Genomic DNA, 57671 nt, shown 5'->3' on the forward strand with positions numbered 1-57671 from the left:
AACTGCCACCAACATCATCTGAACCAAATCTTCCAAAGCAGGATATTCCAACAGATAATCCTGCCCAAGAGAAAACACCAGCTCCTGAAGCTATCCTTACTCAACCAACAACTCCTCCATCACCTGAAATGGAATTCCAGGAACTCAAGGAACAATGGGTATCTCCACGTAAACGACGGAAAATGGAACGCTTAGAAAGAGAACTTAGCACCTATGATGATGCAGGTGCCATGTATCAAGCCCAAGGCTCAAACGCCTTTACCCGAAGCTTCCGTAAAACTATGACCAGGGACGACAAAATCAAAGCCAATATCGAGCGTAAGAACCGTCTCACTCAAGAACTCAACAGATTGCGAGGTGAACAAAATGGACACTATTAGGATATATACGAGAAGTCAGATTCAACCTGTCCTTGAAAAGTACATTTACCAAGCCTGTGAAAATGACCTAAAGGCTATCAAGGTAACTATCCTTTATCCCGTCAATGACCAAGAAGCCAAACGGATTATCGAACTCTGCCGTGCTATTCCAGCCGTCCTAGATGCCAAATGGCTCTTTGGAACAGTTATCTTCAAAGTCTATCTCAAACACTAAAGGAGATGATAGGGACACATGAAAAAACTATTCAAACTGAGTCTTCTCTCTTCGCTTCTGTTGCCCCTATTACTTGTCATCATTTGTGCAGCTGCGATTGCTGGTGACTCGTCCAACACATCAAGTAATGGTAGCTCAACTGGGAAGCGAACGACACTAACAGCTAAAGAGGTGGCTCAAAAAGCGTCAATCACAGAAGAACGGGCAGAGGATGTCATCAAAATCCTCAATTACCAGCTATCCAAAGAAGGATTTACTCTGGCTGGCTCTACTGGTAGTTTAGCCGTTGCAGAACGTGAGTCAGGCTTTGACCCCAAAGCTATCAACACTGGCGGTGGGGTAGCTGGTTACTTCCAATGGTCAGGTTGGTCTAATACCGTCAATGGTGACCGTTGGGCACAAGCTTCTAGTCGAACACTGGATGCAGATGTTGAACTCCAACTCATGTCAACCGAGTTAAACGGTGCCTACAAGAAAGTCAAAACTGAGATGCAAAAAGCTACTGACCCTGGAGATGCTGCTTTGTATTGGTCAGAACATTATGAAGGTGTTGCACTCTCAGACGGTCAGACCAAGGCTGAGAAGCTCCAAACGGACGCTGACAAGTGGTTTAAGGTGTTTGATGGAACAATCACCTCAGACTCCTCTGTTGCTTTCTCAGGCGATACAGGGCTTGCTACTGGTACTCTAACTTCTACCTTTGACTTGCCACCAGAATACCTTGGAAAACTCAAATACGGGGTTCCTAGTGAGAACACTGTCACGACTCAAGGAAACAATACCTATCCTGCTGGACAATGTACCTGGTATGTTTGTAATAGACTGATTGAGACAGGCATCTGTACCAACTCGGCCATTTATAACTACAATGGTAACGGGCAAGATTGGGTGGCTAGCCTTGTCTCTCGTGGCTGGAAACAAGTATCAGAACCACAAGTTGGCGCTGTCATGTCCGTTCAAGGTGGATATGGAGGCACCTATGCAGAATACGGTCACGTCGCATTTGTGGAAGCCGTCAACCAAGACGGAACCTTCCTCATCTCAGAGTGTAATGTCAGTGGTGTTCAAAACAAACCACACTATGCCGTTCTCAGCAACCAAAGCTATTACAGCTTTGCGGTTGCACAATAAGATTTACGAATTTTTACGATTCTTTATAGTTTTTACGATTATGATTTAAGATTTGTTTAGGGTGACTCAGCTATACTGTATTCATCCTAAATAACTTTTCTTTTTCATAATCTCCTTGGAAGCAAGCTCAGAAATGGGCTTGTTTTCGTTTTATCAAAAATAACGGAGGAAAACACATGAAAAAAGAAATTCCATTCTGGGAAAAATCAAACCTAACTGTTGAGGAAGCTGCCTCATATTTCAGTATCGGAGTCAATAAACTTCGTGAAATCAGCAATGAAGATGATTGTGATTTCGTCCTCTGGTGTGGCAGCAAACGACTAATCAAACGAGCAAAATTTGAGAAATTCCTAGAAAACCAATATTCAATTTAATAATCACTCAGAGGGCATAGGCTAATCAAATAGCTTATGCCCTCTTTTTTTATGGAGGAAATCTATGATAAACAAAAAACGGAAAGACAATAAAAATCGCATCCTCAAAGACGGAGAATATCAACGTCCAAATGGTAGTTACGAATACCGCTGGCGTGATAAGCGAAGAAAGATGAATAGCATCTATGCCAAGTCATTAGTTGAGTTACGAGAAAAAGAAAAGCAAATTATAAAAGATTCTCTCAACGGATTGAACGTTACCAAAAAAGTTTCTGTGGATGACTTGTACCAGAAGTGGAAACTCTTGAAACGAGGTCTCAAGGATAATACCTTCAAAAACTATCAGTACCTATACGAATATTTCGTATCTGGTCAATTAGGAAATGTCATCATCACTAATCTCAAGAAAAGCGATGTTCGCTCCTTCTATAATTACTTAGCCGAAGAACGGAACGTTAAGGTAAGCACCATTGACAGCATCCATACCGTACTCCATCAAGTTCTTCAAGTTGCTGTCGATGATGAATATATTTTCAACAATCCCTCAGACAATGCCTTGAAGGAGCTAAAGCAGTCTCGTACTTCTGGGAAAAAAGGACACAGGGCTTTGACGCTCAAGGAACAACAACTTTTCGAAAATTTTCTAGAGAATACGAGCCGTTATAAAGGTTGGTACCCAGTATTTATTACCATGTTATGGACTGGACTTCGAGTTGGTGAAGTAACTGGTTTACGTTGGGAAGACATTGATTTTGAAAGCAACACTATTAGTGTCAATCATACCCTTGTTTATTATGATACAAGAACGAATCGTGGTGTCACTTTTACAATCAACAGTCCAAAGACCAAGGCAGGGGAGCGTACTGTTCCACTACTTCCTAGAGTTAAGGAGGCACTGATTTTAGAAAAGAAACGTCAAGGAGAACTTGAAATCGTCTGCAAAAGTAAAATTGACGGCTACACCAATTTCATCTTTCTCAATCGTTTTGGTAATGTCTTCCACCAAGGAACACTCAATAAAGCACTGAAACGAATTATTCGTGATTGCAATTTTGCTGTTCTTGATGGTAAAATACAAAGTGAGGTAACACTTCCGAATTTCAGCAACCACTCTCTCCGTCATACCTTCACTACCCGTATGGTAGAAGCTGGAACCAATTTGAAGGCGATGCAAGAAATTCTTGGACACTCTGATATTTCAACCACTATGAATATCTACGCCGAAGCTACAAAAGAACTCAAAGAAAAAGAGATGGAAAAGTTCGGAGAAAACCTTCAAAATAGCCTATCAAACCTTGAAGAAACTTACCAATAACTTACCAAAGATTTACCACTGATTTACCAATTTTGTGCAAAGTTAGGGGAAAATATGAAACCTAGCAAAGTTTCTAAACCTTGGTATAATGGGCTTTAGAGACTTGCGTGAAATAACGTAGAACCAGGTTTCTTTTCCCTACAATGAAATAATACTCTTATCCTCTGGTACTTGCCAGAGGATTTTTTGATGCAAAAAGAGACTGAGTAAAAACTCAATCTCTACTTTTCACTTCTTTGGTTGCTACATCTTCTCCAAACCATTTATGGCTAATCTCTTGGAACTTTCCTTCTTGGTATAGTTCAATAAAGGCTTGGTTTAAAGCTTGTAGTAATCTTTTGTCAGCTGGTCTAACTCCGACTGCAAAAGATTCACTTTCAAATCCAGCTGAAAAGACATTATAGTCATTTAATATCCCTTCAGACTGAAGATAGTAATTAGCATACACTCGGTCAATCAACAAGGCATCAATTCGATCATTCTTCAAATCAATCAAGGCTTCATTGAAACTCTGATATTGATTAGCCTTCTGGTCTTTGACACGATTTTTCAGTAAATCTGGCTGGGCTTCAAAGTCTAAATAACCAGAGGAACCGGCTTGGGCTCCCAAGGTCTTATCCTTCATATCCTCTACTGAACGAATTTGCTGACTTTTCTTCGCAACCAGAACTTGCTGATTTTCCATATATGGAATGCTAAAGGCAACCTTTTCTCGACGTTCATCAGTGGCAGAATAGCCATTCCAGATGGCATCAATAGTTCCATTTTGCAGTTCTGTCTCCTTCATATCCCAGTCAATTGGCTGAAATTGAACTTTAAAACCTAATTTTTCAGAGACAGCTTGTGCTAAGTCAATATCAAAGCCTGTATATTGGCCATTCTTTTCTTCAAATCCCATGGGTACAAAGGTATTGTCAAAACCAATGGTTATACTGCCTTGCTCTTGATACTTATTCCAGTTATCTTGCTTGGGATCACTAGACTTCTGAGTACAAGCTGTTAAAAAGAGAGTCAGGAAAGAAACCAATACTAAAACAATTTTCTTATTAGTCATTGGCACCTCCTACTTGGGTTCAACCTTGAGAATCTGATCTGCGATATTTTCAGCGAATTGTAAATCGTGGGTAACCACAATCTGCGTCATCCCAAGTTCCCTATTTTGTAAGATCAATTTTTCCACTTCCAAGCGCAATTCTGGATCTAGAGCAGAAGTTGGTTCATCGTAGCCAATGATTTCTGGGTCAATCATCATAGCACGCGCCAAGGCCACACGTTGCTTTTGCCCACCTGATAATGAGAATGGATAGGCATCTGCGTGCCCTGCCAGTCCCAATTGCTCCAAGAGACCTCGCGCCTTCTGCTCAGCCTCATCCTGCTTCATTCCCATTGTTTTCACAGGAGATAAGGTCAAATTGTCTAGAACTGATAAATGAGGGAAAAGTTGAAAATCTTGGAATACAAATCCCAGTAAATTGCGCTTCTCCAATTCATCCAGTTCTAAATGTTCTCCATTATAAAAGATTTGCCCTGAATCAATGGTTTCAAGACCCGCAAGCATACGTAAGAGAGTTGTCTTACCTCCACCAGAAGGCCCAACGATAGCTAGGATTTGCTTTTCAGGAATTTTTAGATTGAAATTGGACAAAATTTGCTTTTCACCAAATCCTTTATTGATATTTCGTAATTCTAACATGGCAGCCTCCTATCTATAGTAACTGTACTTCTTCTCAACTTTTTTGGCAAGAATGGTCACAATCCCAATCAAAATCAAGTAAATAGCACCTGCCAAGAACATAGGAACCAGACTAGCATCACGGTTGGCAGCTGTTCGACTTGCCAAGATAAGGTCTGAAATGCCTAGAGCATAGACTAGAGAAGTATCCTTGACCAAACTCATAACCTCATTAAAGACACTAGGAAGAACAATCTTGGTTACCTGAGGCAAAATAATGTAGCGCACTGTGTCAAAGGGACTAAACTTCAAGACCTTGGCAGCCTCATATTGACCTTTAGGAATGGTATCAATTCCCCCACGAAAGATTTCAGCAAAGTAAGCCGCATAATTCAAAACAAAGGCAATGATAGCCGCAGGAAGGCGATCTAAACGGATCCCAATACTTGGTAGCACATAATAGATAAAAATCAATTGCAAAAGCAAGGGTGTACCTCGCATAATCCAAATATAAATATTAATCAGATGATGGAGGAGCTTCCAATGGACTTGCAAGGCAAAGGCAATCAAAATGCCCAAGGGAATAGAAAAAATCAAGACCAGTGCAAAAACCTGTAAAGTCATGCTTGCACCGCTCAATAAACTCGGTAATATCTCAAACAAATAAGACATACTGACACCTCCTAAAAATAATTGCTCCTATTATAGCATAAATAAACTAAATAACCAACTATTTTTGTAAAAAAATTCTTTTTCAATAGAAAAAATACAGTGTCTTGAAGCTAGAATAGGACAACACGACTTATAAAGCCTTGTTAGAAATTTGATTTGAATTCCCTAGTCTATTTGTTTATATTCCATTTCAATATATTATAATTTATAAGTGAAAAGAAAGGACAAATTTTGCCCTTTCTCGATCTTAGCTTCTATTTGTTACCGTTAACTTGACTGATAATTGGAGTTTTATCTTACGTATTTAAGATGGATTTTCCTTTTTAGTTCGTGCCAATCTCAAGGCACGATTTGGATTGAGACGATTAAATAGTTCTTCCAATTTCTTTTCATTCCAAACATCTGCGGCGGAAACAAAGTTGCCATCCGCATCTCGGAAAGATATCGGTTTATCTCCCATATCAGTCTCCTAGTCTACAAATTCAAACTCAAATTTACCAATGCGGACCAAATCCCTATCCTTAGCACCACGCGCACGAAGGGCTTCATCAACCCCCATGCCACGTAGCTGGCGAGCAAATTTCATGACTGATTCGTCACGATCAAAGTTGGTCATATTAAAGAGTTTCATCAGTTTTTCACCAGAAAGCACCCATGTTGCATCGTCATCACGACTAATTTCAAAGGCTTTTTCTTCCTCGTCAAAGCCGTAGTATGCTTCTTCTTCCATATCTGACTCGTCATAGAGCAAGAATTCTGGTGTCTTGTCTAACAATTCAGCTGTAGCATCCAATAGCGTTGCCAGACCTTGCTTAGTCAAACCAGAAATTGGGAAGATAGCTGGTAACTCTTCAAATTCATCATAATTTTCAGCCAATTTTTTCTTAAATTCTTTAAGATTTTCTTGACTCTCAGGCATGTCCATTTTGTTGGCTACGATAATCTGTGGACGCTCCATGAGACGAAGATTGTATGACTCCAACTCCTTGTTAATGGCTAGATAATCCTCATAAGGATCACGGCCTTCGCTAGCTGACATATCAATGATGTGAAGGATGACACGTGTACGCTCGATGTGACGGAGGAACTGAGTTCCCAAACCAACACCTTGACTAGCGCCTTCAATCAAACCTGGTAAATCAGCTACTGCAAAGGATTCACCTGATTGGGTACGAACCATTCCTAGATTTGGCACAATTGTCGTAAAGTGGTAGGCACCGATTTTTGGTTTAGCCGATGTGATAACACTTAAAAGTGTTGATTTCCCAACAGATGGGAATCCTACTAAACCGACATCTGCCAAGATTTTTAGTTCCAATTGTAACTCACGTTCCTGACCTGGTTCTCCATTTTCAGAGATTTCCGGTGCAGGATTTTTTGGTGTCGCAAAGCGGATGTTTCCACGTCCACCACGACCACCGTGGGCAACGATAAATTCTTGACCATGTTCAATCAAATCTGTCAAAACCTTGCCAGTCTCTGCATCACGAACAGTCGTACCTTGTGGTACTCGAACTCTAAGGTCCTCAGCACCACGACCATGCATCCCTTTGGTCATTCCTTTCTCACCAGAATCAGCCTTGAAATGGCGATTATAGCGGAAATCCATGAGGGTACGTAAACCTTCATCTACAACGAAGACGACATTGCCTCCACGACCACCATCACCGCCCCAAGGACCGCCATTAGGGACATATTTTTCACGGCGAAAGGCAACCATGCCATCACCACCATTACCAGCCTTGACCTTGATCTTAGCTGTATCTAAAAACATACTCATTTTTTCTTCTCACTTTAAAAAAGGGCTGGGAAATCCCAGTCACTAAATTTTCTTGAATCTATTTTATAGATTACTGAGGGCACCAATAGCAGTTGCAAAAATTCCCAATAAACTTGCTACTAGCATGATAATCACGATAAACAAGGTTATTTTCTCAAACATAGTTTTTTTACGATTTCCATTATCTCCAAATGCCATTTTTCTCTCCTTCGTTGCATTCTATTTTCTATTATCTTAGCATGAATTGAACTAGTTTTCAATAGTCAGTTGCTACAGGCGCAATAATCCATAAAATGATATAAGCTACAATTCCCGCTCCGTAACAGAAAGCAAGGACACCCCATATTACGCGAACAATAGTAGGATCCATATCAAAATAATGGGCTACCCCAGCACAAACACCAGCAATCTTTTTATCACGACCGCTTCTCATTAATTGTTTTTTCATACTGTTCCTCTTTCTATTCTTCATGGTCTTTCCAATAATCTCTTATGCTGATCAACTGTGTTTTTGAAGCCTTCAGCATGCGTCTAGAGCCTTTTACGGGTACAGCAACCACCTGTTGCGGTAAATACAAAACTGTCTTAAAGATACGCTGGCTGACCGTATCATCTTTGGCTAAATCTTTCTGGAAATTATTTGAAATAATAGCGTCAAGATAAAACTCATGCACCCGTTTTCCAAAGTTCTCAGCTGAAATCTCGTACAACTTCTCTGATAAAGTATGCTCATTCATGTCTGGTGTTGCAATCAGGGCTTCCAAAATAGCTCCAGCCAAATCATGTTCACCGTAATACAAGGTGCCAAACATCTTGTCATTGATCAGATTGTCCAGATAAGGATTTCCATGTGCAATTACAGGAGTCCCACTGGCTAAGCTTTCCAAGTAGGTCAAGCCTTGGGTTTCACTTGTCGATGCCGAGATGAAGAAATCCGCCCCCTTATAGTAAAGAGCTGTCTCACTAGGAGCAATCATCCCTGTAAAGACAACAGAGTCTTGAATCTCTAGTTTCTGGGCTTGCTCTTTGAGGTCATCCAGATAAGGACCATCCCCAGCTACCACCAGTTTAACCTTGTCTTCTTCTTTCAGAACTTCTGCAAAGGCTGCTAGTACTGCTTGAATATTTTTTTCATAGGAAATTCTGGAAAGACTAAGCAACATCTTTTCATCATCTTGAACCCCTAGTTTAGTACGCAGTTCTGTCAAATTTTCCTGCTTGATTTCCGAACGCTCAAACTTAGCTAATTCAATCCCAGTTGGAATGACCCGTTTTTCAACCTTAACCTTATAGTCAGATAGCAAGTCATGGACAATCTCACTAGGGCAAATAACCCCATCCACATCGTGCAGGAAACCTCTGACCAGATACTTAACCATACTAGGACGAATCAACATCCCCTTAGCAATATAATGCACATAGTCTTCGTACTGGGTGTGATAGGTATGGATGACTGGAATCTTCAATTCACGCGCAATCCAAATTCCCAACAAGCCAAGAGAAAATTCTGTCTGAGTATGGATAATATCCAGTTGATATTGTTTAGCAATTTCAAGCGCCTTGCTGAATCCTCGATAGGCAAAGCGGCGATCCTTAAAAGCAAAGAAGGGAACACTTGGAATGCGGATAATTTGCCAATCTTCATAACGATTGACATCCTTATCTGTCGTCGTAAAGATAAAAACAACGTGCCCCTGCTTTTCAAGTTCGGTTTTCAAGGTTCGAATACTGGTCGCAACACCTGAAACCTGAGGAAAATAGGTATCTGTAAATAAACCAATTCGCATAGATTACCTCACTTTTTACTTTCTCCCTAAAGCAGCTTGTTTTTCATAAAAATCCAACCAGATTTGCAACAGATGCTCTTCTGAATATTCTCTGGAAATATTCTTAGCTTTTTCTTTCAAATCTTTTAAAGCAGCAGGATTTGCTTGATATTCCAGAATAGCCTCTTTCATCTCTTCTCTATCTGCTGTCGCCCGATAATTTCCCTCCAAAATCACCTTATAAAGATCCAAATCACGTAACATAATAGGAGCTTCACAACTAGCAGCCTCTAAAATCGTCATCGGAAAGAGCTCATTATAACTAGGCAACAAGAAAAGGTCCGCTAGGGCATACAATTCGCGCATCCGCTCTGGCGATACAATACCTGGAAAAATCAAATTTTTAGGGGGATTCTCCATGATTTTCTTGTAACGTTCATAACCATCTGTCATACCACCAAAAGAGAAACCACCTGCCCAGATAAAGGTAATTTGCGGCAATTCCTCAGCCAGACGGATAAAATCGTCAATCCCTTTGCGCTTCTGAACTTGACCAGCACCTACTACGATAAACTGATTGTCACTAAGACCTAGCTCTGTACGCAGTCTCGCTACCTCTTCCTGTGGAAGAGGATGCCATTTTTCCTTGTTTACAAAGTTAGGAATATAAGTCACTTTTTTACGTGGAATACCAGCTGCCACCAAATCCTCGATAAACATAGGATTGACCACCACCAAATGCTCCATCCGGTTGTAAAAAGAAAATACATAGCGTTTCACAATTCCCTTTAAGAAAAATGGAATTTTCAAACTCCCCTCAAGTGTATCAGGTAAGAAATGCACATAGCCAATTTTCCTTCCTGAGCGTTTCTTTTGGAATGTTGATAAATAATAGGGGAAATCAATGGTATGAAAGTGAGTCACATCTGCCTCTATTGGAAGATTTTCTGTAACAATCAATTGGTCCTTTGCATCTCGGTGAAGAAGACGAACTAATTCACGGTAAGCACCTGAAACTCCTTGTCCTGCTACTTTCTCACTTGAACTCAACATATTGATGCGTAATTTCTTTTTTTCCATAACTACTATTATATCATTTTCTTTGAATAAAATCAGCAAAAGAAAGGAGAGACTAGAGGAAAAGAGGGGGAAATTTCCTCACTTTTCCAACGGTCTCTCACATGCTTTTATATGTTTACTTAATGCCTAGGGCAATGCGTGCATAGCGACTCATTTTTTCAACTGTCCAGGCTGGATACCAGACTAATTTAACTTCAGTATCCGTTACTTCTGGCACCTCTGTCATGGCATCATAAATCTGATCTGTCAAAAGGTCTGCTAGGGGACAACCCATAGTTGTCAAAGTCATATCAATCTCTGTTTGCCCTGTGTCGCCGTCAAAACGAATCTCATAAATCAAACCAAGATTAACAATATCGATTCCCAACTCAGGGTCGATGACTTCTTCCAAGGCTGTTAAAATGCGTGTTTTGATGTTTTCAATTTGCTCTTCTGTATAAGCCATATTCATCCTCACTCTTAGTCTTCAATAAAATCACGAAGCGGTTTGCTACGACTTGGTTGGCGTAGTTTTCTCAAAGCCTTGGCTTCAATCTGACGGATACGCTCGCGAGTCACATTAAAGACTTTACCCACATCTTCAAGGGTGCGCATTTTTCCATCATCTAGCCCGAAACGGAGACGTAGAACATTTTCTTCACGGTCTGTAAGAGTATCCAAGACCTCATCCAACTGCTCACGCAAGACAATACGAGTTGTATAGTCCACTGGATTTTCAATCACTTCATCTTCGATAAAGTCTCCAAGGTGGCTATCATCCTCTTCACCGATTGGAGTTTCAAGAGATACTGGTTCTTGAGCAATCTTCAAGATTTCACGAACCTTATCAGGAGTCATATCCATACGTTCAGCGATTTGCTCAGGTGTTGGATCTTGTCCCAATTCTTGAAGAAGATTACGCTGTTCACGAACAAGCTTGTTAATCGTTTCAACCATGTGAACTGGGATACGGATGGTACGAGCTTGATCCGCAATAGCACGAGTAATAGCTTGACGAATCCACCAAGTTGCATAAGTTGAGAACTTGAACCCTTTAGAATAGTCGAACTTGTCAACCGCCTTCATCAAGCCCATGTTCCCTTCTTGAATCAAGTCAAGGAACTGCATACCACGGCCGACATAGCGTTTGGCAATAGAAACAACCAAACGAAGGTTGGCTTCCGCAAGACGTTGTTTGGCTTCAATATCACCAGCTTCAACAGCTAGTGCCAATTCTTTTTCCTCTTCATTGGTCAAGAGAGGAACGACCCCGATTTCTTTCAAGTACATACGAACAGGGTCATTGACCTTAGCCGAAGTTGAACCAATCAAGTCCTCATCGCTGAGTTCTGGCTCTTCTTCAGTGCTAAGAACACGCGCACTTGGATTTCCTTCGTTATCTGTGATCGAAATTCCTGCATCTTGAATCCGTTGCAAGAGATCTTCAATCCCATCAGCGTCCAAGGTAAAAGGAACGACAAGACTAGCATTGATTTCATCATCTGTTGCTGTCCCTTTTTGCTTATGATTACGGATAAATTCTGCTACTTGTACGTCAAATGTTGTTACTTCTTTTTGTTTTGTTACCATTATTACTCCATTCTTCTCTTTTGGGAAATTAAACGTTCCAATTCTTCTAAGGCTGTGTCTGTATCTCCTACATGGCTCGCTTCCTGCACCTTCTTTTTGATTCTCATATTGTCCTGATTCAAGAGAGCCTTGTTTCGAGTCATTTCTACTTCACTAAGTTCCTGAGGTGACATCTCAGCAGGCAAATCCTGAGCTAAAACTTGGTACCAAGCTCTTTCAACTTCCTCTGTCTGTTCTGCTAGAACTTCTGGAGGAAGATTACCATACTGACCAAGCAAGTCATATAAGACCTGAAATTCAGGAGTGTCAAATGCAAAGTCTTCTCGCAAGCGGTAATCGTTCAAAATAAGAGGGGATTCCATCATTCGATAAAGTAGATGAGCTTCTGCCCTCATAATAGCCGATAACTGCTTGGTGACAGGCATAGTGATTGACGTCGGTCTGGAAATACCTTCCATGCGATTCTGCCTTTGTGCCTGACGACTCTCATTAACAATCTGCTCAATCTGGGCATAATCAAAAGATGCCAGACTGTCAGCTAAAATATGAATATAGCTGTTTTGAGCAGTGATAGACTTTTCTTGAACAATCAAAGGAGCTATTTTTTCAATAAACTCAATCTGTGCCTGCAGATTTTCACTATTTTCAGGCTTATACTGGTGAATGTAGAACTCAATCGGACTAATACGAGTTTTCGTTAATAGATAGGCCAAGTCTTCTGGTCCATTTTTTTGTAGATACTCATCTGGATCCAAGTTATCAGGCATGCTAACGATTTGCACAGGCATATCACCAATTTCATCCAATGCTTTCAATGTCGCGGCTTGCCCTGCCTTATCGCCATCGTAAACAAGAACTAACTTCTTCGTTAGCCTTTTCAGATGCTCGACATGCTCTCGACTCAAGGCTGTTCCCATAGATGCGACAGCGTTTTCGATTCCAGACCGATAAGCTGCAATGACATCCATGAACCCTTCCATGAGGTAAATCTCACTGGTTTTACCAGAAGATTTTTTTGCCCTATCCATATGATATAATTCGTAACTTTTGTTAAAAATTGCAGTCGATCGGCTATTTTTATACTTAGAAGTTTGTGAATCCGTTTTCTGCCAGATACGACCTGAGAAGGCAATAACCTTTCCCTGGTCATTTGTCAGGGGAAACATAATGCGATTGTGAAAGGTGTCTACAAATTGATTTGCATCCGAGAGATAAAACAGTCCTGAATCTAGGAAATCCTCATCACGATACTGACCAGACAAACGCTGATAGAGATAGTTTCGTTCTGGGGGTGCTAAACCAATTCGAAAATGTTTGAGCACTTCATCTGTCAAACCACGCTGATAAAGGTAATTTCTGGCCTCTTCACCCATGGTCGTTGTCATGAGAATAGCATGGTAAAATTTGGCAGCATCTTCGTGCATATCATAAAGAGCTTGGTGGGGTGAAGCTGGCTTCTGTTCACTATAAAGCGGTGTTTCTACCTCTATCCCAACACGCTGACCTAAGATTTGGACAGCCTCCATAAAGGGAACCCCTTGGTACTCCTCGATGAACTTAAAGACATCACCTGAGCGACCACAACCAAAACAGTGGTAAAACTGCTTGTCCTCTACAACGTTGAAAGAAGGTGTTTTTTCACCATGAAAAGGACAGAGCCCTAGATAGTTCCGTCCTGCCTTTTGTAAAGAAATCACATCACCTATGACTTCCACAATGTTGGCATTGTTTTTGATTTCTTCAATGACTTGTTTGTCAACCATACACAATACCTCCATGTTATCATAGTTTACTTTATATAGTATACTTTATTTCAGAAAAAAAGTAAACCATTTCACTCATTTTCCCTACTTTATTCAAAGAGTTGATAATAATCAGAGATTTTCATTTTTGCTTTTTCTTCTTGGGTCAAATCTTGGATAATCCGTCCTTCTTTCATGACAATTAAACGATTGCCATATTTGAGAGCATCTTCCATATGGTGAGTAATCATAAGCGCTGTCAGATGATCTTTCTTGACAAATTCATCCGTCAATTTCATCAAGGCCACACTGGTCTTTGGATCAAGGGCTGCAGTATGCTCGTCTAACAAGAGTAATTCAGGACGCTTCAAGGTTGCCATCAAGAGACTCAAGGCCTGTCTTTGCCCACCTGATAAGAACTCAATCGGTGTATTCAAGTGTTTCTCAAGACCGTTTCCCACTTTTTCAATAGTTGCCTGAAACTCATCCTTATAGCTAGCCAGACGTCTAGGAAACAGTCCACGCTTTTCACCACGAAACTTGGCAATCAAAAGATTTTCAGCTACCGTCATACGAGGAGCTGTTCCCATTTTCGGATCTTGAAAGACACGTGAAAGATACTTTGCTCGCTTTTCTGGTGAAAATTTAGTAACATCTTCACCTAAAATACGGATAGATCCACTGCTTAGTGATAAGGTTCCTGCAATGGTGTTAAAGAGGGTTGATTTCCCAGCACCATTTCCACCCAAAATCGTGATAAAATCCTGTTCAAAAATTTCTAAGGAAACATCATTTAAAATAATCTTTTCTTCATCAAAGCCATTTTTAACGACTTTGGTTGCATTTTTTAATTCTACAATTGCTGTCATTTGCTTAATTTGGCTCCTTTCAAGATTGTTTGCTTAAATGTTGGAATTATAAGGCAAACTGCTAAAATCAAGGCACTGTACAAACGAAGGTAACTTGTATTAAAGCCGAGCGCGATAACTGCCCACACTAAGAATTGATAGGCGATAGAGCCCACAACGATGGCAACCAGACGCTCTGCCAAGCTCAAACTCTTGAAAATAACTTCCCCAATAATCAAACTTGCAAGCCCCACAACGATAACCCCGATTCCTCGAGATACATCGGCATAGCCTTCTTGCTGGGCAATGAGAGCTCCCGCAAGGGCAATCACACCATTTGATAAGACCAGACCCATAAGCTCCATACGTCCAGTATGAATCCCGAAACTTCTGGCCATGTCTGGATTATCTCCAGTTGCAATATAAGCTTGCCCAAGTTTAGTGTCCAAGAAAAAGAGCATGAGAGCAATAACAATACTGACAAAGATGAGACCTGTAAAAAGTTGATTTAAATCCGAGTCAAAAGGCAAAACATCCTGGATTTGCTTGGTTCCAAGCAGTCCTAAATTTGCACGTCCCATAATCAAGAGCATCATAGAGTGACAAGAAGTCATCACCAAAATCCCTGAGAGCAAGGTTGGGATCTTCCCTTTTGTATAAAGAAGTCCTGCTGCCATTCCAGCCAAACAACCAGCTCCAACAGCAATAAGAGTTGCTAAAAATGGGTTCACACCTTTCGTTATCAAAGTGACAGCAACAGCCCCCCCAAGAGGGAAGGAACCTTCTGTCGTCATATCTGGAAAGTTCAAAATCCTAAATGTCATAAAGATTCCCAGACCTAAAATAGCCCAGACAAATCCTTGAGAAATAATAGATAATATCATCTGTTTCTTAACCTTTTCTATATGATTTTAATTGTAAAAAATTGGAGGAGATGTCCCCAACTCCTCCATTTTAGATTATTCAATCACTTGTCCTGCTTCTTTTAGAACAGATTCAGGAATAGTAATACCTAACTCTTGTGCCAATTTTTTGTTGATAACTGACTTACCAGTTGAAAAGACATTGACTGGAGTTTCAGCTGGTTTTGCACCTTTCAGAACTTGCGCAATCATTTTACCTGTTGCCACACCAAGGTCGTATTGGTCAACTACAACTGATGCCAAGCCACCTGCTTCTACCATGGCAGTCGCGCTTGGATAGATTGGCTTTTTAGCTGATTGATTGCTTGATACAACTGTTGAAAATGCAGATGCAATGGTGTTGTCGATTGGAACCCAGATAGCATCAACCTTGCTAGTCATAACATTGACTGTTGAAGCAATTTCATTTGTTGAAGGAACCGCAAATGTTTCCACTGTCAAACCTGCTTTTTCAGCATAAGCCTTAAATTCTTCAACCTGTGTTTTTGAATTGTCTTCGCTACTTGAGTAAAGGGCTCCGATTGTTTTTACATTTGGTGTAAGAGCCTTAATGAGTTCAACTTGTTGTTGAGCTGGATTGTGGTCAGACACCCCTGTAATGTTACCACCTGGTTTTTTCAAATCTTTGACCAAGTTAGCACCAATTGGGTCTGTAATAGCAGCCATGATAACCGGTAGGTCTTTTGTTGCACTAGCCAAACCTTGAGCAGCTGGTGTTGCAATACCAACCACAAGGTCATTTCCATTTGCAACCAATTGTTTACTCATTGTCGCAACCTTACTTTGGTCGCCTTCTGAGTTCATAAAGTCGATTTTAACTTGATCATCTTTATATCCTTCTTCTGCAAGTCCATCTTGAATCCCTTTATAAATCAAGTCAAGAGATGGATGGCTCACAAACTGAAGAACACCAACTTTGGCAACTTTCTTCTCATTCTTAGCTTCTGGTTTATTCATTGAAGAGTAAATCAAGCTTCCTGCTACTAAGACTGCTAATGCAGCGATAATTCCAATTAAACGTTTATTTTTCATTCTATTTCTCCTTTTTTATTCCTTTAAAATACTTCACTTATCTCAACAAGCGACGCCATCGTTTTCTTTCCATACTAACCTCCATCAAAAAAGTCCTCACACAAAAAACTTGTGTGAGGACGTCGATGCGCGGTACCACCTCAATTATAGGGAATTTCCCTATCGCTCTGTCTCGCAGTAACGAGATGCACTGTAAGGTGTGCTCACCGAATTTTTATGATTTCAAATTCTAAATAACATTCAGCCCAATTTTCATCATCATCACTTATCTGTTTTCAGCTACCACAGACTCTCTAAAAAGTTTGAATGATTACTTTTCTGAATGGTTAAATTATATCATTTTTCAACTACTTGTCAAGACTCTTTTAGCATTTTTTTGAAATATTCAAAAACTTCCCCTATAGAAAAGAGGAAGCTTGATAGGTATCAGCCTGAATTACGCAATCCTGTTGCAATTCCGTTGATGGTTGTATGGATTAATTTTTCTTGGTCGCTTGATAATTCTCCTCGACGTTGACGTTTAATCAACTCCAACTGGATATAGTTAAGGATATTAAAGTAAGGCATACGGTAATCCAAACTTGCTTTTAGATATGGATTTTCAGCCAAGAGTTCATCATATCCTTCGATAGCCAAGATGACTTCCTTGGTAACTTGCCATTCATTTAGAATAGTCTCATAGATTGCTTTTACTTGATCATCTTCACAAAGTTTAGCATATTCAAAAGCAATATTCATATTTGATTTTGACAAGACCATATCAACATTTGAAAGGAGAGATTGGAAGAAAGGCCAATTTTGGTACATATCTCGTAGGATAGCGATATTTTCTGGATTTTTATCAATAAATTCTTTGAAACTTGATCCGACACCATACCAGCCAGGGAACATGACACGACTTTGCGACCATGAGAATACCCAAGGAATAGCCCGCAAACCACCGATTTCAGTAATCGTTTTACGAGCAGCTGGACGAGAACCAATGTTAAAGCTTGAAATAGCCTTGATTGGACTTGACTCGAAGAAATAATCATAGAAATGGTCATTACCAAAGACTAAATCACGGTAGATATCATAACTACGGTCCACCACTTGGTCCATAATAGCTTCATAACGATTGGATGTATTGGTATCGCTCTTCTTCTGAGTAATCATACGGTTAATGGCTGCAGATACTAGCATTTCAAGGTTATAGTAGGCTGCGTCTTTGTTACCATATTTATTGCCAATTACTTCACCCTGCTCCGTCAAACGGATACGATCCTTGATAGACTTGAGCGGTTGAGATGTGATGGCTTCATAGGTTGGTCCACCACCACGACCGACAGTCCCACCACGACCATGGAAGAAGGTAACCTTAACGCCAAATTCATCTCCAATAGCAGTCAATTGTTGTTGAGCCTTGTAGAGGGTCCAACATGATGATAAGTAACCACCATCTTTATTACTGTCAGAGTAGCCCAGCATGATTTCTTGATAGTTATTGCGTGAAGCAATCCATTTCTTAGCAAGAGGAAGAGAAAGGTACTCTCTCATAGTTTCTTCTGAGTGGTCCAAGTCCTCGATTGTTTCAAAGAGAGGAACAATTTGGACTCGGGCTCTTTCTTTATCAACTAACCCTACTTCTTTTAGTAAGATAGCCAATTCCAGCATGTCTGATACGCTGGTTGCATGTGAAATAATGGTTTGACGAATAACATCATCACCCAACTTATCTTTCAACTTACGAGCAGCTTTAAAGATAGCCAATTCTTTTTCAAGTAACTCTGATTTTTCAACATGAGTGGCAGAAAGAATACGTGGATCTTCTTCTAATTCTTTCAAGAGAAGCTGGCATTTTTCTTCTTCACTTAGTTCGCTATAACGCGAATGAATTCCTGCTGATTTCAAAAGTTCTGCTACACAGGCCTCATGAACACTAGAATCTTGACGCATGTCAATAGATGCCAAATAGAAACCAAAAATTTCAACTGCCTGGATCAACTCAACAAAATCACCAGAAATCAGTGCTTCACCCTTATTTTCCAAGAGGGAATCACGAATAGTAATTAAATCCTTATAAAAATCAGTAGCTGTTTCATAGCGAGCCCCAACTTCCTTATCCTCAATCAGATAAGTTTTTGTTGCTTGGATTTTTGATTGAATATCAAATAAGGCACGGCGGTAAAGCTCTTTTTCACGATAAATGGAGTTATCCTTGGATTGGCGAGCCATTTCTCTGACTTGCTTACTCACATTGACAATACTGGTTGAGAGGGAGAATTCACGATAGAGTTGGTAAATCTTTTCATCATAATAGTTCATGATGACTTCACACTGAGTCATGGCAGATTGTTTCAAGGTATCTGCTGTAACAAAAGGATTCCCATCACGGTCTCCACCAATCCACATTCCCATGGTAATTGGTTTAGGATGTTTCAACTCCAAGCCATGTTTTTTAGCCAGACGCTTGTACTCAGCAGTCAAATGAGGAACAGCTTTCAGGAATGAACTATTGTAGTATTCCATAACATTCGTGATTTCATTGGTAACTTTCAATTTCTTTTCACGAATCATATCTGTTTGCATGATAATCTCGATGTAACGACGGAGATCATTATGCCATTTTTCCTTATTAATCAAGCCTAGCTTCACATCACGATACTTACGCAAGAGGGTATGGATATTATTGGTCAAATCCAACATACTCTTACGTTGCACTTGCGTTGGATGGGCTGTCAAAACAGGGACAACATTCAAGTGTTCTAGAATTTCAACCGCATTTTCTTTTTCTGCAACCATTTTGATTGTTGCTGATAATTTCCCAAGATAATCTTGATCGATATTATTTTGGTGGTTGATTTCATAGGCTAAATCCACGTCTTCTGAAATATTAATCAAGAGAGGCAAGATAGAGAAATAGCGTGAAATATAAGCCATTTCATCATTTGTCAGGCTAGTAACCAATTGGTTCAAGCCTTGATAATCTTCTTGAGTTGACAATTCCTTCAACTGCATGATTTTTTCAAAAGTCTCTGGAGCAAGCATATTTTTAGTGATATCTTCTAACAATTCTGTTAAAATCAATACTTCTTCTTGCACGACAGCTTTATTACTATAGTTTTCTAATTTTTGAAGAGACATAGGCAATCCTTTCTACTCTCAGCTTTACATATAGTGTGATGAGCGAGCTTCTAACTCCTCATATAATTGGGCACGTTTTTCACTTGCATCAATATTTAAGACAAAGGCGATGGCTACAGATAATACCAAAAGACTGTTCCCTCCTTGCGATAAGAAGGGGAAGGTAACTCCTGTTGAAGGAATAATACCAGAAATTCCACCGATATTAACAAAGACCTGTACCAACATCATCCCCCCAACCCCAATCGCCATCATGGAATTAAAGGGATTCTTAGCACGAATTCCCACCAGGATAATTCGTAAAATAAGGAAAAAGACAAGTGACAAAATCAAGCTGGCTCCCACAAAGCCAAATTCTTCAATGACAATTGAAAATACAAAATCTGTATGGGCCTCTGGTAAATAGCCACGTTTTTCAATTGAATTTCCTAAACCTAGACCAAACCAACCACCATTTACCATGGCAAAGTAGGAATTTGCAAGTTGGTGGCCTGCTCCTGCCAAATCATCAAAAGGGTTAAAATAGGCGCTGAAACGCTTGGCAACATAACCAAATACTGGAACTTTTGAAAACTTATCAACCCCAATCATAGAAATAGCTGATAAGGATAGGGCTGAAACTCCAAACAATACACCGATAAAGACTATAAACCAACGATGAGCAATCCCACTAACTGTATACATAATCAAGGCGACCAGCGCTAGGATTGTAGCATTCCCCAAATCTGGGAAAATAGCCAAACTTCCTATCATTACCAAGAGGACAAAACGCCAATCATTAAAAGCTCGAGGAATCCATTGATTTTGAGTTAAAACTTGAAAATCGTAAATACCAATTTCATCCTGTTGTTTTGAAAAACGTTGGGCCAAGTACCAGACGATGATAATCTTCAAATACTCCGCTGGCTGAATGGTCAAAGGTCCTACTGAAATCCAACCATAGGCTCCATTGACTGGCGTACCAATTAAGCGAGCCAGAGCTAAGAGAATCAGCTCAACAAACATAACAATAAATAAAAGTCGTTCTTTTCTTAAAAAATTCAGTTTCAGCTTATATATCAAGACAATCAATATTAAACTAAATATCCAAAACATTCCCTGACTTCGAACCAATTGGAGGGCACTTTTACCTTCTTCGATAAGAATGGCACTGGTTGTAGAATAGACTACAATCAAACCCAAAATAGATAAAAGTAAGTAAGGAACTAGAATAGAATAATTTAATAGGTGCCTTTTACTAATCTTCATAGTATCACCAATCTAATGAGAACAAAAGAAATTATTCCCAAATTCCGTTTATTTTCTAGTTTTGATTGCTATTATACCATTTTTTCCGAAAGAAAAAAACTCTTACCCTTAAGATAGAAGATTTTCTCATAAGAAAAAGAGCACTTGGCTCTTTTCTGTTTTATTCTTTTGAAGAACTGCTTGAGCTTGAATCTCCACCACCGATGTATTGAGTGAAGATATTTTGGAAGGCTTGATCTTTAACCTTGATATTGGCTGCTTGCAATTCTTTTCCGATAATACTTTGAACAAATGATGCGTCGTTTTGTTTTTGAGTTAAGATAACAGTTTTTAATTTTTCTTTGTAATCGTCAATATTAGATGATTTTTCTGTTTTCTTAATCAGTTTAACAATGTAATATTGACTGCTGTAGGCTTGTGTTCCAGTAACGCTAATCACATCAGAAACACCGTTTACATCTAAAGCAAAAGCAGCTTTTTTAACTTGTTCTGGTACTTCTGTTGAAGCAGAATCAAAAGTGATTTCTCCACCGTTTGCTTTGGTTTTTTCATCAGTTGAGTTATCTTTTGCTAATTGAGCGAAATCTGCCCCACTTGCCTTAGCTTTTTCGAGGACTTCTTTCGCTTTATCCTCATTATCAAGACGAATGATTTGAGCCGTTACATCTGGAGTATATTCATCAAAGGCTTTCTTATAAGCATCATCTGTCAATTCAGCCTCTGCTGCCTTCTTAACTGCCAACTCAACCAATTTACTTGTACGAATTTGAGCTTTACGTGTTTCAAGAGTCATGCCTGCTTGTGACAAAACACGTTGGTAGTTCTCACCATATTGTTTTTCTTCTTCGGCAATAGTATCGTTGACTTCTTTGTCATCTACTTCCGAACCATATTGTTTCTCAAATACTTTTTGGATGGTCAAGTTCAACAACACTTGTTGAGCTGAAGGATTGCTCTTCACTTGCTCATAAAACTGATGTTCTGTGATGACATCCCCTTTCATGCTGATAAGGTCTGCTCCTTCTGAACCTTTCGAACAAGCTGCTAAAGTTGCTACTGATAATAGTGTAATGGCACCTGCCAATAATTTTTTCTTCATGTCTACTCCTTTGAGATAAGTGTTACCCTATCTATTTTACTATATTTTCTTAAATTATTCTGAAAATCATTCGCTGTCAGGCAATTGAACATCTGCTACATTTTTACGAAGCATGAGAATACCGTCTCCCAGAGGGACTAATGTTGCGGTGAGTCCTGGATTATCTAAAGTTGCGTCAAACAGTCTTTGAAGGCCTCGATAAATAGTTCGCTGGCCACGACGGACTTCCATAATATCCTTGGCAACATCACCACCTTGGAAAATGTCATCCAAAACAACCACACCTCCAACTTCCAAATGTTTGAGGATTTCTGGCAGAAAGACGATGTATTTAGACTTGGCTGAATCCATAAAGACGAAATCATAGGACTCTGTCAGTGTAGATAAGACATTTACCGCATCTCCTTCTAAAAGCGTGATTTGCTTGCGACTGTCAAACTGAACAAAATTTTCCTTGGCAAAACCAATCATTTCTGGATTGCGGTCAATGGTTGTAATCTTGGCATTTGGTGCATGTTCCGCCATTAAAAGAGCTGAAAAACCGATAGCCGTCCCAATTTCCAGAATGTTTTTAGGTTGTATGGTTTCCATAAGAAAACGGAAGTAAGCAACCGTTTCATGAGGAATAATGGGAATATTTTCCTTGCGGGCAAAATCTTCCAATTCTTTCAAAGAACCTGTGACTTGCTTTTGACGCTGGCGCATCAAGTCTACAATTTCTTCCTTAACAACAGGACGACGCATATTATGGTTAGCATTTTTACTATACGATTCAACCATCTTATGCCAATCCCAATTTTTCAACAAGGGCTTCAAACTCATTTAAACGGCGTTCAAAGACTGCAAAGGCATCGTTGAGGTAGTCTTCCTTCTCCATATCAACACCAGCTTTTCTCATGACATTAAGTGGGTAGTCAGACTTACCAGCCTTGAGATAATCAATATAACGGTCACGGTCTTCCTGACTACCATGAACAATTTTTTCAGCCAAAGCTGAGGCTGCTGCAAAACCTGTTGAATATTGGTATACATAGTAGTTATAGTAGAAGTGTGGAATACGTGCCCACTCGTATTGGATTTCAGGATTATCTTCCTTGCTCAAACCATAATACTCTTGGTTCAAGTCTGCATAGAGTTTATTTAGGAAATCACTTGTCAAGACTTCCCCATTTTGATCCGCTTGGTGGATGGCGTGTTCAAACTCAGCAAATTGAGTTTGTCGGAAAACTGTTCCACGGAAACCGTCCAAGAAGTTATTAAGAATAGCAAAGCGCGTTGCGTCGTCTTCCACTTCTTCCAACAATTTCTCCGTCAAGATATTCTCATTGGTAGTTGAGGCAATCTCAGCCAAGAAGATAGAATAATCTCCGTAAACATAAGGCTGCGTTTCACGAGTATAGCTTGAATGCATACTGTGACCTGTTTCATGAACAAGAGTAAAGAGATTGTCTAGATTGTCCTGCCAGTTAAGAAGCATAAAGGCATTGGTATCGTAAGAACCACCAGAGTAGGCCCCTGAACGCTTGCCTTGATTTTCGTAAACATCAATCCAACGCTCACTGAAGGCACGTTTAACACGGCTCAAGTAATCCTCACCCAAGACTGCCAAGGCATCTTCTGCCTTTTTCAAGGCTTCTTGGTAAGTAAAACTGTATTCAACAGATGAAAGTGGTGTGTAGACATCGTACATCTTGAGGTCTGAAATCCTCAAGATTTTTGAACGAAGCTCAAGGTAACGATGCAAGAGTGGCAAGTGCTTGCGAACTGCTGCTACCAAATTGTCATAAACACTCTCTGGAACAAAATTTGCCGCTAGGGCTGCATGACGAGCACTCTTGTAGTTGCGAACTTTTGCTCGGTAGTTTTGAACCTTAACATTTGTTTGCAAGGTTTTGGCATAGGTATGTTGGAATTGTTCATAAGTCGCATAAAGGGCTTGATAGGCACCACGGCGTACCTCACGATTTTTAGACTCCATCAAGCGCATATAAACGCCATGTGATAATTGTACTTCATTACCATCTTCATCTTTAACAAATGGAAAGACGATATCTGCATTATCTAAAATCGCAAAGGTTTCACTTGCCGAACCAAAGATTTCTCCAGCTCCAGCTAATAATTCTTCTTCACGTTGTGAAAGAACGTGATCCTTGCCTTGCAAAAGCTTATCAAAATAGTGTTGATAAACCTGCAATTTTGGTTGAGCCTCTAAAAAGTCAGCATACTGCTTTTCACTAATTTCCATAAATTCAGGTTCATAGAATGAAAAGGCTTGGTCTAGCTGGCTGTAGAGTGTCATGGCCTTAGCATAGTACTCTTGGTACTTGGCTTCACGTGTGTCTTGGTCATTCTTCATATGTGCATAAACGTAAAGCTTCTCCATTTGGCGTTCCATCTCAAGAGAAAATTCAGTGATTTCTAGTAGGTTATCCGCACTATCCAAGAGATGGCCTTCATACTGGGCTACTGTCTCCAATTGTTCTGTTAAATCTTTTAAGGCTTCTTCCCAAGCCTGGTCAGTTGGGTAGATCGTTGATAGATCCCATGTATCTTTTTCATTTATTTCATTTCTTTGTAATACCATTAGATTCCTCCATCCTTTCTATTCTACCATATTTTTCAAGAAATATTGCTGATAAAAGGCTGGTGGATAAAGCTTTTGCCAATCATTTTGAGGATTTTCTTGGTAATAGGTTTGAAAATACTGATAATAGCTGGTTAAGTCCTTCTCAATTTGGCAAAACTCACCTACTAATGGTCGAATTTGTGGATACCATTCTTTTAGCCCATAAGTCAGGAGATTTTCCCCCTTTTGATAGGCTTCTGCTTGTTCTTTCATCCAAAAGGGATTTTGATAGTAAAGCTGTTGCCGAATATAGCGAGAAATGTCCTTGTCCTGAGAAACTGTAAAATGAGATATTTTTTGTTTCTTATAGGGAAGACGTAATATCTCCAGTAGACTACCGTGACCATAGGGAAATTCCTTAATCTGATAATGGAGTTTGCCGCGGAGATCTTGGTGGATGAGATATTTAAGCCTTAAAACCTGTTTTCCCTTGTCTACTTCCCAAACATAAAATCCCATGTTTTGACTGAAATAGAGAAAACCTTCTTGCAGACGAGTCAAACGCTCCTGGAGCCAAAGTTTTTCCCCCAGCAACCACAGTACTTGGTAACCCTGACTACGATAACCCTCACTACGCTCCTTAAGAATTTTTTGAGGCAAGGGACTACATTGAACCTCTAAAGCTAGATTGCCATTTACAAATACATCCGCAATCTGTTTAAGCTCTGGAAGCGGGTATTCTAATTGCACCTCAGCCTCTGTTTTCAACCAGTGATAAAGGGATTCTTTATTTGCCAGGTGTTCTGGACTTTCATTTTCAGAGGAAAAATCACAGTCTTTTAAGGTTTTGTGGGCAAAATGGGTCCGGACACTTGCTCCTTGCCGCAAACGGAGCTGACCTCCACAAGCTGGGCAGGTGTATTCTTCCTTCTCAAGCTTATCCTCTAACACATTTACCAATTCTCCTCTAGCATCTCTCGCAACAAACATGATTTCCCTCCTTTTCTATATTATTCGAAAAAAAGAAAAAAGATCAGGAAATTTCCTAATCTTCATCACTCTATAATTTTAGAGTTGCAAGCGACTTTCAAGAGCTTGTGTCAACACTTCAGAATAGTTCACTTTCTCACGATCTGCAAGTCTGACTAGCCACTCTGGAACCGTAACATTTTTTCGAATCGCTTTATTATTCTTTACGAAAGGCAAGGGATTGACCTGAATCAAAGTCACAAATCCATCGGGAGCCTTCAACTCAGCAATGTCACTAGGATTAGGCAAAGCCAGTCCTTCATCAATATAAGAAGCTAAAACACTCTCAAGCATTTCCCGAGCATTTTTCATTGCAAGTTCAATCGTTGCTCCCTCTGTCCCACCTCCAAATTCAGGAAATTCAACCCAGTATCCAGTGCCTTCTCTATGAAAAATAGCAGGATAAGATTTTAGCATAATACACCTCCACAATTTCCAAATCAACTATAATCCCAAATCTTTTAATATTTTTCTCTCTAGACCTTTTCCTAAATCCTCATTACCGTGAACTGGAATAGTGACAAGATAGGAGACCCCTTCTTTCTTAAAATGATGATGACTTCCTCTCTTACGAACTTCAATCCATCCATTTGCAAGAGCTAATTTTACCATTTCCTTACCTGTTATTGGCATTTATGGTCACCTTTCTAGCTAAAATTATACTTATAATGCGTATTTTTGTCAATTCTTCTATCTTATCTATTCGTAAAAGAGAAAAAAGATCAGGAAAATCCCTAATCTTCATACATGTTTATTTGATTTTCTTGGCTAGCATAGTCGCAAAGCGTAGTTGAATACGATTGCCATTCTCATCGCGACGGTGAAGATGGCCAGGATTTTCATTGTACTTGACCAATTCCCAGTCCTTGTAATAGTCTGCCAATTCCCCTGCTTTAAAAGTGAATGGGAAGTTAACAGAGCAAGGGTAATCTTCCGTATCCATAGCACAAACGATAAGATTATAACCACCAATAGTAGTTTTCTCCTGCATATTTTGAATAATAGCTGGAATGCGGTCCGCTTGTAGAAACATGAGAACAACAGTTGATACGATAAAATCATATTCTTGTCCAATGCTAGCTGAATTGATATCGTAAAGACCGACAGGCATGTCCATATCTTCCTGTTCCACAATGCTTCGCAAGATTTCAAGGGCCAGTTCATTTTGATCCACAGCTGTCACATCAAAACCTTGCTGGGCTAGAAAGAGTGCATTACGGCCTTGACCACAGCCCAAATCTAAAGCTTTCCCTGGTTTTACTGTCTGCATAGCCTCTAGGACCTCTGAATGAACAGGATTGGTATTGTATTTCTTAGGGAAATAGTCCTCAGGTTTACAATAAAATTCCAAATACCATTCCACATCATCTGTGACAGCTTCCACTCGGTGCCAAGCTTGTGGTTGTGCCATGGGATTGTCGGCTCCTGCTTCAAAGATGTGCTCAGCTAAAACCTCACCATCTTCTGTCAATTCAATAAACTTGAGAGCTCCCTTCAAGACAGTAATTTTCCCCCAAGTCCCAACTTTTGTATTGTGCTTTTGCTGAACAGCCTCTGGCATGGTTTCTTTAGTCCACAAAGGCATACGTTTATAGGCAACTAGTTTTCCCATTTTCATTTCCTCTTTTTATCGCTGATTAACAGCTTTCATCACGCGCGCAATATCGCGATTCTGCTCACGACGTTTGATTGACTCCCGTTTATCATAGTCATGCTTCCCTTTAGCTAGACCTAAAAGGAGTTTAGCGTAACCATCTTTGATATAGACTTTAAGGGGAATCAGTGTCATTCCTGTTCCTTTAGTCTCTTGTTCCAATTTTTGAATTTGTTTCTTATGGAGCAGGAGTTTGCGACGGCGTTCTGGTTCTTGATTCCAGATATTACCCTCTTCGTAAGGTGCGATATGAACGTTGCTCAACCAGACCTCCCCATTTTTTACTTGTGCAAAGCCATCCTTGAGATTGATTCGAGCTGCTCGTACACTCTTGATTTCAGTTCCTGTCAGGACCATCCCTGCCTCTAGCGTATCTACGATTGTATAGTCGTGACGCGCCTTTTTATTTTGTGCGACGACCTTTCCCTCGCCTTTTGCCATATTTGGCTCCTTTCTTAGCTACTTCCTTGTAAAAAGGTTTCTTGCCCTTTTTCTTCTTGTCTTTTTGTGAATGCTTGCGCTTATCATTTGAGCGTCCTGATTTTCTCTGGTCTTCCTTCTTATCTGAACGACGACTTGAACCACGTCCTCTGTCTTTGCGACTAGCTTGTTTCAAGCCTTTTTCAATCACATCAAACTCACTTGGGATATAAGAGAAATCAATTTCACCCGTCATCTTGTCGGCTCTTTCAACCCGAATACGAATCTGTTGACCTACACGGAAGGTTATTCCTGATTTCTCCCCACGAAGAGTCAAATCCCGCTCATTGAAATGATAAAATTCAGGTAGGTTAGTGATGTGAATCAAGCCTTCAACTGTGTTCGGCAATTCGATAAAGAGACCAAATTTAACGATGCTGGATACAACTGCGTCATACTCTTCGCCTACGTATTCTTCCATGTACTCAGCCTTTTTCATGGCTTCGACCTCACGTTCTGCCTCAATAGCACGACGCTCACGGTTGGAAGACTGGGTCGCAATCTCTGGAATCACTTGTTCAAAATGCTCGGCTATTTCCTTAGAACGGCCGTAATCCCGAATCATACGGTGAACAAGAAGGTCTGGATAACGACGAATCGGACTGGTAAAGTGAGTATAATAGTCAGCCGCTAGACCATAATGCCCGTGATTGTGCTCCGAATAGCGAGCCTGCTGCATAGAGCGAAGAAGCATCATGGACAATACATCCGCATAAGGTTCTCCCTCAACAGCACGCATGATGTCTTGGAGGGCCTCCTGGCTAATCTCGCTAGCAGTCCCATAAATGCGTAAGCCAAAGCTCGAAGCATAATCAATAAACTTCTGAACCTTTTCAGCCTTAGGCTCCTCGTGAATTCGATAGATAAAAGGCAAATCCAACTTGCTAAAGTGCTCAGCAACTGTTTCGTTGGCCATCAACATAAAGGACTCGATCATCCGCTCGGCAATTCCACGCTGACGAAGAACAATATCAACAGGCTTACCTTGTTTATCCACTAAAATTTTAGCTTCATTGGTATCAAAATTAAGGGCTCCACGTTTCACTCGCATGTTTTCTAGTGTTTCATGAAGCTTTGCCATGAGTTCGATACTAGGGACAATTTTCTTATATTCTTTTCTCTTCTCCTCGTCGCCAGCTAGGATATCATTGACATCACTATAGGTCATACGGAAGCTTGTCTTGATAACCGTTTGTGTGATAGTGTAGTTGACCACACGGCCATGTTTATCAATCTCCATAATGGCTGACTGAGTCAGGCGGTCAACTTGAGGATTAAGGGAGCAGATGCCATTTGACAGTCGTTCTGGAAGCATTGGAACCACACGGTCTGTCACATAAACAGAAGTCGCGCGGTTAAGGGCTTCCTTGTCAAGGGCAGAACCCTCAGTCACATAGTAGGAAACGTCTGCGATGTGAACTCCAAGCTCCAGATTTCCATTTTTCAGAGCCTTGATATGTACCGCATCGTCCAAGTCCTTGGCATCCGCACCGTCAATGGTAAAGGTAATCTCATCTCTCAAATCCAGACGACCTTCCATATCCTTTTGAGATGGAGCAGCCGGCACACTTTCTGCTTCCTTAACAACTGCATCTGGAAATTCTGAGACAATGTCCATAGACTCCAAAACTTCAAGGACATCAATCCCAACATCCGTTGAGTGCCCCACCACATCGAGGACACTAGCAACAAAGAAATCATGTTTCTTGCTTGGGTATTTATCGATAAAGACCTTGAGAACCTCTGTCCCTTCTAGTTTAAGGGCAGGTTTCTTAACATAAATCGGTTGGCTGATTTTCTGGTTTTTCGAACGGATGTAACCTGCATACTTAGGTTTTTCCTGATCCAGAACGATCTGTCCAACAACGGTTGTCAAACTGCGTTCTAGGATATCAATAATTTTGGCTTCTGCTGCTGTTCCTTTATTGCGGTCAGCAACTTTCTTAATCACGACCTCAACGGTATCACCATCAATAGCGTAGTTAACATCGTTCTTTCCTACAAAAAGGTCGTCCTCTTCTCCTTCCAGACTGACAAAACCAAAGCCATTTTTATGAGCATGAAAAATCCCCTTGAGAGTAATCTCATGTTTTTTCTTGACTTCCAAGGTCAGACTACCATCTTCCTCAAAGCGAATCTGGTGCTTTCTTTCCATTAGAGACAAGGTTTTAATCAACTCACGAAAATCTTTGGACCCGTCTTTTCCCAAAGCCTGAGCCAAGTCATTGACAGTCACCTTTCCCTTGTCTTGTAAATATTCTTTTATTCTATCTTTCATATTTTCTTTCTAGATTTTTTAATGTTCTTTTACTGCACAACCTTCTTAAACATCCTTTAAAAATAAAAAGAGGCAAAGACCTAGTCTTGCCCATTATTTTCTTATCTACTTGATAATACCGTCAATGCTAAGGCAATGGCTAGCCAGAAAAAGACTAAAATCCCTGTCAAACGCTGCATTACAGCTTCAAAACCGCGTGCTTTACTACGTTCAAACAAATCACCTGAGCTGGCATCAAATACATTGCTGGATTGGTTTTTAGTTGGTTGCATGAAAATCGCAATCACAATCACAACAGATAATACTAATAAAATGGTTAATAATAGGTTATACATATCAAACTCCTTAAAATCCTTATTATTTTACCATAAAATCTACTTAGATTCAAGATGTAGGGTTACTTTTCTTTCCTTGGGACAATACTTTAAAACCTCGATCTTGTCTGGATGGGTTTTTGAATTTTTACTAGTTAGGTAATTGATACTGCCACAAGAGGAGCATTTGAGATTAATTTTTACTCGCACTAGATTTCCTTTACTTTTAATAATGTTCGAAATTGAAGCAGATTAAAGAGACAACTAAAGGCAACACAAAGGCTTGTCGCATAAAAGACAGCATGGTAGCCAAATTGACCTGCTACTGCAGAACCTGCCATAGGACCAACGACACCTCCCAGATAAAAGAATACCTGATTGAAGGCAAAGACCCTCGAAATACCGGCTTTGGGAGTCATCTTGCTGAGAAGGGCATTAACCCCAGGTATCAGCGCACCGGTTCCCAGACCAAAGAGGAAACGATAGAGTCCTAGTTGAAGGGGGCTAGAAGCATTGGCACAGAGGAGATAGATGATAACTGAATAAAACTGGGCTACAACCAAGAGACGATGATTGCCCACCTTGTCACCTAACTTGCCCATGACTCCTGCACTCATCATGCTGGAAAAGCCCATACTGGATACAATCAAACCAGAAACAAAAAGAAGATTCTCTGTCTGCCCTAAGTCGCGTACATAAAGAGCCAAAATAGGGCCGATCGATTGGGCTGAAAATTGGATGACAAAACTTGTCAGAAAAAGATTAACCAAAAGATAGGGATATTTAACTGATGTAAACAATTCCTTTGTTGGAATGGCCTTTTCCTTGGCTACTGGTTTAAAATCTTCCTTGATAAAGCAAATAGTCAAAACAGCAGCTAAGAACAGAAAACTACCAACCAGTAAGAAAACCGTACGAATGCCAAATAATTCTGCGATAAAGCCCCCGATAAAAGGGCCAGTTAGAGTACCTGCAACTACACCTGTAGACAAAGTACCTAAGGCAGAGCCTGATTTCTCCTTGGGAACCTGACTGGCTATCAGGGCTGTTGCATTAGGAACAAAACCCGCAAATACACCATTCAGTAAGCGAAGAAAGATTAGCCAATAGATATTTGGGACAAAGGCCAAGCCTCCCATAGTAATGGTCATGGCAAGACCTGCACGAATCATCATGGGTTTTCGACCGTATTTGTCGGCAAGGATGCCCCAGATAGGAGAAAAGAGCGCCGCTGAAATAGCAGAGACAGAAATAGCTAAGCCTGCATAAAAAGCGACTTGCTCACTCCCAACACCTAGATTTTCCACAAAGATGGGCATAAAGGGCACAACCAAAGAAATACTGGCTCCTGTCAGAAAATTACCAAACCAGGCAATGCGCAGATTATCCTTCCAGTTAATCTCTGTCATCTTGCCTACCTCCCTCAAGAAGGATACGCACTTGAGTAAGAAGCTGGTCCTGATTTCCATTGTTGTTTAAAACATGGCTGGCCCAATCTTTCTTTTTCTCTAAAGGCCACTGGGCTGCCAGACGAGACTCAGCTTCATCTTTGGACAACTGATCCCTTTTCATTAAGCGTTCTACTTGGATATCTCGATCCACATAGACCAACCAAGTCTCATCAAACCAAGAGACGTAGTCCTGCTCAAAAAGTAGGGGAATATCCATGAAGAAAATCTCTTCTGTCTGAGCCAATTGGTCTCTTAATGTAGCTAGTTCCTCACGGATAATCTCTCCTTGAGTTATCCTAGACCATTCCCGTTCCTCAGGATTTGAAAAGATAAGACTAGCTAGGAGAGGGCGATTGAGTTCTCCGTTTTTTAGAATTATTTCTTGACCAAAGTGCTGGACTAGAGCCTCAAACAGACGACCACCAGGTCTCTGTAGTTGGTGGACAACCGCGTCGGCATCCACCACTTGAAAGCCTTGCTTTCTTAGAAAATTTGTCACGGTTGACTTACCAGAGGCAATTCCTCCTGTGATTCCAATGATTTTTCCCATCAGTCCCTCCTTTGACAGTTTGGACAAAAGTGGGTTCCTCGTCCGCCTAGTTGGATTTTCTCAATGATGGTACCACAGCGTACACATTCTTGACCAGCCTTATCATAGACCTGATGAAAATCCTGCATGGTTCCATCTTCCCCAAAGGCATTGGTATAGGTCCGAATGGTCGAGCCACCTTTTTCAACAGCCTGTCCCAAAACAGCAATGGTCTGGTCATGAATGGCAGTCGCTTCTGCTGATGTCAAAGTCTGGGAAGGTCTAGCCGGATGAACCTGAGCTCTCCAAAAAACCTCATCCACATAGATATTGCCAAGTCCAGCTACCAAAGTCTGGTCTAGGAGATGGGATTTGATAGGCTTTTTGGACTTGGCAAGGGCGGCTTGAAAGACCTGTAAATCAAAGTCTTGTTCGCTTGGTTCAGGACCTAATTTTTTAGAAATAAAGTAGGCGTCTAAAAGGTCAGGAGCCAAGAGTTCCATAGTACCAAACTTGCGAACATCCTCATAAACAAGCGTGCCACCATCCGCAAACTGAAAGAAAACATGGGCATGCTTGCGTTCAGGAACCTGATACGGATAATAAAAATACTTGCCTTCCATGCGCAAATGGGAAATCAAGACCTTGTCTGTCAGGTAGAAAAGTAAATATTTACCACGACGTCCCATTGACTCAACAACTTGACCAGGCACTTCCTTTCGAAACTCGTCCAAATCTGTCTTAATCATCTTGGGATAGCGAATTTCTATACTCGAAATCTTCTTACCCAAAATCAATTTTTCTAAGCCACGACGAACGGTTTCAACCTCAGGTAATTCAGGCATAAATCCTCCTTCTGTAAAAACAAGAAGCAGGCATGTGCCCACCTCTACTTAGTATTCTTTTTCATTATAGCCAAAGTCAGCCAAATCTAGCTTTTTATCGCGCCAGTTTTTCTTGACCTTGACCCAGGTTTCTAGAAAGACCTTGTCTCCTAGCATGAGTTCAATATCACGACGAGCCATGCTACCGATTTTCTTAAGCATAGCGCCACCTTTACCGATGATAATCCCTTTTTGGCTATCGCGCTCGACCATGATGGTTGCACGGATATGAACCTTGTCTGTCTCTTCATCTCGTTTCATAGAATCCACTACTACTGCAACAGAATGCGGAATTTCTTCACGAGTTAGGTGCAGAACTTTCTCGCGAACCATTTCTGAAACCAAGAATCGTTCTGGATGGTCTGTGATTTGATCAGACGGGAAATACTGGAATCCTTCGTCCAGATTTTCACTCAAAATATCCACTAGACGAGACACGTTATTGCCTTGAAGGGCTGAGATTGGAACAATTTCCTTAAAGTCCATCTGATTACGAAAATCATCAATCTGAGACAAAAGCTGGTCTGGATGAACCTTATCAATCTTGTTCACCACCAAAATCACAGGAACCTTGGCAGCCTTGAGACGCTCGATAATCATATCGTCTCCCTTACCACGCGCTTCATCAGCTGGTACCATGAAAAGAACGGTGTCCACTTCACGAAGGGTACTGTAGGCAGACTCAACCATGAAATCTCCGAGAGCTGTTTTAGGTTTGTGAATCCCTGGGGTATCGATAAAGACAATCTGCTCCTTATCAGTCGTGTAAATTCCCATGATTTTGTTGCGCGTTGTCTGCGCCTTGTCACTCATGATGGCAATTTTTTGCCCCATGACGTGGTTTAAAAAGGTTGACTTCCCAACATTGGGACGTCCTAAAATGGCTACAAAGCCTGATTTAAAAGTCATAATTTCCTCTTACTGTTTAAAATATTAAATCCCAGATTCGTGGGAGAAAAATCAATGCGCCTGTTAAGGCTGCGAAAAGAGAGACCACTAATACCGCGCCAGCCGCCATATCCTTGGCATTTTTAGCCAGCATAGAAAAGTGATAGTGACTGGCCAAATCTACCACATTTTCAATAGCAGAGTTGATAATTTCAAAGGCTACTACCAAGAAAATGCTCAATAGGAGAAAGAGCCATTCGATTCGTGACACCTGAAAAACAAAACCTGCAAGGATGACCACTAGAGCCGTCTCTGCATGTTTTCGCATATTGCGTTCTTCCTTGATAGCAGTAAAAATTCCTGTAAGAGCAAATTCTAAACTGGATATCAGGTCACGATTTTTCCATTTTCGTTTATTGTCTTGTGAGTCCATAGGCTGTCAAAATTTCTTCTTGTAAACCGAACATCTCCGCTTCTTCTTCTGGAGTGTAGTGATCATAGCCGTTGATATGTAAAAAGCCGTGTACTGCCAAGAAGCCCATCTCACGCTCAAAGCTGTGGCCGTATTCCTCGGCCTGCTCATGAGCCTTATCGATAGAGATGAACAGTTCCCCAATATAGGCATCAAACTCAGACATCATCTCTGCCAATTCCGGATTTTCAAGCAAATCTTCCTCGTCAAAGGCAATTTCCAACTCTGGCTTGTATTCAAGGCTGATAACATCTGTCGGACGGTCTGTGTCACGGTACTCCAGATTGAGTTCATGACTACGCTCATTGGTCACAAAAGTGACTGCCATCTCCTTGTCTTCTTTTCCTAATTTTTGGGCTGCAAATTCCAAAATTTCTTGGGTTTGTTTCAACATTTCTTTTGAAACTTGACCAGTTTCATCTACCATTTCAATATACATGTGCTTCTCGTTTCTCTTTACTTGGCTTTATTATACCACATTTCCATGATTTTATTCTACCTTTTTGATATAATACTATGGAATACAATCACAAGGAGAGAACGATGTCATTTGACGGATTTTTTTTACACCACATAGTTGAGGAATTGCGAAGCGAATTAGTGAATGGTCGCATCCAGAAAATCAATCAGCCTTTTGAACAAGAGTTGGTCTTGCAAATCCGCAGCAATCGCCAAAGCCATCGCCTGCTCCTTTCTGCCCATCCAGTTTTTGGACGCATTCAGCTGACCCAAACGACTTTTGAAAATCCAGCCCAACCTTCTACCTTTATAATGGTTTTGAGAAAGTATTTGCAGGGGGCCCTGATTGAGTCGATTGAGCAAGTGGAAAATGACCGTATTGTGGAAATTACAGTTTCCAATAAAAACGAGATTGGAGACCATATCCAGGCTACCTTGATTATCGAAATTATGGGGAAACACAGTAATATTCTACTGGTCGATAAAAGCAGTCATAAAATCCTCGAAGTTATCAAACACGTCGGCTTTTCACAAAATAGCTACCGCACCTTACTTCCAGGATCGACCTATATCGCTCCGCCAAGTACGGTATCTCTCAATCCTTTTACTATCAAGGACGAAAAGCTCTTTGAAATCCTACAAACACAGGAAACAACAGCTAAAAACCTTCAAAACCTCTTTCAAGGTCTGGGACGCGATACGGCAAATGAATTGGAAAGCATTCTGATTACTGATAAACTATCTACTTTCCGTAACTTTTTCAATCAAGAAACCAAGCCATGCTTGACTGAGACTTCCTTCAGTCCAGTTCCTTTTGCAAATCAGGTGGGAGAGCCTTTTGCCAGTCTTTCTGATTTGTTGGACACCTACTATAAGGATAAGGCTGAACGCGACCGCGTCAAACAGCAAGCCAGTGAACTCATTCGCCGTGTTGAAAATGAACTTCAGAAAAACCGCCACAAACTCAAAAAACAGGAAAAAGAGTTACTGGCGACAGACAATGCTGAAGAATTCCGTCAAAAAGGGGAATTGCTGACAACCTTCCTCCACCAAGTGCCTAACGACCAAAACCAGGTTATCCTAGATAACTACTACACCAACCTACCTATCACGATTGCGCTTGATAAGGCCTTGACTCCCAACCAGAATGCCCAACGCTATTTTAAACGGTACCAGAAACTCAAAGAAGCTGTCAAATACTTGACTGATCTGATTGAAGAAACCAAGGCAACTATTCTCTATTTGGAAAGTGTAGAAACCGTCCTCAACCAAGCTGGACTAGAAGAAATCGCTGAAATCCGTGAAGAATTGATTCAAACTGGTTTTATCCGCAGAAGACAACGGGAGAAAATCCAGAAGCGCAAAAAGCCAGAACAATATCTGGCAAGCGATGGCAAAACCATCATCTATGTCGGACGCAATAACCTGCAAAATGAGGAATTGACCTTTAAAATGGCCCGCAAGGAGGAACTTTGGTTCCATGCCAAGGACATTCCTGGAAGTCATGTTGTCATCTCAGGCAATCTTGACCCATCTGATGAAGTCAAGACAGACGCAGCAGAATTGGCCGCCTACTTCTCTCAAGGTCGCTTGTCAAATCTGGTTCAGGTAGATATGATTGAAATCAAGAAACTCAACAAACCAACTGGTGGAAAACCAGGCTTTGTCACTTACACAGGACAAAAGACTCTCCGCGTCACACCAGATCCAGAAAAAATCGCATCCATGAAAAAATCCTGATTTTACTTGAAATCAGGATTTTTAGCTTGTTTACTTACTAATCATAAAAAATTTATAGTTGATTGAAATAGAATGTGAACAAATCAATTAAGGAATTCAAATCAAATTTCTAACAAGCGTTTAGAAGTCGTGTTGTCCTATTCCAACTTCAAAATATTATAGAACAGATTGATTGCAGTTTACCTCAGAGACTCTTTTACTTCTTTGCGTAGATCTTCTAGACTGCTGATGCCGTATTTGTCCATGACTTTTGGTAAATTTTCTATGATATCAGGACAGGCATAAGGATTGGTAAAGTTGGCTGTTCCAACTCCGATGGCAGATGCTCCAGCCAGATACATTTCTAGGGCAACTTCTGCCGAATCCACTCCCCCCATTCCAATGATAGGCAGGTCTGTTGTTTGGGCGACTTGGCGGATGAGTTTGAGGGCTACTGGAAAGACTGCTGGACCAGACATTCCACCTGTTCCATTGGCCAAAATTGGTTTTCTGGTTTTGAGGTCAAAGCGCATTCCAACTAGAGTATTGATCATGGTTAATCCACTTGCTCCCGCATCTTCTGCAGCTTTTGCGACAGTAACGATATCGGTCACACTAGGAGTTAATTTGACATAAACTGGCACATCAGAGGCTTCCACAGCTGCTTTCACCACATCATAAGCTAAATCTGGATCTTGACCAATCAAGAGTCCATGATTACAGTGATCTACGTTGGGACAAGAAATATTGAGCTCAATAGCCTTCACATTAGCTGCCTTGGAAATACCGCTAGAAACAGCTGCATACTCTTGTTTTGAAAAACCTGCCACATTAGCAATAATAGGAAGATTTGGATATTCTCTTTCCAGCCAAGGTAGTTTTTCAGCTAAGACAGCTTCCAAACCAGGATTTTGCAAACCAATTGCATTGAGCATGCCAGCAGGTGTTTCTGCCACCCTAGGAGTTGGATTCCCAAAACGTGGTTCAAGTGTTGTCGCCTTGATCATAATAGAACCTAAAAGGTCTAAATCATAGTACTTGGCATACTCTTGACCAAAACCAAAACAGCCTGATGCTGGAATAATCGGATTTTTCAAATCCAAGCCTGGTAGAGAAACTTGTAAACGATTTGTAGTCATGATTTTCTCCTTATAATACAACTGTTCCTGTGCGGAAAACAGGCCCATCTTCACAGACGCGTTGGCTGACCGTCTCGCTTTCTGGTACTTTTAGGACACAAGCGTAGCAAGCCCCCATCCCACAAGCCATACGAGATTCCAGAGACAGATAGGCTCTTGGGTGGTCATAAAAGGTTTGATTGATATACTTCATCATTCCAGGTGCCCCACATGAGTAAACAGCATCAAACTGACTGTCTAAATCCTTGATAACAACGGAAACATTTCCCTTAATACCATAAGAACCATCATCTGTCGTTACAAAGACCTGCCCATATTGAGCTAATTCCGTCTCCAAAATAACAGCACCCTTATTAGCAAAACCGAGGACTGTCACTACTTTCACACCACGCGCATGCAATTCCTTGGCTACTTCAAGCAAGGGCGGAACACCAATCCCCCCTCCAACAAGAAGAACCTGACTCTGCTCATCTAGGTCAGACAAGTCAAAACCATTTCCCTGAGGCCCCATCACATCAAGAGTATCTCCCTGACTTAAGGTTGAGAAAATAGCTGTCCCAGCTCCCTCAATCCGATAAATGAGATGACACTGCTTGTTTACCTTATCAATAGACGAAATTGAAATAGGGCGACGCAAAAGATGGGCATCATCAGGCACACGCAGATGAAGAAATTGGCCTGCTCGCATGGCTTCAACCATTTCCCCCTCTAGGACTAATTCAAAGATTGCTGGCGCGATTTCCTCCTGTGCTACCACCTTCATGGTTTCCAAACGAATTGCACCCAAACGTTTCTTACATGTGGGATTCATGACTTTTCCTCCTTAAATTTTAAGGGGACCAGATAAAGAAAAGACCTTGCTAGTGCAAGGCCTCAGTTAAAATCGTACAACAGAAGAGAGCACACTCAAAAAGTCTCCTCTAGAAAATTGTACTATTCTTTTATCTGACACCTTGTGAGTCTCTCTGGACTCCCCTTAAAGGTTAAATTTTTATTAGTATACTCTTTCAACCAAAAAAAGTCAAGTAGAAAACGAACATTCTACTTGACTTCACGAAATTATTTTTCACGAATGACTTCGACCTTGTAGCCATCAGGGTCTTTGACAAAGTAATAGTTAGGTGCAGTTCCTGGTAGACCATTTGGCTCAGTAACTTCATAACCTTTGGCACTATGCTCTTGATGAAGCGCCTCAAGATCAGGTGTACTGAGGGCGATATGGGCAAATCCATCTCCAACCACATAAGGACCATGATCGTAGTTATAAGTCAACTCCAACTCATAGTCGTCACCCTCAAGTCCTAGATAGACAATCGTGAAGGCATGGTCTGGAAAATCTCTGCGACGCAATTCTTTAAATCCAAAAGCATCTTGATAAAATGCGATTGATTTTTCAAGATTTTCTACTCGCAAGCAAGTGTGTAGCATTTTTGAAGCCATATTTTTCTCCTTTATTTTTAAAAAGACTGGGACAATCTTGTTCCAGTCTTATCAGTTATTATTTACCAAGTTTTGCTTTAGCTGCATCTGCAAGAGCTGTGAAAGCTACTGCATCGTTAACAGCCAAGTCAGCAAGCATTTTACGGTTAACTTCGATCTCAGCCAATTTCAAACCATGCATCAATTGTGAGTATGAAAGTCCGTTCATACGAGCTGCCGCGTTGATACGAGTGATCCACAATTTGCGGAAGTCACGTTTTTTCTGACGACGGTCACGGTATGCATAGTAGTAAGAGTTCATTACTTGTTCTTTTGCAGTACGGAACAAGATGTGTTTAGCTCCATAGTAACCTTTTGCTAATTTAAGAATACGTTTACGACGTTTGCGTGATACAACGCCACCTTTAACACGTGCCATGTTTTATTTCCTCCAAATATTTCCTAGAATTGTTTACTTACAGTCAAGCTATTATTTCAAGCGAGTAAGCATTGCTTTGATACGTTTGTAATCTCCTGAATGCACCATAGATGCTTTACGAAGATGACGACGTTGTTTCTTAGTTTTTCCGTGGAAACGGTGAGAAGTGTAAGCACGGAAACGTTTAAGTCCACCAGAACCTGTACGTTTGAAACGTTTAGCTGATGCGCGGTGTGTTTTTTGTTTTGGCATGATTTTTTCTCCTTTATTTAACTTTCTGACAATTATTTTTTGTCAGTCGCTGGCGCCAATTGCATGAACATTTGACGTCCATCCATTTTAGCACGTTGTTCGATGATGGCAATATCTTGAGTTGCTTCAGCAAACTCGGCTAAAACTTTTGCACCAATCTCTTTATGGGTAATCATACGACCCTTAAAGCGAATAGATACCTTAACTTTATTTCCTTTTTCAAGGAATTTGCGTGCATTGCGAAGTTTTGTATCAAAGTCACCCTTGTCAATAGTTGGACTTAGACGAACTTCTTTCACAGTAACAACACTTTGTTTTTTACGTTGTTCTTTTTGCTTCTTCTGGTACTCAAATTTGAACTTACCGTAGTCCATAATTTTTGCAACAGGCGGTTTGGCTTGGGGTTGAATCAATACTAGGTCAACATTGGCGTTATCAGCCAAAGCTTGCGCTTCACTGAGTGGCTTGATGCCTAGCTGTTCTCCTTCAAGACCAATCAAGCGAACTTCACGTACACGAATCTCATCATTGATGAATAAGTCTTGCTTTGCTATGGTTTTCACCTCTTTTGTTTTATTAGAGAAAAACAATAGCGGACTCGTAAATATACAAGCCCGCACGTTATGATAGCGTTTCTTAGAAACTTTTCATCCGTAGGGCCAGGCAACTTGATGTCACAAGGCGAGAAGCTCTCACTTCTGCTTTTCTCAACTTTTATATGATACCAAGTTTTCGAGCCCTTGTCAAGATAAAAACTTATTTTTTTAAAAGTTTCTGTTTGTATTTTGGCTTGGTTTTCGAATCAAAAAGAGAGAATCAAGTTGATTCCCTCTCTATGTTAGTTTTTACTTATTTTCCCTATAGGAAAGCTAGGATCTATTAAAAAATTCTTTTTTCTGTGAACTTCCCCATCTTTCGATAAATAGAATCCCCACTAACAAAAGGATAATCAGGCAAGGAAGTAAGACCATCCCCATGCTCCAATTCAGATTGACATTATCAATCTGCTTAGGTAATCTTCCAGACAAAATATCCACTGAACGCAAGTAAGTAAAGGGAATCAGATGTGCAATCCTTTGAAGAGGCTGAATTGTTTGGATGCCAAACAATAAGCCAACAATTCCAATGAGTGAAAGAAAGAGGACAGGCATTTTTTGCTTGAAAAAGTAAGCAATCAAGTACACTACTTCCACAATGACGATAAAGGCTAAGAAAGCTAATAACAAGCCAGGAAATAACATATCTTGTATCTTTCCAATAGTTACCTCTTGATTCACTAAGCTATAAATCGGGTAGGGATAATCTAACTGTCCAAAACCACTTATCAGACTTCCCACTAGAAAAGAAAATCCGCTGATTCCGATAAACAGCACAGTTACATATCCCACTCCAACTCCAAGAGAAGATATTGCAAATGTCACTTTTGAAAAAGGATATAACTGAGCTGTGTCCAGATGATTTTGATATCTTTCTACAAATAGTTGCGTTAGCATAAAAATAATAGTAACTACAAACAAGCTTGGGATGATAACCTCTAAAATCCAAACAATCTGATCAATCCCGTGGGTCGGATAATATAAATTGTGCGCTTTTATGTTCAAGGGATATAGAGTTTGGTAAGTCTTTCGTTCGCGGTCAACCGCCATTTTTAAGTCAGAGCTAGAAGTCGGTTCCTTTGATAAAATTTCATAACTCTTTTCTACAGCTTGCCACTGCAAATAGTAGGCTTCTTTCCAGCGTCCTTCTTTTAACAAAGCCAGAATTTCTTTCTTTTGAGTCAAAAGATTTTTTTGCGATTCTAAATTAATTTTAGCAATCTGGTATTCCTCCAAGTTGGTATCAGAAATTTGGGAAAGTTCCTCTTCATATACATTGATGACTCTCTCATCTTTTACAAGACGGGTTTCCAACTCGCTCTCCAAGCTGACGGAGTTTGCAGTCTGACTATTAAAATAAAAGGTAACACCGAGTCCAGATACAAATAAAGCTAAGATAATCCAGTTTAAGCGACTTTTGAAAACTTTTTTTAATAAAAATAGACTAACATCTTTCATAAACTAAACCTTTTCTATCTGCCCCTGACGAATAGTTACGATGCTATCGCAAATCTCCACTAACTCCTCTTTGTAGTGAGAACTTAAAAGAACCAGCTGTTCTTGTCTATCGATTTGTGCTAGCCTATCAAAAAACTTCTGTCGATAATACTCGTCTAAGCCATTTGTAATCTCATCCATAAGCCAGCATTTCGCCTGACTGAGGAAATACATGGCAATCACCAATCGTTGCTTCATGCCTAAGGAATACTTGCGAATGGGAAGGCTGATATAGTCAGACATTTCCCAGTAATCAATTTCATCCCCCAAGTTTAGATCTGACTTCCAGATATTTTTTATAAGGCGAAGATAGTCCATCCCACTTAAGTTTCCATCCAGCCATTCAACGCTTTCATAATAAAATAAAGAAGGAGGGACTGCGATATTTCCACTACTTATAGGAATTAAATTGCTAATGGCGCGGAACAGTGTCGTCTTTCCAGAACCATTGATAGCAAGAATACCATAAATACTACCCTTTTCAAATGTAAAATCAACATCTTGTAAGATGACTTGTCGCGTTTTTAAGGTCACATGAGTAAGCTGCAACATACCTAGCCCTCCTTTTTATCACTCTTTAAGGATTAATAGCCTCCGCTGTAGTAGTTTATTACCTCATAACGATTGTAATTCAAACCAGAACCAACTTTATACTCAGAATAGCTATAATAACGAGATCATAACAGAACATTAATATAGATATATCTGTGGTAATTCATACTAGTCCTATAGTAGGTATTTCAAGCATACCGATAAGTTTTAAGGACGCTCACAGCAGATACACTGGACTGAAAAAGACCAATAGATCATAAACTAACTAATTAAACGGTTTTTACTAATTTTTAATAGTTTTATATCATTGACATTGAATACGCTTTCATTATATCGTTTTTATCATTATTATGCAACAGATTTTTAGTTTATTTTACTAATATATAATATTTGTCCTTCCTAACGAACACTTTCGATTTTCCAATTTTTCCAACCTTTAAATCGTATAGCTCCTTGCTGGTCAGTTCGGTAAACTTTGCTATTGATAGTTTCCAGTCGTGTCAAGGTTTCCTGATGGGGGAGTTTCGTTCGATTGTTCTTTCCAACTGAGATGAGAGTCATCTCTGGTTTGAGCTGTTCTAAAAAGGATGAACTTGATGATTTTTTAGAGCCATGTTGCCCAGCTTTCAAAACATCCACTTCTAGGTCAGGATACTGCTTCAGCAATTCCTTCTCTCCTTTCTCCTCCAAATTTCCTGTGAAGAGAAAGTACTTATCCAAAAGTTTTCCATACAGAAGCAGGGAATCTTCATGACCTCCATCTCCCATTTTCCTTGGAGATAAGACTTCTAACTCACTTCCAAAAATTGGCAAATTCTCTCCTACTGTCACACTGCGAACCTTGGTTTGAGTCGCCTGCAGTTCTACCACAAATTCCTTCTGTTTCAGACTGCCTTTTGATACTAAAATCTCCCCTACATGGAAAGCCTTGGCCACTTCCAGCAAATCTCCAACATGTTCCTTGTCCGTATTGGTCAAAATCAGCTGGTCAATCTTGGCTACTCCTCGACTTTTGAGATAGGGAATCAAGGTTCGCTGGGCATTGCTAGTTGTCGCCTTTTCTTGCCATTTTTCTATTTTCTTACTAGACTCTGCCTTACCGCCTACATCTATGAGAATGGTTTTACCAGTTACATCCCTTAGGAAAATACTTTCCCCTTGCCCCACATCCAGCATGGTAATTTCATTTTCCAGTGGATACTTGGTCAGGAAAAAGAGACCCACAATAAGTAAGCTAAAGCCAGCTACTCTTTTGATATTTTTCCTCAAATCATAGATCAAAGCCAAGGAAATTAACAATAAGATTAAAAGCCATGCATTGGGTTGTCCAAAGACCAGAGGTCTACTTGCCACCTGTGATACCAAGCGAATCATTCCCTCCAACCATTCAAAGATAAAGTTCAGCTGAATGACTGGATAGAGAAAGGAAAGGGCAAATAAGACAGACAAGAGCGGTAAGAAGACCAAGTCAAAAAGAAAGGAAAAGGCAAAGGTTAAAAGGATGGACCAAGGTTGAAATTCCGCAAAATAGAAGGATAGAATGGGTAATATTCCCAAAGAAATAACCAGACTTTCTCTGGCAATAGCCTTGAGCCCCTCCCCTTCTTTGCTGGTCATGGTCAAGATAAAAGCGTAAGCACAAGACAAAACACCTCCCGCCGTCAGGAAAAAGTTGGGCATGATAATAAAGAGGACAAGAACCGTCAAGGCAAAATTATCCAAGCCCTTAACACCATGTTGAGCCAGTAATTTTTGCAAGAGACTGCGAATGACCGAAGCTGAAAATCCTGTCATACCAGCATAGAGAAGGGAAAAGGGATAGGTCAGCCATTTCAACTTTTCTTGGGTCAAGCCTGATCGCAAGAATAGTTTCTTAAATCCATCCATGAAAAAACCTACCTGCATGCCCGACAAGGCAAAGAGGTGGATAATTCCTAGACTAGAATAAAGTTCATTCATCTCCTCAAAGTCAGTGTCCAGATGCCCTAGCAAAAGCCCTGTCATGTAATTGCGCATAGGGTCTGGGAAATGTGTCTTAATCCAAACCACAGCCTTTCGACGTAAGCTGGACAGGTTTTCACCTATATCCCAACTGCTAACCTTTTGAAGTGACTGGATTTTTTTGATATTGAGAGTCTGGTAAATTCCCTGAGTCTTCAGATAGGCTTGGTAGTCAAAGCCACCAAAATTTCTCTGCCCTTCTGGCTCCGAAAGCTTTCCTTCTAATTCCAAGTCATGAAGATCTGTTAAAGCTTGAAAGGCTTCTTTCTCCTCCTCGGACTGGAGTTTATAATAGACTTGAAAAATGCGTCCATCAGACTTGCCACGAAAGGATAGACTGTCACCATTGACCTTAATAGTGTCGGGCAAAATCCGTACCCTTTCAACAGAATCCGCTAGGTTTTGACTAGCTTGACTCTGTTGCCAATTTTGAAACAGAAACCAGAAGCCAAAGATTCCGCAAATTATTAGAACTTTACTAGCAGATTTCCAAGCAAATTGGAAAAAAAGACAGATTAGCAGAAAAACGAAACCCAACAAAGCAAGATAGGATGCTGAGAAAATAGCGTAGTAAAGCCAAAGCAATAGAAAACTCAGGTAAATTAGGGGAATAGGGAGGTTCTTAATCCACTGTAACATAGTCTTTTAGCTTTTCTATCGTTTTAGCACCAATGCCAGAGACCTTCTTAAGTTCATCAACCGACTTGAATTTGCCATTCGTCTCACGATGATCGATAATGTCCTGAGCTCGTTTGCCACCTAATCCTTTGACCTGTTTAAGCTCTTCCAGACTGGCCTTGTTGAGATTGACCTTCTTTTCCTTGCTTGTTGAAGAAGCCACTCCAGAACCTGCCTGCTGACTAGCTGATTCTTCTCCCTTAGTTGGAACGTAAACCAGAGCTTCATCACTAACTTTCTGAGCTAGATTGAGCGACTTGCTGTCCGCTTGCTCTGTCAAGCCACCCGCCTTTTGAACGGCATCATTGACCCGACTACCTACAGGCAAATCGTAAATTCCTGGTGATTTGACAGCGCCCTTCACATCTACTGTGATTAGATCTTGTTCAACCGGTTCTTCCTTCTCTTCCTTGTTCACTTCCTTTTCGGATACCGAATCCTTGGAAACAGCTGCAACTTCTGCCTGCAAATTCGTTTCCTTGACAGGTGTTTCTGGAGTTGGCTTTAGCAGGAAAAATCCTCCTACAAGTAAGCCCAGACCAGTACAGATGACAATGATTTTATACTCTTTGATTTTTTCGATAATTACTTCCATATTTTCTCCTCTCTTAGATTATTCGTAAGAGAAAGAAAAAAACAGTTGAAAATTTCTTCTCAACTGCTTATTTATTTGCAAAATAGTCTTCCTTGGTCAAGACATAATGAACTCTTGTCACGATTCGGCCTTCTTCATGCTGGTCCATACAAGCATAAGGTTCTTCGTGGGAAAAACGCATGCCTGATTTCTTCATGACCTTTCCTGACGCAGGATTATCCTTATCGTGAAGAGCAACTAACTTGTTCATTCCGATTCTCTCAAAAACTAGCTTAATTACGGCACGATTGGCTTCTGTCGTCAATCCTTGATTCCAATACTTTTTATTGATAATGTAGCCAATAGCTGCCTTCTTAAGAGCAGGATCAATCTTGTGCAAATCAATGGTTCCGATAAATTTGCTATTGCTTTTTAGTTCTATTCCCCAGCGTCCCAAGGGATTAGCCAAGTAGAACTGGGCAATATTATTTTTGGTTTCTTCCAAGCTTTGATTGGTTAGAAAAGTGTAACGTGTATTATCCTTATCCGAGGCATACTCAAACATTTCTTCCGCATCATCCAAAGTTACAGGTCTAAGCAATAAACGCTCAGTCTCGACTATGGGATACTGAGCTAGTTTTAAAAAGATTGATTCCATACGTTTCTTCCACTTGAAACCTTTCTAATCTAATACAAGGATATTGAATAAAACATTTAAAAAGCAAACTTATAGTAGATTAAAATAAGATATGAATAAATCGATTAGGAAAGTCAAATTAATTTCTAGAAATATTTTAGCAGTCACGACGTACTATTCTAGCTTCAATCTACTATAGAGTTAGTATTGAGATAACTTTAGGTACAAAAGAACTATCCTTCAGAAAGAGGTTGAGGATCTAATTCTTCACTCTCTTCATTCTTGACAGGTGCTGGTTCATAAGCTCGAATAATCTGAGCGACAACTGGATGGCGAACCACATCCTTAGCTGAAAAATGAACAAAGTCAATCTGATGGATGTTCTTGAGTTTCTCTTGAGCATCAATCAAACCGGACTTGACATTACGTGGCAGGTCAATCTGACTGATATCTCCATTGACAATCATCTTAGAATGAAAACCTAAACGCGTCAAAAACATCTTCATCTGCATGATGGTCGTATTTTGAGCCTCATCGAGAATGACAAAAGCATCATCCAAGGTTCGTCCACGCATGTAGGCAAGGGGCGCAATCTCGATAATTTCACGCTCCATGAGACGAGTTGTTTGGTCTTTACCCAGAATCTGATACAAGGCATCGTAAACAGGTCGAAGGTAAGGATCTACCTTCTCCTTGAGATCACCCGGAAGAAAACCTAGACTCTCTCCTGCTTCCACCGCTGGACGTGTCAAGATAATCCGCTTGACCTGCCCACGTTTAAGGGCAGTCACTGCCAAGGTCACTGCAAGGAAGGTCTTCCCTGTACCTGCTGGCCCAATTCCAAAGGTCACATCGTGCTGTTTAACACTGTCCACATAAAGTTTTTGACCCAGTGTTTTGACACGGATAGGCTTCCCTGTATTATCCTTGATGATTTCTTCTTCATAAAGGGCGACAAACTTGTCGATTTCATCGTTTTTGACCATGCTAATCGCAGTCACCACATCTGGCGTACCAACGGTCATCCCACGGTTCACCAAGACCATGAGAGCTTGAATAACCTGACGGGCTTCCTCACAGGCAGTCTCTTCTCCCAAAACTTGGACAATCTCCGTACGGGCATGGATCACCACATCAAGTTCTTCTTCCATTAGACGAAGATGGCGTTCATTGGAACCAAAAAGATGAAACAGGTCATCTGGATGACTCAGTTGAATGTCTATTGAATGTTCCTTCAAATAAAGAACCTCTCTAATCCTTTTATTTCTTTTTATTATAGCAAAGGGGTGAAGAAATTACTAGCCCAAACCCAATGAATAAATGCTAGTGTTCTAAGTATTCTTGCCAGATAGCGTCAAAGTCACCTAGGTTAAAAGAGAAACTGGCATGTTCCTCCAAAAATCGACTGACCTCATCAAAATCATCTGTGTGTTTTGGAAATGCTGACTCTTCAAAAGCTAGGTCTGCTAAGATGGCCTTAGGACTGTTACTTTTAGGATTGCGCTCGGTCATGAGCCAAGTGTAAAATGATTTTCTCATAAACCACCCTAAATCAACTCTGTCCCAAACTGGTCTTGCTTGATTTTACCAGCCTTCATCAAGCCGCCGAGTGCTTTCTTGAACTGACCTTTAGAAATGCCAAAGGTTGCCTTGATGTCGTCTGGAGATGACTTATCATTTAAGGTCATGAACCCCCCATTACTTTCCAAGTAGCTCAAAATCATCTGGGCATCATTTTCCAACATTTCAAAAGAACGTGGTTTGAGGGAGAGGTTCAAGGTACGGTCCACTTCACGGAAACCAATGACACGCGCATCTAGAACTTGACCCAATCGTGGCTCTGCGTAACGTTCGCTAGGATGGATAAAGCCAAGCATGTTATTCTCTGGTAGGTAGACAAAGGTTCCTGACAGCTTGAGGCGGTATACAATGGCTGGCCAGTTTTGATTCTGCATGTTGTTGTAGGCAGGACGAGCCAGACGTTGGAAGTCTTCTTGATAGGCCAAAAGTCCCCAGATACGGTCTTTCTTGTCCACTTCAAGACGGATGTAGAGTTGGTCGCCCTTCTTAGGCCAGAGTTCCTTGAGCTCAGGGAGAATATCTAGTGATACAACGATTTCCTTGTCAGGAAGGCCTGTATCCACAAAGACACCCAAGTCCTTACGAACCTCTGTGACACGACCCCAACCAAATTGGTCCTGAGTGGCACTCACTTCTAAGGTTGTCAGGCGGAATTTTTGCTTCATATCCGTGTAGGCAAAACCTTTGACTGTATCCCCTACTGTATGCTGACCCTCTTCCTTGGCAAGAGCATAGGTTTGGCCATCCTTTTGCACAAAGTAAAAACGGTCATTTTCATCGATGATCAGTCCAACGATAAAACTTGCAAGATTTGTATTCATATTTCCTTCTTTCGAATAAAACTCAGCCAGCAATGCCAACTGAGTTTTTCTGTTTATTTTTAGACTTCCAAAAGTTCTTTTTCTTTGTTGGCAGTCATGTCGTCGATGTGTTTGACAGCATCGTCTGTTACTTTTTGAATATCTTTTTCAAGAGTCTTCAATTCGTCTTCAGTGATTTCTTTTGCTTTTTCTTGTTTCTTAGCTTCGTCCATAGCATCGCGACGGATATTGCGGACAGCCACCTTAGCATTCTCACCGACCTTCTTCACTTCTTTAGCAAGGTCACGACGAGTTTCTTCTGTAAGAGCTGGAATAACCAAACGAATCACAGAACCATCGTTAGCTGGTGTAATACCAAGATCAGAAGCGTTCAAGGCACGTTCGATGTCTTTCAATGAAGACTTATCAAATGGTGTTACCAGCAAAACACGCGCTTCTGGAATGGTAATTGAAGCGATTTGGTTAAGAGGAGTTTCTACTCCATAGTATTCTACATGTACACGATCAAGCAAGCTTGCATTGGCACGACCTGCACGGATACCACCAAATTCACGAGCAAGTGATTGGTGAGACTGGGTCATTCTCTCTTTAGCTTTTTCAATAATTGCGTTAGCCATAATCTTTCTTATTCCTTTTCTTCGATATTATTTGAAACTGTTGTTCCGATATTTTCACCAAATACGACACGTTTAATGTTGCCTGGTTGGTTCATATTAAAGACAACCAAGTCAATGTCGTTGTCCATTGAGAGGGTTGAAGCTGTTGAATCCATGATACGCAGACCTTTATTGATAACGTCACGGTGGGTCAATTCTTCAAACTTAACGGCTGTCTTGTCTTTCTTAGGATCGGCATTGTAAACACCATCGACACCGTTTTTAGCCATAAGAATAGCATCTGCTTCGATTTCAGCTGCACGAAGGGCCGCTGTTGTATCTGTTGAGAAGTAAGGTGAACCAATTCCGGCACCAAAGATAACGATACGGCCTTTTTCAAGATGACGAAGGGCACGTCCACGTACGTAAGGCTCTGCCACTTGTTGCATGGCAATAGCTGTTTGTACACGCGTATCGACACCAACTTGTTGCAATGAATCTGCCATCACAAGAGCATTCATAACAGTCCCAAGCATTCCTGTGTAATCTGCCTGAACGCGGTCCATACCTGCTTCAGCAGCAGGTTCTCCACGCCAGAGATTTCCTCCACCGATAACAAGGGCAATTTCGATACCTAAGCTATGAACTTCTTGAATCTCTTTTGCGATTGTTTGAACTGTTTGGATATCAATCCCTACGCCACGTTCACCGGCAAGGGCTTCACCTGATAACTTGATTAAAATACGTTTATACTTGGGATTCGCCATTTTCACTCTCCTTTTTTTATCCTACCTATTTTATCACAATTTCTAAGATTTTTATAGTACCATGAGCAATTCTTTCAAAAAAATTAGACCGTTAAAAATTCCTCTAAGTCACTAAGGGCACGCTCTGCAATTTTTTCATAACGAGCCTTCTTATCACGGATACGTTCGCCTTCTAACTCCTTGATAATTCCAAAATTGACATTCATCGGTTGGAAATGTTTGCTGTCCGCATGGGTGATGTAATGAGCTAAGCTTCCAATCGCTGTCGTCTCTGGGAAAATAGCCTCGCTTTCTCCCTTGAAAAGACGAGCCGCGTTAATTCCCGCAACTAATCCTGACGCTGCTGATTCAACATAACCTTCCACACCCGTCATCTGACCAGCAAAGAAGAGATTTGGTTGTTTCTTAGAACGGTAAGTCTGTTCAAGAAGATTTGGTGAATCCATGTAAGAATTGCGGTGCATAACCCCATAACGTACAAACTCCGCATTTTCAAGACCTGGAATCATTTGGAAGACTCGCTTTTGTTCTCCCCATTTGAGATGGGTTTGGAAACCAACGATATTGTAGAGACTACCAGCCGCATTGTCCTGACGAAGCTGAACCACCGCATAAGGTGTTTTGAATTCGCCATCACGAGGGCCTGTGTAGTCGTCCGGATACTCAAGACCCACTGGCTTCATAGGACCATAAAGCATAGTTTTAATGCCTCGTTTAGCCATGACTTCGATTGGCATACAACCTTCAAAGTACTTTTCTTTCTCAAAAGAATTAAGTGGTGCTTCTTCCGCATTGACCAAGGCTTCATGGAAATCCATAAACTCTTGCTTGGTCATAGGGGCATTGAGGTAGGCCGCTTCTCCCTTATCATAACGAGACTTGAGATAGATCTTGCTCATATCGATAGTGTTGACATCGATAATAGGGGCTGCCGCGTCGTAGAAATAGAAACCATCACCGTCATTAAGAGCATGAATCTTTTCAGCCAGGGCATCGCTAGTCAAGGGACCAGTCGCCACAACTGTAATAACATCTGTCGGCAATTCTGTAATTTCATCACGAACCACTTCAATCAAGGGGTGGTTGGCCACTTTTTCGGTCACCATATGAGAGAATCCATCACGGTCCACAGCAAGGGCACCACCTGCAGGAACACGTGTAGCTTCAGCAGACTCTAAGATGACAGAACCCAAGCGACGCATTTCTTCCTTGAGAAGCCCCACTGCATTTGTCAAAGCATCTCCACGTAGAGAATTGGAACAAACCAACTCAGCAAAATTGTCTGTTTTGTGCTGGGGTGTTGACTTGACACCACGCATTTCATAAAGTTTAACTGGAATACCACGCTCTGCGATTTGGTAGGCTGCTTCAGAACCTGCCAAACCAGCACCGATAACATTGATATAAGATTGAGACACGACACTAATACCTCTTTGGGAGTGTGAAGACAAGGTTCACATTGAAAAAGCCAATCGAGCTTACTCGCTTTAGAATTTCTTGGCTCAGGCTGAAAAAGTCTACAGGACTTTCCTCGCTTTCGAGTTTCTAGGCTCAGGCTGAAAAAGTCCACAGGACTTACTTCGCTTTCGAATTTCTTGGCTCAGGCTGAAAAAGTCCACAGGACTTTTTCACTCCCACAAATCTTTCTAATTTTTTCTTCTACTAGTATAACAAAAAAAGGGAAGAAGGCAAACTTCCCTGTTTAGTCATTTTCTTGATTTTCTTCCCAGTCGTGGTAGGCAGCGTAGAGCTGGCTCTTATTCCACTGGTAAATCTTAGCGACTTCCTTGATAGCTTGATTTTTCTTCATGCCTTGCTGGATACGGGCTTGGATTTCTAAGAACAAGTCCTCCTCGTCTTTTTCCTCCACATCCTGACTGGCACCTTCAACGATGAGAAGGCATTCGCCCTTGAGTGGCGTTTCAGCTATGCTTTCCAGCAATTCAGAAATGGTACCTCTTTGGTATTCTTCATAGATTTTGGTCAATTCCCTAACCAAAACGACCGAGCGGTCACCATAGACTTCTAGCATATTTTCTAACGTATCTGCCACACGATGAGGCGATTCATAGAAAATCTGGGTCTCTGGATAGTCTTTTTTCAAGTCGAAAAATTGCTTTTGCTGACCTGATTTTCTCGGTAAAAAGCCATAAAAGATATGTGGCTGTGGCGCTAAACCACTGGCAATCAAGGCAGAAATCCCTGCAGAGGCTCCTGGAACTGTGACAACAGCAATATCTTCCTCAATCGCTGCCTTAACCAAATCATGACCAGGGTCTGAGATGCTAGGCAGACCCGCATCAGAAACCTGAGCAATACTTTGCCCTGCTTTCAAGAAACCAATCAAATCAGGAATTTTTTCCTTGGCATTATGCTCATGAAAACTAATCTGCTTAGTAGAAATGTCAAAATGCTTGAGCAAAAGTCCTGTATTGCGCGTGTCCTCAGCAGCAATCCAGCCCACCTCTTTCAAGGTCTGAATAGCTCGAAAGGTCATATCATCTAAATTGCCAATCGGCGTTGCCACTAGGTACAGCTTGCCGTAGGGAGACTGCCCCTTAAAACTTTTTTGAATCTGCATGCCTACTCCCTGTATAACAACTCGTCACAGAACATACATTCCTCATCCTGCTCTCGACGTTGTCCATAAAAATCATTACATACGTGAAAACCATCTTTATAAATTCGACGGACACTTTCACGAACATGCTTGGCCTTGACGGGAGCGTCTGCTTCCACCTCACCCAAGCGTTCTCGCAACTTACTATTTTCCAAGCGAAGAGCTGTATTTTCCTCTACCAGGCTCTTGAGATTTTTCTTGATGGCTTCCACATCGGCCAAGGTTACCAATAACTGTTGGGAAAAATCATCCAGCGCGTCAAATAATTCTTTTTTGTCCATAAAACAGCCCTTTCCTTTCTTTATCGTTCATTTTTGAGTTTATATTTCTTTCAAGACCAGATATTCCATGGCATTTTGAAAGCTGACATTAGCTTGCCACATTTTTCTAGCTTCTAGCAAATCTTGTAGAATCACTCTTACTCTTGCTTGTAGGATATCTTGTCCACAGAGGACTTCAAGAATCCGTAAAACCTGATCTTGTTTTTCCTTGTCATCTGCCAAGCTAGCTAGTTTAGCAACTTGCAAATAACTTTCTTTTTTCTTAGCTACTAACCAAGTCAGCAGGCGTTCACTTTCATCGACCAAGGTCCAAAAGCCTGCCTGATTTGCCAACTTTTCTGCTTCAGCTCGCGATTGACTAAACTGGGCTAAAAGAGTCGCTTTTTTCTTAACCAGTCCCAGTTGTTCTAAGAGCAAGATGAGTTTTTCTTCTTGCTTTTTAAAGTGGAAAATCTGGGTCCGACTTCGGATTGTCGGTAAAATCTTTTCTTCATCGCTTGTCAAGAAGAAAATATAAACCTCACTCTGGGGTTCTTCGATGACCTTGAGCAGAGAATTGGCTGCATTAGGATGCATTTTCTCAGCTTGCTCGATAATAAAGACCTGTTGCTGGCTTTCAATCCCTGCATGAGAAAACTGACCCACCAATTCCCGAATGCGTTCTGTCTTGATGACCTGATTGACTGGCTTAATTAAGGTGACATCTGGAAACTCTTCCTGTTCAATCAGCTTACAATTTCGGCATTTCTCACATGGTAAAACACCTACTTTATCCGTACAAAAGAGGCTCTTAGCCAAAAACTGCGCCATTTCCAAGCTTCCAAAGAAACCTGAAAAGAGATAGGCGTGATTGAGCTGGTCTTGCTCCAAAATACGGACAAAGCGGTCAAACTGATCTGGCTGCCAGGCCTTTAGTTGATCTTGTTTCATTTAGCTAATCCCATTCTGTCAAACAAGACAGCCTTGGTTGTTTCCACAACTTGCTCCAATGGAAGACTCGCATCAATCTTGACAATGCGATTTCCTTCTTTGTCCAGAAGAGAAAGGTAACCTTGACGGACTTTTTTATGCAAGTCCAACCCTTCCAAGTCCAAACGATTGACCTCGCGGTCACTATTAGCAGCAATGCGAGCCAGTCCTTCTTCCACCTCGATGTCAAAATAGAGTGTCAAATCGGGTTTAAGGCCATCTGTCGCAAACCGATTGAGCCAATCAATGGCGTCAATATCCAAGCCACGACCAAATCCCTGATAGGCAACGGAACTATCGATGAAGCGGTCCATAATGACCAACTTGCCAGCTTCAAGTGCTGGAAGAACTTTTTCCACCAAGTGCTGTCTACGACTGGCGATATAGAGAAGGAGCTCTGTTTTAGGATCCATCTGAGTATGACTTGGGTCCAAAATCACTTGACGAATCTTCTCCCCAATCAAGACTCCACCTGGCTCACGGGTCGTCAGCACCTCTACCCCTTTTTCCTCTAAAATTGGGAGCAGAGCCTCTAAAACACTGGTCTTGCCTGCTCCCTCTGGTCCCTCAAGAGAGACTAAAAATCCTTTTGACATGTCTAACTCATTTCTTTTTTACTACTTCTATTCTATCAAAAAAATAGAGGTTTGTGACAATCTTTTTGTCTTCTCATTTCATACTCAATGAAAATCAAAGAGCAAACTAGGAAGCTAACCGCAGGTTGCTCAAAACACTGTTTTGAGGTTGCAGATGGAAGCTGACGCAGTTTGAAGAGATTTTCGAAGAGTATCAACCACCATAAAAGAGGCAGACAAAGCCACCTCTTATTTACCTAGTTCTTGTGTTCGTTTATATGCTTGACCAACTGCATCCATGACCGTTCCTCGAAAAGCATGCGCTTCTAGGCTTGCTACACCAGCGATAGTCGAACCGCCTGGGCTACAAACTTGGTCTTTTAAGACCCCAGGATGCTCTTGGCTTTCTAGGACCAATTGTCCAGCGCCGACAACTGTTTGAGCTGCCATTTTCAATGCTGTTTCTCGTGGTAATCCTGTCTGAACACCTGCATCTGCCAAAGCCTCAATAAAAAGATAGACAAAGGCCGGCCCACAACCTGCAAGACCTGTCGCTGCATCAATTAAGCCTTCCCCAAGTTCAATCAAGAGACCAGCCTTGGTTAAAAGCTGACAAAAGAGCTCACTGTCCTTAGCCCTGCAATTAGGAGACATGGCATAGCTAATCACTCCTTGACCGATAGAAGCAGGAGTATTTGGCATCATACGAATAATTCGGTGTTGATTTGGAAGAAGACTAGCGAGTTTTTCTAAGGTCAATCCAGCTGCCATGGAAATCAAAAGAAGACTCTCTCGTTTTTCAAGAATGGTTTGATATTGAGATAGCAAGTCTGAGAACTGAGCTGGCTTAACACCTAGAAAAATCACATCTGCTTCTGCAAAGATTTCTTCATTGCTGGAAGCCTGACCACCAAAGTTGGCGATGAAAGCATCCACCTTAGCTTGACTACGATTAGCAAGGAGAATGTCATCACCCGTCTTAGCCTGCAAAACAGACTTGGCCAAGCTAGCACCCATATTCCCCAAACCAATAAATCCAATCTTCATCTCTTACTCCCTTATCTGTCCATCACCAGTGACCACATACTTGTAGCTAGTCAACTCTTTCAAGCCCATTGGACCACGCGCGTGCAGTTTCTGAGTTGAAATCCCCATTTCGCAACCAAGACCAAATTGGCCACCATCGGTGAAACGAGTTGAGGCATTGACATAGACAGCTGCAGAGTCCACTTGATCTGTAAAGTAAGTTGCAGCTTCAGCATTTTCAGTCACAATGGCATCCGAATGATGGGTACTGTGGGCTTCAATATGCTCAACCGCTTCTTCTAAACTGCTCACAACCTTAACAGCTAATACATAGTCTAAAAACTCGGTGTCAAAGTCTTGTGCTTCAGCTGCTTGACCTAAAACAAACTGACTTGCTTGGCTATCTAGGCGGAATTGAATTGCTTCCAGTCCAGCTTCTTTTCGATCTGCAACTAAAACTTGCTCCAAACGAGGAAGGAAGCTTGTTGCCTTGGCTTCATGAACCAGCAAAACCTCCATGGCATTGCAGACAGAAGGACGACTGGTTTTGGCATTGTTGATGATAGATAAAGCCTTGTCTTCGTCTGCATCCTTATCGACATAAACATGGACAATCCCTGTCCCGGTCTCGATAACAGGTACAATAGCATTTTCAACCACTGCATTGATCAAACCAGCCCCTCCACGAGGAATGAGAAGGTCTAGATAGCCCTTGGCCTTCATCATGGCATAGCTACTTTCACGGCTGGTATCTTCCACCAGTTGAATCACATCTGGATGAATGGTAGTCGTCTCCAAGCCCTTCTTCAAGGCTGTGACAATGGCATGGGCTGTTTGATAGGCGTCCTTACCACTACGAAGAACAACCGCATTTCCACTCTTGATAGCCAGAGCAGCTGCGTCTGACGTCACATTTGGACGACTTTCATAGATAATACCGATAACACCCATAGCCACACGTTTTTTGGTAATCACTAAGCCATTTTCAAGCTGACTTGTTTCTAAAACTTCACCAATTGGATCTGGTAAAGCAACCACTTCACGAATCCCAGTTGCCATAGCTTCTATACGCCCTGCATCCAAATAAAGACGATCCAGCATCACATCTGAGATTTTACCTTTGGCCGATTCCATATCGAGGGCATTTGCCGCTAAAATCTCCTCTGTAGCAGCCACTAAGTGATCAGCCATGGCTAGCAAGGCTTGGTTTTTCACGTCTTCACTAGCTGTGTTGATCGATTTTTTAACAGCCTGTACCTGCTCAAATTGTTCTTGTGTACTTACCATAATTTACCTCTAAAATTCTGTAAAGAGTAGTTGGATTTCAGGAGTAATGGAAATCCAGTCATCACGGTGAATCAAGACACCCTTGGCTTTTTGAGAACGTAACATATCCTCCAAAGCAGATGCCCCAAATTGCACGCGCCCTTTTCCAAGTGATTTTCCACTTTCCTTGTCAAATACTGTCACGATATCACCGTAAGAAAAGGCACCTTCTGCATCAACAACACCAGATAAGAGAAGACTCTTTCCATGTTGAGAGAGAGCTTCAGCAGCCCCTTTATCAACCCAAATAGAACCTTGACTCTGAGCATAAAAGGCCAGCCATTGTTTCTGGGTACGAAGTCCCTTCTCTTGAGCAACAAAGTAGGAACCATCCTTGGTCTTCTCCGCTGCCTCAATCATGGCATCTGACTTCAAGGATGAGCAGATATAAACAGGAACGCCCGATTCTGTCGCAATAGTTGCAGCCTTGATTTTTGTTAGCATGCCCCCAGTTCCGTTTGACGAACCAGCTCCACCGGCCATATCGATAATCTCACGATTGATTGTCTCGATTCGCTCCAAGCGTTTGGCTGTTGGATCTGAATTAGGATTTCCAGTATATAGACCGTCTACGTCTGTCAAGAGGACCAAAAGGTCTGCTTGGACCATGGCTGCTACCTGAGCACTTAGAGTA

Annotated in this window: 64 protein-coding genes and 2 other annotated features (2 of these 66 only partly in view); of the genes, 6 read left to right on the top strand and 58 right to left on the bottom strand. The window is 41.1% G+C overall.

Annotated features, from left to right (window positions below; translation table 11 throughout):
• The 5 genes from CYK18_RS03685 to CYK18_RS03705 form a co-directional block, all read left to right on the top strand.
• On the top strand, positions 1 to 380 hold the 3' portion of the coding sequence (locus CYK18_RS03685) for a conjugal transfer protein (RefSeq protein WP_101785139.1). Its footprint begins 1531 nt before the window's first position; only the last 380 of its 1911 coding nucleotides appear in the window; its start codon lies off the left edge, out of view; the stop codon is at positions 378 to 380.
• Positions 367 to 594, top strand: a complete 228-nt coding sequence (locus CYK18_RS03690; RefSeq protein ID WP_101785141.1) for a hypothetical protein — start codon at positions 367 to 369, stop codon at positions 592 to 594. Before CYK18_RS03685 ends, CYK18_RS03690 begins: the two co-directional genes overlap by 14 nt.
• A gap of 18 nt (positions 595 to 612) precedes the next feature.
• Positions 613 to 1725 carry a phage tail tip lysozyme gene (locus tag CYK18_RS03695; protein WP_101785143.1) on the top strand — a complete coding sequence of 371 codons (1113 nt, stop codon included), beginning with the start codon at positions 613 to 615 and terminating at the stop codon, positions 1723 to 1725.
• Positions 1726 to 1901: 176 nt separating this feature from the next.
• Positions 1902 to 2099 carry an excisionase gene (locus CYK18_RS03700; protein ID WP_006738512.1) on the top strand — a complete coding sequence of 66 codons (198 nt, stop codon included), beginning with the start codon at positions 1902 to 1904 and terminating at the stop codon, positions 2097 to 2099.
• Between the two features lie 64 nt (positions 2100 to 2163).
• On the top strand, positions 2164 to 3414 hold the full coding sequence (locus CYK18_RS03705) for a site-specific integrase (RefSeq protein ID WP_101785145.1): 1251 nt from the start codon (positions 2164 to 2166) through the stop codon (positions 3412 to 3414).
• A gap of 214 nt (positions 3415 to 3628) precedes the next feature.
• On the opposite strand, the gene CYK18_RS03710 is transcribed toward CYK18_RS03705, so the two are convergent.
• The 34 genes from CYK18_RS03710 to ybeY form a co-directional block, all read right to left on the bottom strand.
• Positions 3629 to 4468 (bottom strand): amino acid ABC transporter substrate-binding protein, encoded by an 840-nt coding sequence (locus CYK18_RS03710; protein ID WP_101785147.1) that lies wholly within the window; start codon positions 4466 to 4468, stop codon positions 3629 to 3631.
• Between the two features lie 9 nt (positions 4469 to 4477).
• Positions 4478 to 5107, bottom strand: coding sequence for an amino acid ABC transporter ATP-binding protein (locus tag CYK18_RS03715; protein ID WP_101785149.1), 630 nt, complete (start codon positions 5105 to 5107; stop codon positions 4478 to 4480).
• Positions 5108 to 5116: 9 nt separating this feature from the next.
• A complete protein-coding gene (locus CYK18_RS03720; RefSeq protein ID WP_101785151.1) occupies positions 5117 to 5758 on the bottom strand; it encodes an amino acid ABC transporter permease in 642 nt (213 codons plus the stop codon).
• Positions 5759 to 6062: 304 nt separating this feature from the next.
• Complete coding sequence (locus CYK18_RS03725) at positions 6063 to 6218, bottom strand: hypothetical protein (protein ID WP_000502582.1); 156 nt, start codon at positions 6216 to 6218, stop codon at positions 6063 to 6065.
• 9 nt (positions 6219 to 6227) lie between these two features.
• Complete coding sequence (gene obgE / locus CYK18_RS03730) at positions 6228 to 7538, bottom strand: GTPase ObgE (protein ID WP_101785153.1); 1311 nt, start codon at positions 7536 to 7538, stop codon at positions 6228 to 6230.
• A gap of 63 nt (positions 7539 to 7601) precedes the next feature.
• A complete protein-coding gene (locus tag CYK18_RS03735; RefSeq protein ID WP_000863859.1) occupies positions 7602 to 7736 on the bottom strand; it encodes a DUF4044 domain-containing protein in 135 nt (44 codons plus the stop codon).
• Between the two features lie 58 nt (positions 7737 to 7794).
• Entirely contained in the window at positions 7795 to 7971 is a 177-nt protein-coding gene (locus CYK18_RS03740; RefSeq protein ID WP_101782225.1) for a PspC domain-containing protein, read from the bottom strand.
• A gap of 28 nt (positions 7972 to 7999) precedes the next feature.
• Positions 8000 to 9325, bottom strand: a complete 1326-nt coding sequence (locus CYK18_RS03745; protein ID WP_101785155.1) for a glycosyltransferase family 4 protein — start codon at positions 9323 to 9325, stop codon at positions 8000 to 8002.
• A gap of 15 nt (positions 9326 to 9340) precedes the next feature.
• A complete protein-coding gene (gene cpoA / locus CYK18_RS03750) occupies positions 9341 to 10384 on the bottom strand; it encodes an alpha-galactosylglucosyldiacylglycerol synthase (protein WP_180947944.1) in 1044 nt (347 codons plus the stop codon).
• Between the two features lie 115 nt (positions 10385 to 10499).
• On the bottom strand, positions 10500 to 10829 hold the full coding sequence (locus CYK18_RS03755; RefSeq protein WP_000331929.1) for a metal-sulfur cluster assembly factor: 330 nt from the start codon (positions 10827 to 10829) through the stop codon (positions 10500 to 10502).
• 14 nt (positions 10830 to 10843) lie between these two features.
• Entirely contained in the window at positions 10844 to 11953 is a 1110-nt protein-coding gene (rpoD, locus tag CYK18_RS03760; RefSeq protein ID WP_049511787.1) for an RNA polymerase sigma factor RpoD, read from the bottom strand.
• A 2-nt stretch (positions 11954 to 11955) separates the two neighbouring features.
• Complete coding sequence (gene dnaG / locus CYK18_RS03765) at positions 11956 to 13716, bottom strand: DNA primase (RefSeq protein WP_101785157.1); 1761 nt, start codon at positions 13714 to 13716, stop codon at positions 11956 to 11958.
• 89 nt (positions 13717 to 13805) lie between these two features.
• Positions 13806 to 14564 (bottom strand): ABC transporter ATP-binding protein, encoded by a 759-nt coding sequence (locus tag CYK18_RS03770; RefSeq protein ID WP_101782213.1) that lies wholly within the window; start codon positions 14562 to 14564, stop codon positions 13806 to 13808.
• Complete coding sequence (locus CYK18_RS03775) at positions 14561 to 15427, bottom strand: ABC transporter permease (protein WP_101785159.1); 867 nt, start codon at positions 15425 to 15427, stop codon at positions 14561 to 14563. Before CYK18_RS03775 ends, CYK18_RS03770 begins: the two co-directional genes overlap by 4 nt.
• Positions 15428 to 15502: 75 nt before the next feature.
• Complete coding sequence (gene trpX, locus CYK18_RS03780) at positions 15503 to 16498, bottom strand: tryptophan ABC transporter substrate-binding protein (protein WP_101785161.1); 996 nt, start codon at positions 16496 to 16498, stop codon at positions 15503 to 15505.
• Positions 16499 to 16610: 112 nt separating this feature from the next.
• Positions 16611 to 16828, bottom strand: a binding site (T-box leader).
• A gap of 96 nt (positions 16829 to 16924) precedes the next feature.
• Positions 16925 to 19621: a phosphoenolpyruvate carboxylase gene (gene ppc / locus CYK18_RS03785; protein WP_101785163.1), complete on the bottom strand. Its 2697-nt coding sequence runs from the start codon at positions 19619 to 19621 to the stop codon at positions 16925 to 16927.
• A gap of 24 nt (positions 19622 to 19645) precedes the next feature.
• A complete protein-coding gene (ftsW, locus tag CYK18_RS03790; protein ID WP_101785166.1) occupies positions 19646 to 20869 on the bottom strand; it encodes a cell division peptidoglycan polymerase FtsW in 1224 nt (407 codons plus the stop codon).
• Positions 20870 to 21029: 160 nt separating this feature from the next.
• On the bottom strand, positions 21030 to 21968 hold the full coding sequence (gene prsA, locus CYK18_RS03795) for a peptidylprolyl isomerase PrsA (RefSeq protein ID WP_101785168.1): 939 nt from the start codon (positions 21966 to 21968) through the stop codon (positions 21030 to 21032).
• 66 nt (positions 21969 to 22034) lie between these two features.
• A complete protein-coding gene (locus CYK18_RS03800; RefSeq protein WP_080983234.1) occupies positions 22035 to 22748 on the bottom strand; it encodes an O-methyltransferase in 714 nt (237 codons plus the stop codon).
• 1 nt (position 22749) lies between these two features.
• On the bottom strand, positions 22750 to 24552 hold the full coding sequence (gene pepF / locus CYK18_RS03805; RefSeq protein WP_101785170.1) for an oligoendopeptidase F: 1803 nt from the start codon (positions 24550 to 24552) through the stop codon (positions 22750 to 22752).
• A gap of 18 nt (positions 24553 to 24570) precedes the next feature.
• Positions 24571 to 25524, bottom strand: a complete 954-nt coding sequence (locus tag CYK18_RS03810; RefSeq protein ID WP_101785172.1) for a competence protein CoiA — start codon at positions 25522 to 25524, stop codon at positions 24571 to 24573.
• Between the two features lie 78 nt (positions 25525 to 25602).
• A complete protein-coding gene (locus tag CYK18_RS03815) occupies positions 25603 to 25980 on the bottom strand; it encodes a type II toxin-antitoxin system HicB family antitoxin (protein WP_101782207.1) in 378 nt (125 codons plus the stop codon).
• A gap of 27 nt (positions 25981 to 26007) precedes the next feature.
• Positions 26008 to 26196, bottom strand: coding sequence for a type II toxin-antitoxin system HicA family toxin (locus tag CYK18_RS03820; protein WP_101782206.1), 189 nt, complete (start codon positions 26194 to 26196; stop codon positions 26008 to 26010).
• Positions 26197 to 26314: 118 nt separating this feature from the next.
• Positions 26315 to 27175: an SAM-dependent methyltransferase TehB gene (gene tehB / locus CYK18_RS03825; protein WP_101782205.1), complete on the bottom strand. Its 861-nt coding sequence runs from the start codon at positions 27173 to 27175 to the stop codon at positions 26315 to 26317.
• 15 nt (positions 27176 to 27190) lie between these two features.
• Positions 27191 to 27658, bottom strand: coding sequence for an SsrA-binding protein SmpB (gene smpB, locus CYK18_RS03830; protein ID WP_001051748.1), 468 nt, complete (start codon positions 27656 to 27658; stop codon positions 27191 to 27193).
• Positions 27621 to 29975 carry a ribonuclease R gene (gene rnr, locus CYK18_RS03835; protein ID WP_101785175.1) on the bottom strand — a complete coding sequence of 785 codons (2355 nt, stop codon included), beginning with the start codon at positions 29973 to 29975 and terminating at the stop codon, positions 27621 to 27623. The genes smpB and rnr overlap by 38 nt, the downstream gene beginning before the upstream one ends.
• 101 nt (positions 29976 to 30076) lie before the next feature.
• Entirely contained in the window at positions 30077 to 30310 is a 234-nt protein-coding gene (gene secG / locus CYK18_RS03840; RefSeq protein WP_000282517.1) for a preprotein translocase subunit SecG, read from the bottom strand.
• A 39-nt stretch (positions 30311 to 30349) separates the two neighbouring features.
• Positions 30350 to 30499 carry a 50S ribosomal protein L33 gene (gene rpmG / locus CYK18_RS03845; RefSeq protein ID WP_001809104.1) on the bottom strand — a complete coding sequence of 50 codons (150 nt, stop codon included), beginning with the start codon at positions 30497 to 30499 and terminating at the stop codon, positions 30350 to 30352.
• A complete protein-coding gene (locus tag CYK18_RS03850; protein ID WP_101782203.1) occupies positions 30499 to 31698 on the bottom strand; it encodes a multidrug efflux MFS transporter PmrA in 1200 nt (399 codons plus the stop codon). The genes rpmG and CYK18_RS03850 overlap by 1 nt, the downstream gene beginning before the upstream one ends.
• Positions 31685 to 32290 carry a dephospho-CoA kinase gene (coaE, locus tag CYK18_RS03855; RefSeq protein WP_101785177.1) on the bottom strand — a complete coding sequence of 202 codons (606 nt, stop codon included), beginning with the start codon at positions 32288 to 32290 and terminating at the stop codon, positions 31685 to 31687. The genes CYK18_RS03850 and coaE overlap by 14 nt, the downstream gene beginning before the upstream one ends.
• Positions 32290 to 33114 carry a DNA-formamidopyrimidine glycosylase gene (gene mutM / locus CYK18_RS03860; protein WP_101785179.1) on the bottom strand — a complete coding sequence of 275 codons (825 nt, stop codon included), beginning with the start codon at positions 33112 to 33114 and terminating at the stop codon, positions 32290 to 32292. Before mutM ends, coaE begins: the two co-directional genes overlap by 1 nt.
• A gap of 48 nt (positions 33115 to 33162) precedes the next feature.
• On the bottom strand, positions 33163 to 34062 hold the full coding sequence (era, locus tag CYK18_RS03865; protein WP_000143264.1) for a GTPase Era: 900 nt from the start codon (positions 34060 to 34062) through the stop codon (positions 33163 to 33165).
• 16 nt (positions 34063 to 34078) lie between these two features.
• A complete protein-coding gene (locus CYK18_RS03870; RefSeq protein WP_101785181.1) occupies positions 34079 to 34474 on the bottom strand; it encodes a diacylglycerol kinase family protein in 396 nt (131 codons plus the stop codon).
• Entirely contained in the window at positions 34455 to 34952 is a 498-nt protein-coding gene (ybeY, locus tag CYK18_RS03875; protein ID WP_101785183.1) for an rRNA maturation RNase YbeY, read from the bottom strand. Before ybeY ends, CYK18_RS03870 begins: the two co-directional genes overlap by 20 nt.
• A gap of 104 nt (positions 34953 to 35056) precedes the next feature.
• Between ybeY and pavA the strand changes: the two genes are divergently transcribed.
• Positions 35057 to 36712, top strand: coding sequence for an Rqc2 family fibronectin-binding protein PavA (pavA, locus tag CYK18_RS03880; RefSeq protein ID WP_101785185.1), 1656 nt, complete (start codon positions 35057 to 35059; stop codon positions 36710 to 36712).
• A 179-nt stretch (positions 36713 to 36891) separates the two neighbouring features.
• Here pavA and CYK18_RS03885 read toward each other — a convergent pair whose 3' ends face one another.
• From CYK18_RS03885 to proB, 24 genes are all read right to left on the bottom strand, one after another.
• Positions 36892 to 37878: a dihydroorotate dehydrogenase gene (locus CYK18_RS03885; RefSeq protein WP_180948002.1), complete on the bottom strand. Its 987-nt coding sequence runs from the start codon at positions 37876 to 37878 to the stop codon at positions 36892 to 36894.
• Entirely contained in the window at positions 37841 to 38641 is an 801-nt protein-coding gene (locus CYK18_RS03890; RefSeq protein WP_101785189.1) for a dihydroorotate dehydrogenase electron transfer subunit, read from the bottom strand. Before CYK18_RS03890 ends, CYK18_RS03885 begins: the two co-directional genes overlap by 38 nt.
• 248 nt (positions 38642 to 38889) lie before the next feature.
• Positions 38890 to 39270: a lactoylglutathione lyase gene (gene gloA, locus CYK18_RS03895; protein ID WP_000157153.1), complete on the bottom strand. Its 381-nt coding sequence runs from the start codon at positions 39268 to 39270 to the stop codon at positions 38890 to 38892.
• Positions 39271 to 39328: 58 nt separating this feature from the next.
• Complete coding sequence (gene rplT, locus CYK18_RS03900; protein WP_000124836.1) at positions 39329 to 39688, bottom strand: 50S ribosomal protein L20; 360 nt, start codon at positions 39686 to 39688, stop codon at positions 39329 to 39331.
• 51 nt (positions 39689 to 39739) lie between these two features.
• Positions 39740 to 39940 carry a 50S ribosomal protein L35 gene (rpmI, locus tag CYK18_RS03905; RefSeq protein ID WP_001125943.1) on the bottom strand — a complete coding sequence of 67 codons (201 nt, stop codon included), beginning with the start codon at positions 39938 to 39940 and terminating at the stop codon, positions 39740 to 39742.
• A gap of 32 nt (positions 39941 to 39972) precedes the next feature.
• The gene (gene infC, locus CYK18_RS03910) at positions 39973 to 40503 is read right to left on the bottom strand and encodes a translation initiation factor IF-3 (RefSeq protein ID WP_000848180.1); all 531 of its coding nucleotides are present in this window, start codon (positions 40501 to 40503) and stop codon (positions 39973 to 39975) included.
• A 15-nt stretch (positions 40504 to 40518) separates the two neighbouring features.
• Positions 40519 to 40650: a sequence feature (ribosomal protein L20 leader region), on the bottom strand.
• Between the two features lie 159 nt (positions 40651 to 40809).
• Positions 40810 to 41994: a PTS system mannose/fructose/sorbose family transporter subunit IID gene (locus CYK18_RS03915; protein WP_101785191.1), complete on the bottom strand. Its 1185-nt coding sequence runs from the start codon at positions 41992 to 41994 to the stop codon at positions 40810 to 40812.
• A gap of 3 nt (positions 41995 to 41997) precedes the next feature.
• Positions 41998 to 42585 (bottom strand): ATP-binding cassette domain-containing protein, encoded by a 588-nt coding sequence (locus tag CYK18_RS03920; protein ID WP_101785193.1) that lies wholly within the window; start codon positions 42583 to 42585, stop codon positions 41998 to 42000.
• Between the two features lie 399 nt (positions 42586 to 42984).
• Entirely contained in the window at positions 42985 to 45225 is a 2241-nt protein-coding gene (locus CYK18_RS03930; RefSeq protein ID WP_101785195.1) for a DNA internalization-related competence protein ComEC/Rec2, read from the bottom strand.
• Entirely contained in the window at positions 45209 to 45859 is a 651-nt protein-coding gene (locus CYK18_RS03935) for a helix-hairpin-helix domain-containing protein (protein ID WP_101785198.1), read from the bottom strand. Before CYK18_RS03935 ends, CYK18_RS03930 begins: the two co-directional genes overlap by 17 nt.
• Positions 45860 to 45926: 67 nt before the next feature.
• A complete protein-coding gene (locus CYK18_RS03940; RefSeq protein WP_101785200.1) occupies positions 45927 to 46496 on the bottom strand; it encodes a GNAT family N-acetyltransferase in 570 nt (189 codons plus the stop codon).
• Positions 46497 to 46708: 212 nt separating this feature from the next.
• A complete protein-coding gene (locus tag CYK18_RS03950) occupies positions 46709 to 47713 on the bottom strand; it encodes a PhoH family protein (protein WP_101785202.1) in 1005 nt (334 codons plus the stop codon).
• Positions 47714 to 47798: 85 nt separating this feature from the next.
• A complete protein-coding gene (locus tag CYK18_RS03955; RefSeq protein WP_001232084.1) occupies positions 47799 to 48014 on the bottom strand; it encodes a YozE family protein in 216 nt (71 codons plus the stop codon).
• An 8-nt stretch (positions 48015 to 48022) separates the two neighbouring features.
• Positions 48023 to 48877: an RNA-binding virulence regulatory protein CvfB gene (gene cvfB, locus CYK18_RS03960; RefSeq protein WP_101785204.1), complete on the bottom strand. Its 855-nt coding sequence runs from the start codon at positions 48875 to 48877 to the stop codon at positions 48023 to 48025.
• A 59-nt stretch (positions 48878 to 48936) separates the two neighbouring features.
• Positions 48937 to 49494, bottom strand: a complete 558-nt coding sequence (gene frr / locus CYK18_RS03965; RefSeq protein ID WP_001262225.1) for a ribosome recycling factor — start codon at positions 49492 to 49494, stop codon at positions 48937 to 48939.
• Positions 49495 to 49502: 8 nt separating this feature from the next.
• Positions 49503 to 50240, bottom strand: a complete 738-nt coding sequence (gene pyrH, locus CYK18_RS03970) for a UMP kinase (RefSeq protein ID WP_000002996.1) — start codon at positions 50238 to 50240, stop codon at positions 49503 to 49505.
• 83 nt (positions 50241 to 50323) lie between these two features.
• On the bottom strand, positions 50324 to 51658 hold the full coding sequence (gene trmFO, locus CYK18_RS03975) for a methylenetetrahydrofolate--tRNA-(uracil(54)-C(5))-methyltransferase (FADH(2)-oxidizing) TrmFO (RefSeq protein WP_101785206.1): 1335 nt from the start codon (positions 51656 to 51658) through the stop codon (positions 50324 to 50326).
• A 284-nt stretch (positions 51659 to 51942) separates the two neighbouring features.
• Positions 51943 to 52821 (bottom strand): 16S rRNA (cytidine(1402)-2'-O)-methyltransferase, encoded by an 879-nt coding sequence (rsmI, locus tag CYK18_RS03980; RefSeq protein ID WP_101785208.1) that lies wholly within the window; start codon positions 52819 to 52821, stop codon positions 51943 to 51945.
• Positions 52822 to 52823: 2 nt separating this feature from the next.
• Positions 52824 to 53141: a DNA replication initiation control protein YabA gene (gene yabA, locus CYK18_RS03985; RefSeq protein WP_000358227.1), complete on the bottom strand. Its 318-nt coding sequence runs from the start codon at positions 53139 to 53141 to the stop codon at positions 52824 to 52826.
• A gap of 39 nt (positions 53142 to 53180) precedes the next feature.
• Positions 53181 to 54071 carry a DNA polymerase III subunit delta' gene (locus CYK18_RS03990; RefSeq protein ID WP_101785210.1) on the bottom strand — a complete coding sequence of 297 codons (891 nt, stop codon included), beginning with the start codon at positions 54069 to 54071 and terminating at the stop codon, positions 53181 to 53183.
• Positions 54068 to 54706, bottom strand: coding sequence for a dTMP kinase (tmk, locus tag CYK18_RS03995; RefSeq protein ID WP_101785212.1), 639 nt, complete (start codon positions 54704 to 54706; stop codon positions 54068 to 54070). Before tmk ends, CYK18_RS03990 begins: the two co-directional genes overlap by 4 nt.
• Positions 54707 to 54934: 228 nt before the next feature.
• Positions 54935 to 55732 carry a pyrroline-5-carboxylate reductase gene (proC, locus tag CYK18_RS04000; RefSeq protein ID WP_101785214.1) on the bottom strand — a complete coding sequence of 266 codons (798 nt, stop codon included), beginning with the start codon at positions 55730 to 55732 and terminating at the stop codon, positions 54935 to 54937.
• A 3-nt stretch (positions 55733 to 55735) separates the two neighbouring features.
• Entirely contained in the window at positions 55736 to 56998 is a 1263-nt protein-coding gene (locus tag CYK18_RS04005) for a glutamate-5-semialdehyde dehydrogenase (RefSeq protein ID WP_101785216.1), read from the bottom strand.
• A gap of 9 nt (positions 56999 to 57007) precedes the next feature.
• Positions 57008 to 57671 carry the 3' portion of a glutamate 5-kinase gene (gene proB / locus CYK18_RS04010; protein WP_219619943.1) on the bottom strand. Its footprint extends 446 nt past the window's final position, so 664 of the gene's 1110 nt are visible here — the last part of the coding sequence; its start codon lies off the right edge, out of view; the stop codon is at positions 57008 to 57010.

The sequence above is a fragment of the Streptococcus mitis genome (assembly GCF_002860865.1).
Lineage (GTDB): Bacteria > Bacillota > Bacilli > Lactobacillales > Streptococcaceae > Streptococcus > Streptococcus mitis_AT.

Bases quoted from the DNA above. Each gene is read 5' to 3' on its own strand.
- CYK18_RS03690 (WP_101785141.1), top strand. From the start codon at position 367: ATGGACACTATTAGGATATATACGAGAAGTCAGATTCAACCTGTCCTT.
- CYK18_RS03695 (WP_101785143.1), top strand. From the start codon at position 613: ATGAAAAAACTATTCAAACTGAGTCTTCTCTCTTCGCTTCTGTTGCCC.
- CYK18_RS03700 (WP_006738512.1), top strand. From the start codon at position 1,902: ATGAAAAAAGAAATTCCATTCTGGGAAAAATCAAACCTAACTGTTGAG.
- CYK18_RS03705 (WP_101785145.1), top strand. From the start codon at position 2,164: ATGATAAACAAAAAACGGAAAGACAATAAAAATCGCATCCTCAAAGAC.
- CYK18_RS03710 (WP_101785147.1), bottom strand. From the start codon at position 4,468: ATGACTAATAAGAAAATTGTTTTAGTATTGGTTTCTTTCCTGACTCTC.
- CYK18_RS03715 (WP_101785149.1), bottom strand. From the start codon at position 5,107: ATGTTAGAATTACGAAATATCAATAAAGGATTTGGTGAAAAGCAAATT.
- CYK18_RS03720 (WP_101785151.1), bottom strand. From the start codon at position 5,758: ATGTCTTATTTGTTTGAGATATTACCGAGTTTATTGAGCGGTGCAAGC.
- CYK18_RS03725 (WP_000502582.1), bottom strand. From the start codon at position 6,218: ATGGGAGATAAACCGATATCTTTCCGAGATGCGGATGGCAACTTTGTT.
- obgE (WP_101785153.1), bottom strand. From the start codon at position 7,538: ATGAGTATGTTTTTAGATACAGCTAAGATCAAGGTCAAGGCTGGTAAT.
- CYK18_RS03735 (WP_000863859.1), bottom strand. From the start codon at position 7,736: ATGGCATTTGGAGATAATGGAAATCGTAAAAAAACTATGTTTGAGAAA.
- CYK18_RS03740 (WP_101782225.1), bottom strand. From the start codon at position 7,971: ATGAGAAGCGGTCGTGATAAAAAGATTGCTGGTGTTTGTGCTGGGGTA.
- CYK18_RS03745 (WP_101785155.1), bottom strand. From the start codon at position 9,325: ATGCGAATTGGTTTATTTACAGATACCTATTTTCCTCAGGTTTCAGGT.
- cpoA (WP_180947944.1), bottom strand. From the start codon at position 10,384: ATGGAAAAAAAGAAATTACGCATCAATATGTTGAGTTCAAGTGAGAAA.
- CYK18_RS03755 (WP_000331929.1), bottom strand. From the start codon at position 10,829: ATGGCTTATACAGAAGAGCAAATTGAAAACATCAAAACACGCATTTTA.
- rpoD (WP_049511787.1), bottom strand. From the start codon at position 11,953: ATGGTAACAAAACAAAAAGAAGTAACAACATTTGACGTACAAGTAGCA.
- dnaG (WP_101785157.1), bottom strand. From the start codon at position 13,716: ATGGTTGACAAACAAGTCATTGAAGAAATCAAAAACAATGCCAACATT.
- CYK18_RS03770 (WP_101782213.1), bottom strand. From the start codon at position 14,564: ATGACAGCAATTGTAGAATTAAAAAATGCAACCAAAGTCGTTAAAAAT.
- CYK18_RS03775 (WP_101785159.1), bottom strand. From the start codon at position 15,427: ATGATATTATCTATTATTTCTCAAGGATTTGTCTGGGCTATTTTAGGT.
- trpX (WP_101785161.1), bottom strand. From the start codon at position 16,498: ATGAAAAATAAACGTTTAATTGGAATTATCGCTGCATTAGCAGTCTTA.
- ppc (WP_101785163.1), bottom strand. From the start codon at position 19,621: ATGTCTCTTCAAAAATTAGAAAACTATAGTAATAAAGCTGTCGTGCAA.
- ftsW (WP_101785166.1), bottom strand. From the start codon at position 20,869: ATGAAGATTAGTAAAAGGCACCTATTAAATTATTCTATTCTAGTTCCT.
- prsA (WP_101785168.1), bottom strand. From the start codon at position 21,968: ATGAAGAAAAAATTATTGGCAGGTGCCATTACACTATTATCAGTAGCA.
- CYK18_RS03800 (WP_080983234.1), bottom strand. From the start codon at position 22,748: ATGGTTGAATCGTATAGTAAAAATGCTAACCATAATATGCGTCGTCCT.
- pepF (WP_101785170.1), bottom strand. From the start codon at position 24,552: ATGGTATTACAAAGAAATGAAATAAATGAAAAAGATACATGGGATCTA.
- CYK18_RS03810 (WP_101785172.1), bottom strand. From the start codon at position 25,524: ATGTTTGTTGCGAGAGATGCTAGAGGAGAATTGGTAAATGTGTTAGAG.
- CYK18_RS03815 (WP_101782207.1), bottom strand. From the start codon at position 25,980: ATGCTAAAATCTTATCCTGCTATTTTTCATAGAGAAGGCACTGGATAC.
- CYK18_RS03820 (WP_101782206.1), bottom strand. From the start codon at position 26,196: ATGCCAATAACAGGTAAGGAAATGGTAAAATTAGCTCTTGCAAATGGA.
- tehB (WP_101782205.1), bottom strand. From the start codon at position 27,175: ATGGGAAAACTAGTTGCCTATAAACGTATGCCTTTGTGGACTAAAGAA.
- smpB (WP_001051748.1), bottom strand. From the start codon at position 27,658: ATGGCAAAAGGCGAGGGAAAGGTCGTCGCACAAAATAAAAAGGCGCGT.
- rnr (WP_101785175.1), bottom strand. From the start codon at position 29,975: ATGAAAGATAGAATAAAAGAATATTTACAAGACAAGGGAAAGGTGACT.
- secG (WP_000282517.1), bottom strand. From the start codon at position 30,310: ATGTATAACCTATTATTAACCATTTTATTAGTATTATCTGTTGTGATT.
- CYK18_RS03850 (WP_101782203.1), bottom strand. From the start codon at position 31,698: ATGACAGAGATTAACTGGAAGGATAATCTGCGCATTGCCTGGTTTGGT.
- coaE (WP_101785177.1), bottom strand. From the start codon at position 32,290: ATGGGAAAAATCATTGGAATCACAGGAGGAATTGCCTCTGGTAAGTCA.
- mutM (WP_101785179.1), bottom strand. From the start codon at position 33,114: ATGCCTGAATTACCTGAGGTTGAAACCGTTCGTCGTGGCTTAGAAAAA.
- era (WP_000143264.1), bottom strand. From the start codon at position 34,062: ATGACTTTTAAATCAGGCTTTGTAGCCATTTTAGGACGTCCCAATGTT.
- CYK18_RS03870 (WP_101785181.1), bottom strand. From the start codon at position 34,474: ATGGACTCACAAGACAATAAACGAAAATGGAAAAATCGTGACCTGATA.
- ybeY (WP_101785183.1), bottom strand. From the start codon at position 34,952: ATGTATATTGAAATGGTAGATGAAACTGGTCAAGTTTCAAAAGAAATG.
- pavA (WP_101785185.1), top strand. From the start codon at position 35,057: ATGTCATTTGACGGATTTTTTTTACACCACATAGTTGAGGAATTGCGA.
- CYK18_RS03885 (WP_180948002.1), bottom strand. From the start codon at position 37,878: ATGGGCCTGTTTTCCGCACAGGAACAGTTGTATTATAAGGAGAAAATC.
- CYK18_RS03890 (WP_101785189.1), bottom strand. From the start codon at position 38,641: ATGAATCCCACATGTAAGAAACGTTTGGGTGCAATTCGTTTGGAAACC.
- gloA (WP_000157153.1), bottom strand. From the start codon at position 39,270: ATGGCTTCAAAAATGCTACACACTTGCTTGCGAGTAGAAAATCTTGAA.
- rplT (WP_000124836.1), bottom strand. From the start codon at position 39,688: ATGGCACGTGTTAAAGGTGGCGTTGTATCACGCAAACGTCGTAAACGT.
- rpmI (WP_001125943.1), bottom strand. From the start codon at position 39,940: ATGCCAAAACAAAAAACACACCGCGCATCAGCTAAACGTTTCAAACGT.
- CYK18_RS03915 (WP_101785191.1), bottom strand. From the start codon at position 41,994: ATGAAAGATGTTAGTCTATTTTTATTAAAAAAAGTTTTCAAAAGTCGC.
- CYK18_RS03920 (WP_101785193.1), bottom strand. From the start codon at position 42,585: ATGTTGCAGCTTACTCATGTGACCTTAAAAACGCGACAAGTCATCTTA.
- CYK18_RS03930 (WP_101785195.1), bottom strand. From the start codon at position 45,225: ATGTTACAGTGGATTAAGAACCTCCCTATTCCCCTAATTTACCTGAGT.
- CYK18_RS03935 (WP_101785198.1), bottom strand. From the start codon at position 45,859: ATGGAAGTAATTATCGAAAAAATCAAAGAGTATAAAATCATTGTCATC.
- CYK18_RS03940 (WP_101785200.1), bottom strand. From the start codon at position 46,496: ATGGAATCAATCTTTTTAAAACTAGCTCAGTATCCCATAGTCGAGACT.
- CYK18_RS03955 (WP_001232084.1), bottom strand. From the start codon at position 48,014: ATGAGAAAATCATTTTACACTTGGCTCATGACCGAGCGCAATCCTAAA.
- cvfB (WP_101785204.1), bottom strand. From the start codon at position 48,877: ATGAATACAAATCTTGCAAGTTTTATCGTTGGACTGATCATCGATGAA.
- frr (WP_001262225.1), bottom strand. From the start codon at position 49,494: ATGGCTAACGCAATTATTGAAAAAGCTAAAGAGAGAATGACCCAGTCT.
- pyrH (WP_000002996.1), bottom strand. From the start codon at position 50,240: ATGGCGAATCCCAAGTATAAACGTATTTTAATCAAGTTATCAGGTGAA.
- rsmI (WP_101785208.1), bottom strand. From the start codon at position 52,821: ATGCAGATTCAAAAAAGTTTTAAGGGGCAGTCTCCCTACGGCAAGCTG.
- yabA (WP_000358227.1), bottom strand. From the start codon at position 53,141: ATGGACAAAAAAGAATTATTTGACGCGCTGGATGATTTTTCCCAACAG.
- CYK18_RS03990 (WP_101785210.1), bottom strand. From the start codon at position 54,071: ATGAAACAAGATCAACTAAAGGCCTGGCAGCCAGATCAGTTTGACCGC.
- tmk (WP_101785212.1), bottom strand. From the start codon at position 54,706: ATGTCAAAAGGATTTTTAGTCTCTCTTGAGGGACCAGAGGGAGCAGGC.
- proC (WP_101785214.1), bottom strand. From the start codon at position 55,732: ATGAAGATTGGATTTATTGGTTTGGGGAATATGGGTGCTAGCTTGGCC.
- CYK18_RS04005 (WP_101785216.1), bottom strand. From the start codon at position 56,998: ATGGTAAGTACACAAGAACAATTTGAGCAGGTACAGGCTGTTAAAAAA.